The sequence below is a fragment of the Curtobacterium sp. ME26 genome (assembly GCF_903970945.1).
In the GTDB taxonomy this organism is placed as follows: Bacteria; Actinomycetota; Actinomycetes; order Actinomycetales; family Microbacteriaceae; genus Curtobacterium; species Curtobacterium citri.
Genome location: NZ_CAJCKG010000026.1, coordinates 1 through 41,239, shown reverse-complemented (window position 1 = coordinate 41,239; position 41,239 = coordinate 1). Strand labels below are relative to the sequence as shown.

The 41,239-nt window shown below is 73.2% G+C and carries 41 protein-coding genes; 24 read left to right on the top strand and 17 right to left on the bottom strand.

Going from position 1 to position 41,239, the window contains the following annotated elements:
* Window positions 1-137: 137 nt before the first annotated feature.
* The gene (locus tag H7A69_RS11455) at window positions 138-797 is read right to left on the bottom strand and encodes a TetR/AcrR family transcriptional regulator (protein WP_182047127.1); all 660 of its coding nucleotides are present in this window, start codon (window positions 795-797) and stop codon (window positions 138-140) included.
* A gap of 162 nt (window positions 798-959) precedes the next feature.
* Between H7A69_RS11455 and H7A69_RS11450 the strand changes: the two genes are divergently transcribed.
* From H7A69_RS11450 to hrpA, 6 genes are all read left to right on the top strand, one after another.
* Entirely contained in the window at window positions 960-2,516 is a 1,557-nt protein-coding gene (locus H7A69_RS11450) for an MFS transporter (protein ID WP_182047126.1), read from the top strand.
* Between the two features lie 244 nt (window positions 2,517-2,760).
* Window positions 2,761-3,621: a sulfurtransferase gene (locus tag H7A69_RS11445; RefSeq protein ID WP_182047125.1), complete on the top strand. Its 861-nt coding sequence runs from the start codon at window positions 2,761-2,763 to the stop codon at window positions 3,619-3,621.
* A gap of 41 nt (window positions 3,622-3,662) precedes the next feature.
* Window positions 3,663-4,730, top strand: coding sequence for an NAD-dependent epimerase/dehydratase family protein (locus H7A69_RS11440; protein WP_182047124.1), 1,068 nt, complete (start codon window positions 3,663-3,665; stop codon window positions 4,728-4,730).
* 16 nt (window positions 4,731-4,746) lie between these two features.
* The gene (locus tag H7A69_RS11435) at window positions 4,747-5,277 is read left to right on the top strand and encodes an ATPase (protein ID WP_182047123.1); all 531 of its coding nucleotides are present in this window, start codon (window positions 4,747-4,749) and stop codon (window positions 5,275-5,277) included.
* Between the two features lie 115 nt (window positions 5,278-5,392).
* Window positions 5,393-7,246, top strand: coding sequence for a thioredoxin domain-containing protein (locus H7A69_RS11430; RefSeq protein WP_182047122.1), 1,854 nt, complete (start codon window positions 5,393-5,395; stop codon window positions 7,244-7,246).
* 117 nt (window positions 7,247-7,363) lie between these two features.
* On the top strand, window positions 7,364-11,215 hold the full coding sequence (gene hrpA / locus H7A69_RS11425; protein WP_182047121.1) for an ATP-dependent RNA helicase HrpA: 3,852 nt from the start codon (window positions 7,364-7,366) through the stop codon (window positions 11,213-11,215).
* A gap of 6 nt (window positions 11,216-11,221) precedes the next feature.
* Here hrpA and H7A69_RS11420 read toward each other — a convergent pair whose 3' ends face one another.
* The gene (locus H7A69_RS11420; RefSeq protein ID WP_182047120.1) at window positions 11,222-11,782 is read right to left on the bottom strand and encodes a YbaK/EbsC family protein; all 561 of its coding nucleotides are present in this window, start codon (window positions 11,780-11,782) and stop codon (window positions 11,222-11,224) included.
* Between the two features lie 42 nt (window positions 11,783-11,824).
* Here H7A69_RS11420 and H7A69_RS11415 point away from each other — a divergent pair, with 42 nt between their 5' ends.
* On the top strand, window positions 11,825-12,430 hold the full coding sequence (locus tag H7A69_RS11415) for an HD domain-containing protein (RefSeq protein ID WP_182047119.1): 606 nt from the start codon (window positions 11,825-11,827) through the stop codon (window positions 12,428-12,430).
* A gap of 33 nt (window positions 12,431-12,463) precedes the next feature.
* Here the strand turns inward: H7A69_RS11415 and H7A69_RS11410 are convergent, their stop codons facing one another.
* Window positions 12,464-13,135 (bottom strand): DUF2461 domain-containing protein, encoded by a 672-nt coding sequence (locus tag H7A69_RS11410; protein ID WP_182047118.1) that lies wholly within the window; start codon window positions 13,133-13,135, stop codon window positions 12,464-12,466.
* 62 nt (window positions 13,136-13,197) lie between these two features.
* Between H7A69_RS11410 and H7A69_RS11405 the strand changes: the two genes are divergently transcribed.
* Both H7A69_RS11405 and H7A69_RS11400 read left to right on the top strand, forming a co-directional pair.
* Entirely contained in the window at window positions 13,198-13,848 is a 651-nt protein-coding gene (locus H7A69_RS11405) for a CatA-like O-acetyltransferase (RefSeq protein ID WP_182047117.1), read from the top strand.
* Between the two features lie 47 nt (window positions 13,849-13,895).
* Window positions 13,896-14,369 (top strand): nucleoside deaminase, encoded by a 474-nt coding sequence (locus tag H7A69_RS11400; protein ID WP_182047116.1) that lies wholly within the window; start codon window positions 13,896-13,898, stop codon window positions 14,367-14,369.
* A 94-nt stretch (window positions 14,370-14,463) separates the two neighbouring features.
* Here H7A69_RS11400 and H7A69_RS11395 read toward each other — a convergent pair whose 3' ends face one another.
* On the bottom strand, window positions 14,464-15,201 hold the full coding sequence (locus H7A69_RS11395) for a response regulator (protein WP_182047115.1): 738 nt from the start codon (window positions 15,199-15,201) through the stop codon (window positions 14,464-14,466).
* The gene (locus H7A69_RS11390; RefSeq protein WP_259346191.1) at window positions 15,198-16,475 is read right to left on the bottom strand and encodes an ATP-binding protein; all 1,278 of its coding nucleotides are present in this window, start codon (window positions 16,473-16,475) and stop codon (window positions 15,198-15,200) included. The genes H7A69_RS11395 and H7A69_RS11390 overlap by 4 nt, the downstream gene beginning before the upstream one ends.
* Before the next feature lie 135 nt (window positions 16,476-16,610).
* Here H7A69_RS11390 and H7A69_RS11385 point away from each other — a divergent pair, with 135 nt between their 5' ends.
* From H7A69_RS11385 to H7A69_RS11365, 5 genes are all read left to right on the top strand, one after another.
* On the top strand, window positions 16,611-17,693 hold the full coding sequence (locus H7A69_RS11385) for a tripartite tricarboxylate transporter substrate binding protein (protein WP_182047114.1): 1,083 nt from the start codon (window positions 16,611-16,613) through the stop codon (window positions 17,691-17,693).
* A complete protein-coding gene (locus tag H7A69_RS11380) occupies window positions 17,690-18,340 on the top strand; it encodes a tripartite tricarboxylate transporter TctB family protein (RefSeq protein ID WP_182047113.1) in 651 nt (216 codons plus the stop codon). Before H7A69_RS11385 ends, H7A69_RS11380 begins: the two co-directional genes overlap by 4 nt.
* 1 nt (window position 18,341) lies before the next feature.
* Window positions 18,342-19,862, top strand: coding sequence for a tripartite tricarboxylate transporter permease (locus H7A69_RS11375; RefSeq protein ID WP_182047112.1), 1,521 nt, complete (start codon window positions 18,342-18,344; stop codon window positions 19,860-19,862).
* A gap of 84 nt (window positions 19,863-19,946) precedes the next feature.
* Window positions 19,947-20,954 (top strand): LacI family DNA-binding transcriptional regulator, encoded by a 1,008-nt coding sequence (locus tag H7A69_RS11370; protein WP_182047111.1) that lies wholly within the window; start codon window positions 19,947-19,949, stop codon window positions 20,952-20,954.
* A gap of 93 nt (window positions 20,955-21,047) precedes the next feature.
* Window positions 21,048-21,437, top strand: a complete 390-nt coding sequence (locus H7A69_RS11365) for a VOC family protein (RefSeq protein WP_259346190.1) — start codon at window positions 21,048-21,050, stop codon at window positions 21,435-21,437.
* Between the two features lie 117 nt (window positions 21,438-21,554).
* Here the strand turns inward: H7A69_RS11365 and H7A69_RS11360 are convergent, their stop codons facing one another.
* Complete coding sequence (locus tag H7A69_RS11360) at window positions 21,555-22,283, bottom strand: esterase/lipase family protein (protein ID WP_259346188.1); 729 nt, start codon at window positions 22,281-22,283, stop codon at window positions 21,555-21,557.
* Window positions 22,280-23,098, bottom strand: coding sequence for an alpha/beta fold hydrolase (locus H7A69_RS11355; protein ID WP_182047110.1), 819 nt, complete (start codon window positions 23,096-23,098; stop codon window positions 22,280-22,282). Before H7A69_RS11355 ends, H7A69_RS11360 begins: the two co-directional genes overlap by 4 nt.
* A 77-nt stretch (window positions 23,099-23,175) precedes the next feature.
* On the opposite strand from H7A69_RS11355, the gene H7A69_RS11350 reads away from it, so the two are divergent.
* Window positions 23,176-23,724: a dihydrofolate reductase family protein gene (locus H7A69_RS11350; protein WP_182047109.1), complete on the top strand. Its 549-nt coding sequence runs from the start codon at window positions 23,176-23,178 to the stop codon at window positions 23,722-23,724.
* Between the two features lie 134 nt (window positions 23,725-23,858).
* On the top strand, window positions 23,859-25,157 hold the full coding sequence (locus tag H7A69_RS11345; RefSeq protein ID WP_069713466.1) for an NAD(P)/FAD-dependent oxidoreductase: 1,299 nt from the start codon (window positions 23,859-23,861) through the stop codon (window positions 25,155-25,157).
* A 176-nt stretch (window positions 25,158-25,333) separates the two neighbouring features.
* On the opposite strand, the gene H7A69_RS11340 is transcribed toward H7A69_RS11345, so the two are convergent.
* A complete protein-coding gene (locus H7A69_RS11340) occupies window positions 25,334-26,239 on the bottom strand; it encodes an SDR family oxidoreductase (RefSeq protein WP_182047108.1) in 906 nt (301 codons plus the stop codon).
* A gap of 95 nt (window positions 26,240-26,334) precedes the next feature.
* On the opposite strand from H7A69_RS11340, the gene H7A69_RS11335 reads away from it, so the two are divergent.
* The 3 genes from H7A69_RS11335 to H7A69_RS11325 all read left to right on the top strand — a co-directional run bounded on the left by H7A69_RS11335 (window position 26,335) and on the right by H7A69_RS11325 (window position 29,516).
* Window positions 26,335-26,907, top strand: a complete 573-nt coding sequence (locus H7A69_RS11335) for a TetR/AcrR family transcriptional regulator (protein WP_182047107.1) — start codon at window positions 26,335-26,337, stop codon at window positions 26,905-26,907.
* A gap of 67 nt (window positions 26,908-26,974) precedes the next feature.
* Complete coding sequence (locus H7A69_RS11330; protein WP_182047106.1) at window positions 26,975-28,186, top strand: acyltransferase family protein; 1,212 nt, start codon at window positions 26,975-26,977, stop codon at window positions 28,184-28,186.
* A 157-nt stretch (window positions 28,187-28,343) separates the two neighbouring features.
* The gene (locus H7A69_RS11325) at window positions 28,344-29,516 is read left to right on the top strand and encodes an FAD-dependent oxidoreductase (protein WP_182047105.1); all 1,173 of its coding nucleotides are present in this window, start codon (window positions 28,344-28,346) and stop codon (window positions 29,514-29,516) included.
* 27 nt (window positions 29,517-29,543) lie between these two features.
* Here H7A69_RS11325 and H7A69_RS11320 read toward each other — a convergent pair whose 3' ends face one another.
* The 7 genes from H7A69_RS11320 to H7A69_RS11290 all read right to left on the bottom strand — a co-directional run bounded on the left by H7A69_RS11320 (window position 29,544) and on the right by H7A69_RS11290 (window position 35,656).
* Window positions 29,544-30,410 (bottom strand): UbiA family prenyltransferase, encoded by an 867-nt coding sequence (locus tag H7A69_RS11320; RefSeq protein ID WP_182047104.1) that lies wholly within the window; start codon window positions 30,408-30,410, stop codon window positions 29,544-29,546.
* 96 nt (window positions 30,411-30,506) lie between these two features.
* Window positions 30,507-31,727, bottom strand: coding sequence for a formaldehyde dehydrogenase, glutathione-independent (gene fdhA, locus H7A69_RS11315; protein WP_182047103.1), 1,221 nt, complete (start codon window positions 31,725-31,727; stop codon window positions 30,507-30,509).
* Window positions 31,728-31,836: 109 nt separating this feature from the next.
* On the bottom strand, window positions 31,837-32,256 hold the full coding sequence (locus H7A69_RS11310; RefSeq protein ID WP_259346187.1) for a GlcG/HbpS family heme-binding protein: 420 nt from the start codon (window positions 32,254-32,256) through the stop codon (window positions 31,837-31,839).
* Between the two features lie 16 nt (window positions 32,257-32,272).
* Window positions 32,273-33,268 carry a dihydroxyacetone kinase subunit DhaK gene (gene dhaK / locus H7A69_RS11305; protein WP_182047102.1) on the bottom strand — a complete coding sequence of 332 codons (996 nt, stop codon included), beginning with the start codon at window positions 33,266-33,268 and terminating at the stop codon, window positions 32,273-32,275.
* A 98-nt stretch (window positions 33,269-33,366) separates the two neighbouring features.
* Window positions 33,367-33,996 carry a dihydroxyacetone kinase subunit DhaL gene (dhaL, locus tag H7A69_RS11300; protein WP_182047101.1) on the bottom strand — a complete coding sequence of 210 codons (630 nt, stop codon included), beginning with the start codon at window positions 33,994-33,996 and terminating at the stop codon, window positions 33,367-33,369.
* Window positions 33,993-34,781, bottom strand: a complete 789-nt coding sequence (locus tag H7A69_RS11295) for an HAD-IA family hydrolase (protein WP_182047100.1) — start codon at window positions 34,779-34,781, stop codon at window positions 33,993-33,995. Before H7A69_RS11295 ends, dhaL begins: the two co-directional genes overlap by 4 nt.
* Window positions 34,778-35,656 (bottom strand): class II fructose-bisphosphate aldolase, encoded by an 879-nt coding sequence (locus H7A69_RS11290; RefSeq protein WP_182047099.1) that lies wholly within the window; start codon window positions 35,654-35,656, stop codon window positions 34,778-34,780. Before H7A69_RS11290 ends, H7A69_RS11295 begins: the two co-directional genes overlap by 4 nt.
* 141 nt (window positions 35,657-35,797) lie before the next feature.
* Between H7A69_RS11290 and H7A69_RS11285 the strand changes: the two genes are divergently transcribed.
* Window positions 35,798-36,535, top strand: coding sequence for a GntR family transcriptional regulator (locus H7A69_RS11285; RefSeq protein WP_182047098.1), 738 nt, complete (start codon window positions 35,798-35,800; stop codon window positions 36,533-36,535).
* 28 nt (window positions 36,536-36,563) lie between these two features.
* Here the strand turns inward: H7A69_RS11285 and H7A69_RS11280 are convergent, their stop codons facing one another.
* Window positions 36,564-36,842: a GNAT family N-acetyltransferase gene (locus H7A69_RS11280; RefSeq protein WP_182047097.1), complete on the bottom strand. Its 279-nt coding sequence runs from the start codon at window positions 36,840-36,842 to the stop codon at window positions 36,564-36,566.
* 174 nt (window positions 36,843-37,016) lie between these two features.
* Between H7A69_RS11280 and H7A69_RS11275 the strand changes: the two genes are divergently transcribed.
* Both H7A69_RS11275 and H7A69_RS11270 read left to right on the top strand, forming a co-directional pair.
* On the top strand, window positions 37,017-37,466 hold the full coding sequence (locus tag H7A69_RS11275) for a bleomycin resistance protein (protein ID WP_182047096.1): 450 nt from the start codon (window positions 37,017-37,019) through the stop codon (window positions 37,464-37,466).
* 29 nt (window positions 37,467-37,495) lie between these two features.
* On the top strand, window positions 37,496-38,344 hold the full coding sequence (locus H7A69_RS11270) for an aminoglycoside phosphotransferase family protein (RefSeq protein WP_220456233.1): 849 nt from the start codon (window positions 37,496-37,498) through the stop codon (window positions 38,342-38,344).
* Here H7A69_RS11270 and H7A69_RS11265 read toward each other — a convergent pair.
* A complete protein-coding gene (locus H7A69_RS11265) occupies window positions 38,331-39,263 on the bottom strand; it encodes a DMT family transporter (protein WP_220456232.1) in 933 nt (310 codons plus the stop codon). The genes H7A69_RS11270 and H7A69_RS11265 overlap by 14 nt on opposite strands.
* A 71-nt stretch (window positions 39,264-39,334) precedes the next feature.
* On the opposite strand from H7A69_RS11265, the gene H7A69_RS11260 reads away from it, so the two are divergent.
* Together H7A69_RS11260 and H7A69_RS11255 are read left to right on the top strand one after the other, a co-directional pair.
* Window positions 39,335-40,183, top strand: coding sequence for a LysR family transcriptional regulator (locus tag H7A69_RS11260; protein WP_182047094.1), 849 nt, complete (start codon window positions 39,335-39,337; stop codon window positions 40,181-40,183).
* Between the two features lie 68 nt (window positions 40,184-40,251).
* A partial coding sequence (locus H7A69_RS11255; RefSeq protein ID WP_182047093.1) for a sensor histidine kinase occupies window positions 40,252-41,239 on the top strand: 988 nt, incomplete at its 3' end.

Genomic DNA, 41,239 nt, shown 5'->3' with positions numbered 1-41,239 from the left:
GTGGGACTTCGTCCGTTCCCACTACTGGCTGCCGAGCTGGCTCTAGGCGGGTCCGGCTGACGGACGGGAGGCGCGGGGCGGCGCCGCACCGCGCCTCCCGTCCGGCTCCGCTCAGGTCCCGACGCGCCGCGGCAGCGTCAGGACGGGCCGTGCAGCGCGTGCTCGATCGTCGCGCGGTCCAGCGGCGCACCGAGCATCGGCTGCCGCCCCGTCGGGGGCAGGACGCCCTCGATCACGACCTCGGCGTAGCGCCGCCAGGCGTCCGGGTCGTGGTCGCGCGTCCGGTCCGCCACGGCGCCGACCATCACGGTGAGCATCGGCAGGTCGGACCACGCGAAGCCGGCGCGCACGACGCCCGCCGCGTGCGCCCGCTCGATGATCGCGTTGACCTGGGACTCGAGCCGGTCACGCTCCTCGACCACGGACGGGCGGGCCTTGCCCGCGCGCACGATGGCGTCGGCGAGGGCGCGGTCACGCGCCCGGAACTCGAAGACGCCCATCAGGTAGACGCGCAGCCCCTCGCGGGGGTCGGACTCCTCCGCGGCACGGGCGGCGGCGGCGTTCATGGCCTCGAACTTGGTGGAGAGCAGCGCCTCGATCAGGGAGTCCTTGTCGGCGAACCGCCGGTAGACCGTCCCGACGCCCACACCGGCCTCGTGCGCGATGTCGTTGAGGGTCACCGACAGGCCGCGTTCCGCGAAGCACTTCCGTGCCGTCTGCAGGATCAGCTCGCGGTTGCGCGCGGCATCGGCGCGCAGGGGGCGCTCGAGGTCGGGCGCGGAGTCGGTGGTGCTCACGGACCCGACCGTAGTTGAAGTTTCTGGGAACAAACGGATGCGACGACTCCGTTTCGGTCTACACTGACGACAACCGGATGCGCGGCATCCGGTTCCACCTCCTCGCGAAGCGCTCGACGGCGCGTGCTCCGCCACCTCCACCCTTCACCGAAGGAGGCTGCCGTGACGGCAGAACAGACCGTGCCGACCCCCACCGGGGCCGCACCCGCGACGACGAGCCCGACCGGCTCGGGCGCCGCTCCCGAGAAGGCGAACCGCCGGTGGATCGCCCTCGCGGTCATCGCGCTCGCCCAGCTCATGGTGGTGCTCGACGCCACCATCGTGAACATCGCCCTGCCCTCGGCCCAGGCCGACCTGGGCTTCGGCAACGACCAGCGGCAGTGGATCGTCACCGCCTACTCGCTGGCGTTCGGCTCCCTCCTGCTCCTCGGCGGACGCCTCGGCGACCTCTTCGGCCGCAAGAACACGTTCATCGTCGGGCTCGTCGGCTTCGCGGCCGCCTCGGTCCTCGGCGGCCTCGCCGACTCGTTCGGGCTGCTCGTCGCGGCCCGCGCGCTGCAGGGCGTCTTCGGCGCGCTGCTCGCCCCGTCCGCCCTCGGCATGCTGACGACGACCTTCCGCGACCCGAAGGAGCGCGGGCGCGCCTTCGGCATCTTCGGGTCGATCGCCGGCTCGGGTGCGGCCATCGGCCTGCTCCTCGGTGGCGTCCTGACCGAGTACACCTCGTGGCGCTGGTGCCTGTACGTCAACGTCGTGTTCGCGGTGCTCGGCGTGATCGGTGCGCTCGTCTTCATGGCGCGGCCCCCGAAGGTCGAGCGACCCCGCATCGACGTCGCCGGCGTCCTGACGATCACGGCCGGTCTGGTCGGCATCGTCTACGGCTTCTCGAACGCCGAGTCGAACGGCTGGGACGCTCCGCTGACGATCGTCATGCTCGCCGCCGGCGTCGTGCTCGTCGCCGCCTTCGTGGTCATCGAGACGCGGGTCGCACACCCGCTGCTCCCCCTGCGCGTCGTCCTCGACCGCGACCGCGGCGGGGCCTTCCTCGCGATCGGCCTGGTGGCGATCGGGATGTTCGGCATCTTCCTGTTCCTGACCTACTACCTCGAGCAGACGCTCGGCTTCAGCTCGCTGCAGACCGGGCTGGCGTTCCTCCCGATGCCGCTGTCGATCATGATCTCGGCGACGCAGATCGGCGGGCGCCTGCTCCCTCGCGTCGGGCCGAAGGTCCTCATCTTCGCCGGCGGCCTGGTCGCCGCGACGGGACTCCTGCTCCTCCTCCGCACCGACGTCGACAGCTCGTACGCGGGGACCGTCCTGCCCGCGCTGATCGTCATCGGTCTCGGCATGGGCACGATCTTCTCGTCCGCGATGAACACGGCGACCACCGGGGTGGCCCGGGCGGACGCCGGCGTGGCCTCGGCGACGGTGAACACGATGCAGCAGATCGGTGGATCGATCGGTACCGCACTGCTGTCGACGATCTTCGCCGACGTCGTGGCGGACAGCCTCTCCGGGCTGTCGGCGGCGCCGACGAAGCTGCAGCAGGCGCAGGCCGTGATCGACGGGTACCACGTGGCGTTCGGCATCTCGGCGGGCGTGCTCGTGCTCGTCGCCCTCGCCGGTGGCCTCCTGATCAACCGGCAGTCGGTGCGGCTCGCCAAGCTCGAGCACGCGTCGAGCGCGACCACGGGCAGCATCCCCGCGGCAGCGCACTAGCCCGGTCTCGCGGCGGGGCACCCGTCCTGTCCGCGGCGGGGTACCAGTCCTGTCCCGCGGCGGGGCACCCGTCCAGTCCCGCGGCGGGGCACCCGTCCTGCGACATCCCACGCGTCGATCGACGCGTGGGATGTCGTCGTTCCGGCCCCTTGCATGCCAGTCGACCTCGCCGTCGGGACAGTGGCGTTGCGCCCCGTGTCGGACACCCTCGCTCGCGTCAGGGGTGGCGGATATCGTGACGGCCATGGCCCCCGTCCTGACCTCGCCGCTCGTGTCGACGCAGTGGCTCGCCGACCACCTCGGCGCCGACGACCTCGTGGTCGTCGACGCCTCGGTGCGGACCGAGGGCACGGGGACCGCGATGCGCTGGCAGGGCGCCCACGACGCGTACGAGCAGCACGGGCACGTGCCCGGCGCGCGGTACGCCGACCTGCTGCACGACTTCTCGGCGCCCGACGCCGACCTGCCGTTCACCCGTCCGGGCGCCGAGCACTTCGAGGCCGCCGCACGGGCCCTCGGGGTCACCGCGTCGAGCACGGTCGTGGTCTACGACGACGGCGTCGGCGAGTGGGCCGCACGCCTGTGGTGGATCTTCCGCGCGTTCGGCTTCGACACCGCCGCGGTGCTGGACGGCGGCTTCACCAAGTGGCGGGACGAAGGGCGCCCCGTTCGGGTCGGACCCGTGCGCGCAACGCCCGCCACCACCGGCGCGGACCCCTTCCTGGCCGGGGAGGAACGGCCGGTCTGGGCGGACCACGACCGCGTCCTCCGCGCCGTGCACGGCGAGGAACCGGCGGCGGTGGTGCTCGCCGCGCCCGCGTCCTCGCTCGGCACCGACCACCCGGGCATCGTGCCGGGCAGCACGGTCATCACCACGGACGACGTCGTCGACCCGGTGTCGAACACGCTCCGACGACGTCCGGCCCTCGCCGAGGTGTTCGCTTCCGTGCTCGGCGCCGACGAGGTCGTGACGTACTGCGGGGTGGGCAGCGCCGCGTGCGTGGACGCACTCGCCCTGACGGTGCTCGGGCACGACCGGGTGCAGGTGTACGACGGGTCCCTGGCGGAGTGGTGGCGGCTCGAGCCGGAGCTGCTCGCGTCCTGACGTCCCCACCGGGAACACCGCCGCGCACTAGCGTGGGCACCATGAGCAGCAGACGCGCGGTCGTCCTCGGCGGTACCGGCGGCATCGGTTCGGCGGTGGTCCGCGACCTGCTCGACGTCTCGGGTCGCGGCGGTGACGACTGGCAGGTGGACGTGCTCGCGCGCCGCGGCGGTCCCGCTGCCGAGGCCCTGACCGCGGCGGGCGCGACCTTCGTCCCCGGCGACCGACGGGACACCACGGTGCTCCGTGACCTGCTGCGGCCCGGCGCCGACCTGCTCGTCGACACCGTGGGACTGACACGTGACGACGCCCTGCAGCTCCGCCCGTTCCTCGACGACGTCGGCTCGACGGTGTTCGTGTCCTCGAAGGCCGTGTACGTGGACGACCGGGGGCGGCACGCGAACTCCGTCGACCGTCCCGTGTTCGGCGGCCCCGTCTCCGAGCTCCAGCCCACCGTGACGGCCGGCGACGGCGACCCGACCACGCGCGACGGGTACGGCGCGGCGAAGGTCGCCGCCGAGCAGGTCCTCCTCGACCACGGCGCACCGGTCACCGTGCTGCGACCCTCGAAGGTCCACGGCGTCGGCATCGGGCGTCCGCGCGAGTGGTTCGTGGTGCGGCGTGCGCTCGACGGTCGGGAGCGCATCCTGCTCGCCGACCACGGCCGCGGCGTCGACCACACGACCGCGGCCAGCGGCATGGCGTCCCTCGTCCGGCTCGTCGCCGACGCACCGGACCGCCGCATCCTCAACGTCGCGGACGAGAGCGCGCCGGACGTCCTCGAGATCGTGCGCACCCTCGCCGGGCTCGCCGACCACCGCTTCGACGAGGTGCTGCTCGACCAGGACGCCCCCGCGTTCGTCGGGACGACGCCGTGGAGCTCCCCGTCCCCGTTCGTCCTCGACACCACGGCGGCGCGGGCGCTCGGATGGCAGCCGCCCCGGTACGCCGATGCCGTGCGCCCCACGGTCGAGTGGCTGCTCGAGACCGCCCACGCCGTCCCCGCCGGCGGCGACGTCCCCTGGGCGGACGACCCGTTCTGGGACCGCATGTTCGACTACGGCCCCGAGGACGCCGCGCTGGCGCTCCTCTCCCTCGGCCGGGACTGAGGCGGGGATCGAGCCGGTGCCCCGGTCGGAGGTGCTGTTCGTCGGCGGCCGGTCGGGCGTCGGGAAGTCGACCGCGGCCGAGGCGCTCCACGACCTGCTCGTCGCCGCGGACGTGCCGCACGCCGTCGTCGAGGGCGACCTCCTCGACCTCGCGCACCCCGCACCGCACGTCGAGCACCCCGCTGCGCACCTGGCGGAGCGGAACCTCGCCGCGATGTGGGCCGCCTACCGCGAGCTCGGGCACCACCGGCTCGTCGTCACGAACACCGTGTCCGTGCTGCGGACCGCCGAGCTCGCCGCGGCGATGGGCGACGACCCGCTGGTCACCGCCGTCCTGCTCCGCGCCTCCGACACCACCACCGCCGGACGGCTCGCCCGTCGCGCGGGTGGTGCCGTCCCGCAGGCGCAACTGGCCCACAGCACGGCGACGGCCGGGAGGCTCGAATCGGCCGTCGCGGACACGGTCACCCGGGTGGACACCGACGGGCGCACGCCGGCTGAGGTCGCGCGCGTGCTCGGTGCACTGACCGGCTGGTTGCCCGCCTGAGACTCCGTAGCCCGTGGCCCGTGGTCTGTGACCGGCGGACTGTGGACGGCGTGGCTCCGTCCACGGATCCACCCGCCGGGACCACCGTCCAGCGCGACCGGGGCAGGCTGGAGGCATGAACGACAACCGGCTCGGGACCGCGGTCAGTCCGTACCTCCGCCTGCACGCCGACAACCCGGTGGACTGGCGGGAGTGGGGACCGGAGGCCTTCGCCGAGGCGCGGGAGCGTGACGTCCCCGTCCTCGTGTCGGTCGGATACGCGACCTGCCACTGGTGCCACGTGATGGCGCGCGAGAGCTTCTCCGACCCGGAGATCGCCGAGCTCCTGCGGCGTGACTTCGTCGCCGTCAAGGTCGACCGCGAGGAACGTCCCGACGTGGACGCCAGCCTGATGGCCTCGGCGAGCGCGTTCACGCAGCAGCTCGGTTGGCCGCTCACGGCCTTCGCCACGCCGGAGGGCCGCGTCTTCTTCGCCGGCACCTACTACCCGCCGACGCCGGTCGGACAGGTCGGCTCGTTCCGCCAGGTGCTCGCGGCGGTGCTCGACGCGTGGACGGAGCGTCGGCACGAGGTCGACGCGAACGCCGGTGCCATCGCGTCGGCGATCCGGCAGGGTGCCGAGGCGGACGCAGCCGCCCAGGGCGGCGAGGTGACCGCGCGGGTCGAACCGCGCCTCCCGGCCGTCGACGCGGTCCAGGGCGTCACCGCGCAGCTCGCCACGGCGGAGGACACGACGTACGGCGGGTTCGGTGGCGCGCCGAAGTTCCCGGGCGCACCGCTGCTCGAGTTCCTCGCCGACGTGGCGGCCGACGACACCGCCGATGCCGACGCCGACGCCGAGCGCGTCGCTGCCGGCCTGCTCGACCGGAGCCTGCACGCGATCCGGTCGACCGAGTTGACCGACGCCGACGGCGGCGTGTTCCGGTACGCGACCAAGCGGGACTGGAGCGTGCCGCACTACGAGCGGATGCTGTACGACAACGCGGGCCTGCTCGCGGTCGCCGACCGCGACCAGGCGAGGGGCATCGCGGACTTCCTCCGGGAAACCCTGCGGCGCCCCGACGGTGCGTTCGTCGCCGCACAGGACAGCGAGTCCACCATCGAAGGCCGCCGGGTCGAGGGCGAGTGGTACCGGCTGCCGCTCGACCAGCGGGGCCGGTACGCGCCGCCTCCCCTCGACGACCAGGTGCTCACCGGCTGGAACGGCCTGGCGATCCGGGGACTCGCCGTCGCCGGGGCGCGGCACGACGACGCCGAGATGATCGCGCTGGCCCGCGCCGCCGCCGACGCCGTCCTCACCGCGCACGTGCGGGACGACCACGTCGTCGTCCGCTCGAGCACGGCCCACGGAACGTCGTCCGCACCGCCCACCATCGAGGACGTCGGACTGCTGGCGGAGGGGCTCCTCGAACTCGCACTCGTCACGGGTGCGGTCGGGTACGCCGTCACCGCCCGGAGCCTCGTCGACGACGGGCTCGCCGGGCGGTTCGAGGCCGATGCCGTCCTGGCGGCCGCCGGGACCGCGACGGGCGAACAGCCGCAGACCGCGATGCGCTCGGGGACCGTGGCGCTGGCGTCGACGGCCGCGGTGCTCGCGGCGCTCACCGGGGACCAGGACCTGCGGACGGCGGCGGCCTCCCTCGTGGCCGACCGCGCACGGACGGGGACGGAACGGCCGCTCGGGCACGCGGACGCCCTCGGACTGGCGCTCGCGCTGCAGCGCCCGTCGCGCGAGGTCGTCGTCGTGGCCGCCGTCGACGATCCCCTCCGCCGGACCGCGCGGCACGCCCGCCGACCCGGCACGGTGGTGGCGACCGTGACCCCGGAGCAGGCCCGCGCGTGGGCCGACGCCGGGTTCTCCTTGTTCGCCGGTCGCGACGGCACCGCTCCCGCCGCGTACGTCTGCCACGACCACGTCTGCGCCCTGCCGGCACACACGGACGCCGAGCTCGCCGACCAGCTCCGCTGATCGTCCCCGCTGGCCGACTCCGCTGGCCGACTCCGCTGGCCGTCCCCGCTGGCCGACTCCGCTGCCGGCGGACGACGATCCCACCGACGCCACTCGCTCCGCTATCCTGGAATGCTCATGTCTGCCACGCCCGTCATCACGTACCCGCCCGAACTGCCGGTGTCGCAGCGGCGGGACGACATCGCCGCCGCGATCCGCGACCACCAGGTCGTGATCGTCGCGGGTGCCACCGGCTCGGGCAAGACGACGCAGCTGCCGAAGATCTGCCTCGAGCTGGGGCGCGAGTCCATCGGGCACACGCAGCCCCGGCGGATCGCCGCCCGGACCATCGCCGAGCGCGTGTCCGAGGAGCTCGGCGGCGAACTCGGCGACCTCGTGGGCTACCAGGTGCGGTTCACCGACAAGGTGAGCGTGAACACCCGGATCAAGCTCATGACCGACGGGATCCTGCTCAACGAGATCCACTTCGACCGCGACCTGAAGCGCTACGACACGATCATCATCGACGAGGCGCACGAGCGGTCCCTCACGATCGACTTCCTGCTCGGGTACATCAAGCGGCTCCTCCCCCGCCGGCCCGACCTCAAGGTGATCATCACCTCCGCGACGATCGACCCTGAGTCGTTCTCGCAGCACTTCGGCGGTGCTCCGATCATCGAGGTGTCCGGCCGCACCTACCCGGTCGAGGTCCGCTACCGACCGCTCGTGGCCGAGGACGCCGGCGACGACACCACCGACGAGACCGATCCGCGCACGGACGACAGCGGCGACGGCGGGAACGCCGACGACCGCGACGTGCTGCAGGGCATCACCGACGCGCTCGACGAGCTGGCGCGCGAGGACCCGGGCGACGTCCTCGTGTTCCTCTCCGGCGAGAACGAGATCCGTGACGCGCAGGACGCCATCGAGGGCAGGCGCTACCCGGGCACCGAGGTCCTGCCGCTCTACGGTCGGCTCTCCGCGGCGGACCAGCACCGCGTCTTCGACAAGCGCACCACGCCGGGCGTCCGACGTCGCGTCGTCCTCGCGACCAACGTCGCGGAGACGAGCCTCACCGTCCCGGGCATCAAGTACGTCGTCGACACCGGCACCGCCCGCATTTCCCGGTACTCCCCGCGGGCCAAGGTGCAGCGCCTGCCGATCGAGGCCATCAGCCAGGCGAGCGCGAACCAGCGGTCCGGTCGCGCGGGCCGCACGAGCGCGGGCATCGCGATCCGGCTCTACTCCGAGCAGGACTTCGACCGGCGCCCCGAGTACACCGACCCCGAGATCCTCCGCACGAACCTGGCCGCGGTCATCCTGCAGATGATCTCGCTCGGGTTCGGCGACATCGAGTCGTTCCCGTTCCTCCAGCCGCCGGACTCCCGAGGCGTGAAGGACGGCCTCGACCTGCTCCGCGAGCTCCGTGCGGTCGACGCCGACGGCCGGATCACGAAGTCCGGCCGCCAGCTGACCCGCCTGCCGATCGACCCCCGCCTCGGTCGGATGGTGCTCGAGGCCGGTCGGCAGGGCGTCGGGCGCGAGGTCATCGCGATCGTCAGCGCCCTGAGCATCCAGGACCCGCGCGAACGGCCCCTCGAGAAGCGTGCGCACGCCGACCAGCTGCACGCGCGCTTCGCCGACCCCACGAGCGACTTCCTGACGCTGCTCAACCTCTGGAACCACATCGAGGACAAGCAGGACGAGATGTCGTCGAGCGCGTTCCGGCGGCTGTGCAAGGCCGAGTTCCTGAACCACCTGCGCATCCGCGAGTGGCAGGACCTGTACCGCCAGCTCTCCCGCGCCGCGAAGCAGGTCGACGTCCGCGTGGGGCAGTCCCGCTCCGAGGACGGCGACGCCGTGCACCGGTCGCTCCTCTCCGGGCTCCTCAGCCAGATCGGGCTCCGCGACAAGGAGAAGCGCGACTACCTCGGCTCGCGGAACACCCGGTTCGTGGTGTTCCCCGGCAGCGTCCTGGCGAAGAAGCAGCCGGATGCCGTGATGGCCGCCGAGCTCGTCGAGACGAGCCGCCTGTTCGCGCGCACGGTCGCCAGGATCGACCCCGCCTGGGTGGAGCCGCTCGCCGGTGACCTGCTCAAGCGCACGTACGGCGAACCGCACTGGGAGAAGAAGCAGGGCGCGGTGGTCGCGTACGAGCGGGTGACCCTGTTCGGCGTCCCGATCGTGCAGCGCCGGCGCGTGCAGTACAAGCGCGTGGACCCGGAGCACTCGCGCGAGCTGTTCATCCGGCACGCCCTCGTCGAGGGCGAGTGGGACGCGCAGCAGGCCTTCGACCGGGCGAACCGGAAGCTCCGCCGCGAACTCGAACAGCTCGAGGAACGCACCCGTCGCCGCGACATCCTGTTCGACGACGAACGCGTGTACGAGTTCTACGACGCCCGTGTCCCCGCCGACGTCGCCACCACCCGCGACTTCGAGGGGTGGTGGCGCCAGGCGCGACGCGAGCAGCCCGACCTGCTCACGATGCACCGGACGGACCTGCTCGACGAGGACGCCGCGGAAGCAGCGCAGGACCAGCAGGAGTACCCGACGCAGTGGCGCTCCGGCGACCAGCGCCTGGCGATCAAGTACCGCTTCGAGCCGGGCGCGCAGGACGACGGTGTGAGCGTCCAGGTGCCGCTCGCGCTGCTCCCCCGGATGCGCGAGGAGGGCTTCGACTGGCAGGTCCGCGGGCTCCGGAAGGAGCTCGTCACCGCGCTCATCAAGTCGCTGCCGAAGCAGATCCGCAAGAACGTCGTCCCCGCAGCGGACTGGGCCGAGAAGATCGTCGCCGAACTGCCCGACGACGCCCCCACCGAGCCGACGGAGTCGTTCCGCGCGACGCTCGCCCGGGCCATCCAGCGGATGACCTACGTGTCCGTCAGCGAGTCCGACTTCGACCTCGGTCGCGTCCCGGCGCACCTGCTGCCGACGTGGGCCGTCGTCGACGAGCGCGGCCGCCGGGTGGAGACCGGCAAGGACCTCTCGGCGCTGCAGACGAAGCTCAAGGACCGGACCCAGCAGAGCGTCGCCTCCGCGACGGTGCAGGCGGCGGCACGGCCGGGAGGCGCGGCACGCGTCGCCGGGGCGGCCTCCGGCGCGCAGGTGGAACGGTCCGGCCTCACCGCCTGGCCGTCCCAGGACCTGCCGCAGGTCCTCGACACGAAGCAGGCGGGCGGCGTGATCCGCGCCTACCCGTCGCTGGTCGAGGAGGGCGAGGGCCCGAAGGCGACCGTCGGCGTGCAGCTCCTCGCGACCCCCGGCGACCGGACCGTGCGGATGCCCGCCGGTGTCCGACGGCTCGTCATGCACGCGGTGCCGTCCCCGGTGTCGTACGTGCAGTCGCACCTGACCGCGCAGGAGAAGCTGGCCCTGGCGGCGAGCCCCTACCCGTCGACGGCGGCGCTGTTCGACGACGTCCTCGCGGCGGTCGTCGACGCCGGCATCCGACGGCTGCACCCGGACGGACTGGTGTTCACGAAGGCGGAGTTCGAGGCCGTCCGCGACGCCGTGTCCGCGACGGTGGTCGACACGATGTTCACCGCCGTGTCCGAGGTCGCGGCTGTCCTCACCGCGCAGCGCGCCGCCGACAAGTCGATGAAGCAGGCGAACTCGATGGCGCTGCTCCCGGCACTCACCGACATGCGCCAGCAGACCGAGCGCCTGGTCTTCCCGGGCTTCGTCGCGGTCGCCGGACTCGACCGGCTCCGACGGATCCGGGTGTACCTGCAGGGCATCGACGCGCGCGTGCAGAAGCTCCTGCAGAACCCGGGGCGCGACGCGACGTGGATGCGCGAGGTCACCGTGACGACCGACCGCTACACGGACGCGGGCGGCACCTTCCCGCCCGCCGTCGGGGCGCATCCGGAACTCGTGCACGCCCGGTGGATGCTCGAGGAGTTCCGGCTCAGCCTGTTCGCGCAGGAGCTCGGCACCGCCGAGACCGTTTCGCTGCCGCGCATCACGAAGGCCCTGGCCGCCGCCCGCTGATCGGGCTCAGCCGGCGTCGGTGGCCAACCCCTCGGTCGCCAGGCCCTCGACGACGGTGACGTTCGGCAGGGCCGCCGCCAGGACCGTGCCCGGCAGGAAGACCTTGGCCCCGCGCAGGCCCGCGCCGATGACGACCTCCGGGGCCTCGAGCACGCGGGCGTCGACGTACACCGGCCAGTCCGCGGGGAGCCCGATCGGCGTGATGCCGCCGTACTCCATGCCGGTCAGCTCGACGGCCTGGTCCATCGGCGCGAAGCTCGCCTTCCGGACGTCGAGCAGCCGCTTGACGACCCGGTTCACGTCGAGCTTCGTCGACGCGAGCACCACGCACGCCGCGTAGCGGACCTCGTCGCCGCGCTTGCCGGCGACGACGATGCAGTTCGCCCCGCCTTCGAGCGGGTACCCGTAGGCGTCGGAGAACGCGGCCGTGTCCGCCAGGTCAGGGTCGATCGGCGCTGCCTCGATCCGGGCGAGCAGGTCGCTCGGCAGCCCGACCAGGGCCTGGGCGACGGGGATCGCCAGGAACCCGGTGGCGACGAGTACGGGGGAACGGTCGAGCGTGGGCATGCGTCCGACCGTAGCCAGGCCCGTCCGGTGCCATGATCAGGTGTGCAGCTCCACGACTTCCCCGTCCCGGACACGGCCGCGGCGCGCGCGGCTGCGACGCTCGCCGACGCGTACCAGTCCCCCGCCCTCACCGCGCACGCCGTCCGGTCCTGGTACTGGGCCGAGGGCTTCGCCGCCGTCGACGGCATCACGGCGGTCGACCACGAACTCCTCTACGTCGCCGCGCTGCTGCACGACATCGGCACCGTCCCGGAGTTCGACAACGTCCGCAGCTCGTACGAGCACGCCGGCGGCCACGTGGCGATCGCCCTCACCACGGGCGCGGGCTGGAGCGGAGCCCGACGCCAGCGCGTCCTCGACGTGATCGTCCGGCACAACTGGCCGAGCGTCGACGTGTCCCTGGACGTCGAGGGACACCTGCTCGAGCGGGCGACCGGGCTCGACATCAGCGGGGTAGACGCCGACGGGCTCCCCGTCGACTACCTGCGCGAGGTCGTCCGCGCGTTCCCCCGCGGGTCGATCGCGGCCGAGTTCGGCGCCTGCGTCGTCGACCAGGCCGACCGGAAGCCCGACACCGCTGCGCGGCGGATCGTGGACGCGGGGGTCGTCGAGAAGCTCCGGCACAACCCGCTCGAGCGGCTCGGCTGAGGCCGACCGGCACGTTCGGGAGGGTGCCGGCGATCAGGCGCGCTCGTCGATCGACCGCGCTCCGGGCACCGGCGGGGCCGGATCGTCCGACGCCTCGGGGTCGTCCGCCCGCGCCCACTTCACCGTCCACCGCACCAACGGCTGCACGCGGTCCCACGCCGCGGTGACGTCGTCGAGCGGGCTCTCGAGCGGCAGGTGCACGAGGGCGGCGTAGTGCTGCATCCGGAGCAGGTCGATCCGCGGGTGGTCGGCGTCGTACCCGCGCGGGGCGGTCTTCAGCGGCGGACCGGCCAGTTCGTACCCGGCGTCCGTCAGGGCGTCGAGCTCCCGACGGAGGGCGGCCGCGGCCCGGGGGTGCTCGTCGATCGCGGTGCGCGCGGCGTGCAGCTGATCGCGCGACGGTTCGTAGAGTCCACCGCCGACCTGCAGCCCGTCGGCCCCGGCGCTCAGGTACATGCCGCCCGCGGTGAGCCCGGTGTCCTCACGGTACGGGCGCTTGTCCGGCGTGAACCGCAGGTCGCGGTGCTGGCGGAGCACCCGTCCGGGACCGTAGCGCCGCTCGGCCACCTGCAGCAGCGCCTCCATGGGGTCGCGGACGTGCCGCTCCCAGTCCTCCCGGTGGTCCTCGAACCACGACTTCTCGTTGTGGGCGGCGAGCCCGCGGAAGAACGTCGCCAGCGCGGGCGAGAACGGCGTCTCGGTCATGTCCCGAGTGAACCGCCCCGGGGTGCACGGTCATCGGCAGCCCGGGGTACGAGACTGGCCCGGTGAACGAACTCCGACCGATCGACCTCGACACCTGGCCGCGGCGCGAGCACTTCGCGCACTACCGCCGGGAGCCGTGCGCGTGGGAACTGACCGTCGACGTGGACGTCACCGCGTTCGTCGCCGCGGTGCGAGCGGCCGGTGTGAAGACCTACCCGTCCCAGATCTGGGCGATCTCCACGGTGGTGAACCGGCACGCCGAGTTCCGGATGCAGCTCACCCCCGATGGGCAGCCCGCCGTGTGGGACGTCGTCCACCCGACCTTCACGGTGTTCCACCCCGACACGGAGACGTTCTCGGTGCTCGTGGTCGAGCACGACGACGACCCGCGGACGTTCCACGACGCGGTGGTCACGACGACGGCGACGTACCGGGACGACCACCGGATGTTCCCGCAGGGCACGGGCCGCACGGACACGTTCGACGTGTCGACCCTCCCCCGCACGTCGTTCACCGGCTTCGCCCTGCACCTGACCGGTGCCGAGGACCACCTGCTGCCGATCGTCACGCTCGGCCGCCACCGGCAGCAGGGCGACCGCACCCTGATGCCGCTCGCGCTGCGGGTGAACCACGCGGCGGTGGACGGCTTCCACGCCTCCCGGTTCGTCACCGAGCTCGAGGAGCTGTTCGCCGACCCGTCCTGGCTCGGCTGACCGTCCCGTCCCCCGGTCGCACACCGCCCGGGAGCACCGTGGTCGGCATGCACGACGACGAACTCACCGCCCTCGCGGTCTCCCGCGCCCTCGACAACGTCGCCGACGGTGGCAAGCCCTTCGCCTGCCTGATCGTCCGCGACGGCGAGGTCGTGGTCGAGGCCGTCAACCACGTCGCCCAGACCGGCGACCCGACGGCGCACGCCGAGATCCGCGCGATCCGTGCCGCCGCCGAGCAGGGCATCACCGACCTGACCGGCCACGACGTGTTCGTCACCGCGTACCCGTGCCCGATGTGCCTCGGCGCGCTGTACTACGCCCAGCCCGACCGCGTGGTCTTCGCGGCGACCCGCGAGCAGGAGGGCGAGCACTACGAGGACGGCAACCGCCTGATGACGCTCGCCACCTTCTACGACGAGTACGCGAAGCCGGTCGAGGACCGCGCCCTGCCGACCGAGCAGGGTCGGGTCGACGACCCGACGGCGCCGTTCCGCGAGTGGACCGCCCGCCACCCGTCCTGACCGGACGCCACCGCTCGCCGGGCGTGACCACGGGACGGACGGGAGGCTCGTCACCTCTCCGCCGCGCGCCTCCCGTCCGTGGCAGGGCCGGGTCTCAGGGAGCCGGCGTCAGCCGGTAGAGCACCTGCGGACGGCCGCGACGGCCGTACCGGTGCGCCAGGTCGATGGCGCCCGTCGCGACGAGGTGGTCGAGGTAGCGGCGCGCGGTGGCGCGTGAGGTGCCGGTGGCCCCGGCGACCTCGTCGGCCGAGCGGGCGACCACCGGGTCGAGGGCCGCGACGACGCGACCGAGCGTGGTCGCGCTGACGCCCTTCGGCAGGGCGCCCTCGGAGGTGTCGCCCGAGGCGCGGGCGGGGGTGACCACGCGCACCGAGCCCGTGGCGAGCAGGCGGTCGACGTCGCCCTGCCCCATCGGCACGTCGCGGTGCGCGTCGTCGCGTGACCGGCGCTCGACGGCGTAGGCGCGTAGTCGGTCCTGCAGGGCCTCGCGGTCGAACGGCTTGAGCAGGTACCCGACCGGGTGCGCGGCGAGCGCCTGCCGCACGGTGACCTGGTCGCGCGAGGAGCTGACGACGAGCACGTCGGTCCGGTCGACACCGGCGACGTGCATGCGGTGCAGCACCTCGATGCCGCTGATGTCGGGCAGACGCATGTCGAGGAGCACGAGGTCGACTCCGCGCTCGACCGAGGCCAGTGCGGCGCCGCCGGACGCGACCGCCCCGACGACCGCGAACCCCTCGGTCGCGGCGACCCACCGGGAGTGGAGTGCGCGGGCGCCCGCGTCGTCGTCGACCACGAGCACCCGCAGCGGTGCGGGCCCGGACGCCGTCACGACCCCGCCGCCATCTCGACGTCGAGCCGGGCTCCGCCGAGCGCTGCCGAGCGCCCGACGACCACGGATCCGCCGCGGTCGGTGGCGGTGCGCCGGACGACCGCCAGGCCGATGCCCCGCCCGAGCCCGGTCTCGTCGGCCTTCGACGACCAGCCGCGGGTCAGCACACGGTGGGCGTCGGCCGGGTCGATGCCCGGGCCGTCGTCCTCCACCGTGACCGTGGTGCGCCCGTCCCGGGTCGCGACGGTGCAGGCGACGTTGGTCGCCCCGGCCTCGGCGGCGTTGCGGCACAGGTTCGCGACGACGAGCAGCACCGCGTCGTCGAGCACGACGTCGTCGGCGACCCGCAGGTCGAGCGTGGCACCGGCCGCGGCGAGCTCGGACCGCACCGCCGCGACCGACGCCGTCGCCACCGCACCCCGCCGCGGCGACCCGGCACCACCGCCGCTGGTGAGCCCGGGCGCGACGGCGTCGATGTAGGCCATCGCGTCCTCGTCGTCCCCCTGCTCGACGAGCCCGCGCACCACGTGCAGCCGGGTGCCGAACTCGTGGGCCTGCTCGCGCAGCGCCTCCGTCGTCCAGCGCACCTGCCGGCTCTCCGCGTCGACCGCGTCGGCCCGGCGCAACCGGCGCGCGATCACGAGCGACAAGAGCACGCTCGCGAGCGTCGCGGTGACGAGTGCACCGGTGCTCCACGGCAGCAGGGTGCCGAGGGCCCGCTCCCGGTCGGCCGCGATGGTCGACTCGAGCACGCCGACCGCGACGACGCCGACGACCTCGCCTCCGTCGTCGCGGATCGGCACCTTGGCGCGGAGCGTCGCGCCGGACGGGCCGGTCTCGGTGCCGACGAACCGCGCACCGCCGAGCACGGGTGCGATCGTCGTCTCCACGGGCTCGCCGCGTTCCGCGGGGTCCGGGTGGGTGATGCGGACGCCCTCGTCGTCGGTGACCACGACGTAGGAGACGCCGGAGGCGCCCTCGACGAGCGTCGCGATGGGTTGCAGCGCCGCGGTGGCCGACGCGAGGTCGTGGGCGTCGGCGAGCGCCCCTGGGGTGCCCCGGTCGGCGGCCGACGACACCGCGTCACGCACCTCGGGCAGGTCCGCCAGGCTCGCGGCGACACCCGACACCCGGTCGACGACGGAGCTCCGGATGCTGCGCTCCTGCACCACGGCGGCGACCCCGGTCGTGACGCCGGTCGCCGCGAGCACGATGACGCTCGGGAGCGCGAGGACCGCGATCCGCCGCAGCCGTCCGGGACGTGCCCTGGTCACCGTGGCGTCCTCCTCCGGCCGCGACGCCGTGAGCGTCAATGAGCACATCTCCGCCGCCGGCTGCTCGTCCGGTCGGCGGCTGCCATCGTACTTCTCGACCTGCGGCACGACGACGTGCGCAGGAGGGAGACATCGATGCCAGAGCAGTCAGTGCCGGAGCAGTCAGTGCCGGCGCAGTCCGGACCAGGGCAGGCCGTGCCGGGGCAGTCCGTGCCGACGGGGTCGCCGACCGGGCCGCGTGTCCGTCGTCCCGTCGCCCGCGTGGTGGGTGCGGCCGTCGCCGCGGTGTCCATCGCGGTCGCCGCCTTCGGGTCCGTCACGTCGGCAGCGGCCGGCGGGGACCCCACCCGGTCCGTGACCCTCGTCGCACCCGCGGCTGCCGGCGGTGGCTGGGACGGTGTCGCCCGGTCGATGCAGCAGGCCCAGCGCGCGAACGGGATCGTGAACGCCGTCCAGGTCGTGAACATGCCGGGCGCCGGCGGCACCATCGCGCTCGGCAACGTCGCGCGGCTCGCGGGGCAGACCGACACGCTGCTCGTCGGCGGGACCGGACTGCTCGCCGCGGAGATCCAGTTCGGCTCCGCCGTCACCCACGACGACATCACGCCGCTCGCGGTCACCGTCGAGGAGTACGACGTGATCGTCGTCCCCGCCGACTCGCCCTACGAGACGCTCGACGACCTCGTCGCAGCGTGGCGCGAGCGCCCCGGCTCGGTGCCGTGGACGGGCGGCGGTTCGTTCGACCAGCTCGTCGTCACCGACCTCGCCGTCTCGGCCGGGATCGACCCGACGGACACGAACTACATCCCCTCGGACGGCGGCGGCGAGGCGATCCAGGCGCTCCTCAACGGCACGGCCGCCGCGGCGTCGGGCGGGTACCCGGACAACATCGACCAGATCGAGTCCGGTCGGCTGCGGGCACTCGCGCTCGTCGCTGCGGAGCCGGTCGACGGCATCGACATCCCCACCGCGGTCGAGCAGGGGCACGACGTCACGCTGACCAACTGGCGCATGATCGCCGCGCCGGGCGGGCTCGACGACGACCAGCGGACGCAGCTCACCGACATCGTCCTCGACACGGTCCGCACCCCCGAGTGGGCGGACGCGATGCAGCGGTACCACTGGACCGAGCGGATCATCACCGGCGGGGACCTCGACGCGTTCATCGACGAGGAACGCGAGCGGATCCAGGGACTGTACGAGGAGCTGGGCCGGTGAGCCGTCCGAGCAACCCCACGTCGTCGTCCGCGGTCGTCGGGCAGCGGCTCACGCTCCGGGCCGACCCGGGCCGGGTCGCCGCGGTCGCGAAGGAGCTGACCACCCCGGCGCTCTTCACCGCGTTCGCGGTCTACCTCGTCGTCGGCATCGTCACGATGGAGGTCCCCGCCGGCACCGCGTTCCCCGGGCCGGCGGTCTTCCCCGGACTCGTCGCCGCGGCGCTCCTGCTGCTCGCCGCCCTGCTGGTCGTGCGGTCCGTCCGGGCCGCGCGCGGCCGACGGGTCGGGTCCGACGGCACACCGCCGGAGGCCCGCACCGACGCCGCCCGACGCGCCGACACGCACACCGCCACCGCCACCGACACCGACACGACCGGCACCTCGGTCGAGCAGCGCTCGGTCCGCGTCGACTGGCGCTCCCTGGCCTGGGTCGTCCTGTCCTTCGCGGGCTTCGCGCTGCTGCTCGGCGTGCTCGGGTGGATCGTCGGCGCCGGGCTGCTGTTCCTCGGCGTCGCGAAGGGGCTCGGCGCGCCCGGCTGGCTGCGTCCGCTCGTCGTCGGGCTGACGGTGAGCGCGATCAGCTACATCGCCTTCGACATGCTGCTCGACCTGTCGCTGCCCTCGGGCATCGTCGGATGGGAGTTCTGACGTGGACGTCCTCGGTCTCCTCGGCGACGGCTTCGCCGGTGCCCTGACCCCCGCCAACCTGCTCTGGGTCGTCGTCGGGTGCCTGCTCGGCACCGCCGTCGGCGTCCTCCCCGGCCTCGGTTCGTCGATGGCGGTGGCGCTGCTGCTGCCCGTGACGTTCTCGCTCGACCCGACGGCGGCGTTCATCATGTTCGCGGGCGTCTACTTCGGCGGGCTCTTCGGCGACTCGACGATGGGCATCCTGATGAACACGCCGGGGCAGGCCTCGGCGATCGCCTCGACGTTCGAGGGTCACAAGATGGCGCTGAACGGACGAGCGGCCCAGGCACTCGCGACGGCCGCGATCGGCGCGTTCGTCGGCGGCATGATCGCCTCGGTCCTGGTCGTGTTCCTCGCACCGGCGCTCGCATCGTTCTCGTCGAGCTTCGGACCGGCCGAGTTCTTCGCCCTCGCACTCTTCGCGTTCGTCACGACCTCGTCGGTCGTCACCGACGACGCGCTGAAGGGCCTCGGGTCGCTGTGCCTCGGGCTCGGCATCGCGGTCATCGGCGTCGACGGCATCTCGGGTGCACCGCGCTTCACGATGGGCGTGCCGGAGCTCTTCGACGGCATCTCGCTCGTCACGGTGACGGTCGCGGTCCTCGCGCTCGGCGAGGTCATCTACGTCGCGTGCCTGGCCCGACACCTGAAGGACGGCCGGATGGTGCGGGCAACCGGTCGCCCGTGGCTCTCGAAGCGGGAACTCCGCGAGGCGGCACCCGCGTGGCTGCGCGGCACAGCGATCGGGCTGCCCTTCGGCGTGGTCCCCGCCGGCGGGTCCGAGATCCCGACCTTCCTGGCCTTCGGGCTCGAGAAGCGACTCGACGCACGCCGGAAGCACCCGCAGTTCGGCACGGGAGCGATCCGCGGTCTGGCGGCGCCCGAGGCCGCGGGCAACTCGACGACCGGCATGGCGATGGGCGCCCTGCTGTCCCTCGGTCTGCCGGTGTCGGCGACCGCCGCGATCATGCTCGCCGCGTTCCGCCAGTACGGCCTGCAGCCGGGCCCGCTGCTGTTCGACCGCTCCCCCGACCTGGTCTGGGCGCTGCTGGCGTCGTTCTTCATCGCGATGGTCGTGCTGCTCGTCATCAACCTGCCGTTCGCGATGCTCTGGGCGAAGCTGCTCCGCATCCCGCGGGCCTACCTGTACGCGGGCATCGCGGTCTTCTGCGGACTCGGCATCTACGCCACGAGCGGTTCGGTGTTCGACCTGCTCATGCTGCTCGGCATCGGTCTCGTCGGGTTCCTCATGCGGGCACTCGACGTGCCGCTCGCGCCGCTCATCATCGGCATGGTGCTCGGGCCCCTCGCCGAGACGAGCCTGCGCGACGCGGCGCTGAGCGCCGACGGTGACTTCTCGGTCCTGGTGGCCGGGCCGATCCCGATCGTGCTGTACGCCGTGCTGGCGGTCGTGGTCGCGGTCACCGTGACCAGCCGCGTCCGGGCGCGGCGGGCTGCGCGCCGCGAGCTGGTCGACGCCTAGCGGCGCCGGAGCGGCGCCGACGGGAGGCACGTGGCGGCCCCGCACCGCGCCTCCCGTCCGCAGGTGGCGCGCTACGCTCGGCGGATGCGCGCGACCGTGCGGGACGTGGCGGCCCTCGCCGGGGTCTCCCCGAAGACCGTCTCCAACGTGGTGAACGGCGGTGTACCCGTGCGGGCCGCGACACGGGAGCGCGTCGAGCGTGCGGTGGCCGAGCTCGGCTACGTGCCGAACCTCTCCGCCCGCGGACTCCGGAACGGTCGCTCGGGCGCGATCGCCCTGACGCTGCCGGAGCTCGGCAACGCCTACTCGGCCGAGCTCGCGCAGTGGTTCGTCGAGCTCGCCCGCGAGCGCGGGTGGACGGTGCAGCTCGACCAGACCGGTCACGACCCGGGCCGTGAGCGCGAACTCGTCTCCCGGGCCCGCGCGCACCTCGTGGACGGACTCGTGCTCAACCCGGTGTCGCTCAGCGCGAGTGTCCTGGCCGAGACCGAGGGGCTCCCGCCGACCGTGGTCATCGGCGAGGTCGAGCCCGAGCACGTCGACCAGGTGCACGTGGACAGCCGGCTGGCCGCACGCGAGGTCACGACCCACCTGCTCGACCGCGGGCACCGTCGGATCGCCGTGGTCGGAGCGGCGCGCCCCACGGACGCCACCGCCACGAGCGAGCTGCGCGACCGGGGTCACGCGGACGCGCTCGGCGCGGTCGGCCTCGAGGTCGACCCGTCCCTCCGCGTGCCGCTGCCGGCGTGGACGACGAGTGCCGCCGCCACCGGGTTCGCCGCGTGGCTCGACGCGAACCCGCTGCCGGACGCGGTGTTCGCCTACACGGACTCGATCGCGTTCGGCGTGCTCCACGTCCTGGCAGCGCGGGGCGTCCGCGTCCCGGAGCAGGTCAGCGTCGTCGGGTTCGACGACGTGGACGCGGCCGCCTTCGCGATCCCGGCGCTCACGACGGTGTCGTTCGACCGGCGGGCGTTCGCGACCGCCGCGCTCGACCTGCTCACGCAGCGGATCGCGTACCCGGAGGCGCCCCCGTCGACCGTCGTCGTGCCGCACCGGATCGTCGAGCGCGCGAGCGTCGCGACGCGCTGACCAGCGACGCTGCACCACCACGGTCGCATCGCCGTGCAGCCGCCGTGCGCGGATCGCGGTCGGCTCGCCCCCGGGCGCGGTACCGTGCGCGGCATGAGCGCCGACGACCCCGCGATGCCCGTCCTGACCGCGACCGTGCTGCAGTCCCCCGACCCGGTGCGCCTCGCACGGTTCTGGGGTGCGCTCACCGGCTGGGTCGTGCACGAGGACGGGCCGACGTGGCTCCGTGTGCGCCCGGCCGACGGCGGGGTCGGGCTCTCCGTGCAGTACGACGATGCCTACACGGCGCCGACCTGGCCACCGGCCCCCGGCACGCAGGGCATGCAGCTGCACCTCGACCTGCAGGTCGAGGACCTCGGCGCCGCGACCGCCCGTGCGGTCGAGCTCGGTGCGACCGAGGCGGCCTTCCAGCCGCAGGACGACGTCCGCGTGCTGCTCGACCCCGACGGGCACCCGTTCTGCCTGTTCCTGCCCGGCGCCTGAGCGCGGCGGGGGCGCGGCACCGGCGCGAGACTCGGCCAGGCGGACGAGACTCGTGGGCCCTGGGGGCGAAAGTGTCCGTCAGCGCGAGTCTCGGGCTGGGGTGCTCGCGGCCCCGCGTCAGTCCGCGGTGGCCTCGAGCACCACGTCACGCGTCTGCTGCGCCCCGAGGATGCGGAAGTGCCCGCCGACGGGCACCCGTACGTTGGTGGCCCCGGCGAGTTCGCTGCCGCCCGGGATGAGCGTGTCGAACACGCCCCAGACCGAGGTGATCCGTGCGTTCACCGCCAGATCACGCCCGAGCGCGGCGATCACCGGGTCCGCCGCCCGGAAGGCCCGGAGGTGCGGGACGGGTGCGAGCCGCGCGTACACCGACCCGCCGAAGGGCGTCGACACCGCGACCATCCGGTCGATCCGCTCCCCCTCGGGCAGCGTCATCGCGTACTTGCCGATGAGCCCGCCCTTGCTGTGGGCCAGCACGAGGACGTCGCGCAGGTCGTGCTCGTCGAGGTACGCCAGGACCTCGCGCGCCGACTCCGGGACGGGGCGCAGGTTGTGCCGCAGCACGGGCAGCACGTGGACGGGGTGTCCGGCGTCGTGCACGGCGTCCATGAGGGGGCGCATGAAGTGCCAGGTCTCGTAGACCCCGGGCACGACCACGACCGGCTGCCCGGCACCCGACCGGTAGTCGTCGGCGGTCGTCGGGCCGGCGCTGCGGAGCTGCCACCGTGCCGCGTACCACCAGTCGAGGGTCGCCCACCAGGCGCGTCGCAGCAGCGACACCCGGACGGGAGGCCCGTCCCCCGTCGCCGGGACCGCTCCGGTCCCCGGGGTGGTCGCCCCGGTCACCGCGCGTCACCCGTCGTCGCTCCACCGGCGGGCGCACCACCGGTCAGGGCGTCCTCGGTCGTCTGCACCCTGCGGAACTCGTCGACCAGCCGCGCGAACGCGACCGGCTGGCGGTCCTGCACGTGGTGCCCGCCGGGCAGTTCGACGAGGGCGCCCCGGCGCGCCGACGCGGCGAGTGCGGCCGCCCAGTCCCGCCGACCGATGGGGTCGCGGTCGCCACGGACGACGAGCACCGGCTGCACGAGGGCCGGGACGACGTCCTCGGTCCGGTAGCGCAGCATCGGTCCGAGCTGCCGGACGTACTGGCGGAGGCTCCGCATGTAGTCGGTGAGGACGACGGCGTTCATCCGGGCGTCCTCGACGAACCCGTCGCGGGCGAGGTCGAGCGCCTGCTGCACGAGCGTCCGTCGAGCAGGGTCGACGACCGGGCCGACCAGGACGACCGCGGACACGACGTCGGGGTGCCGGCGTGCGGCCTCGACGACGACCTGGGTCCCCATCGACTGCCCGACGAGCACCAGGTCGACGGCTCCGAGCGAGCGGACGGCCCGGACCACGAGGTCGCCGAGCTCCTCGAACGGCACCGTCCGGCCGACCGGCGGGAGCCCGCCGAAGCCGGGCAGGTCGACGGCGACCGTGCGGTGGGTGCGCGCGAGGTGCCGTTGCGTCCGGGCGAAGGACCGGTGCGACATGCCGATGCCGTGCACGAGCACGACCGTCGGTGCCAGCGTGTCGCGCAGACGACCGGCCGGGGCGAGGGTCCGGAGCCGCACGGGCAGCCCCTCGATCTCGATGGTCCTCACCTGTGCGCGCACGCTGCGAACCTACCCGTGGGCCCGCAGCGCGGGATCAGTCTCGACGCCGCGTGCCGCGCGGTCCTATGCTCCGCAGCATGCGCAAGGTGACCTCGGGGCTGTTCGCATCGGTCGACGGTGTGGTGCAGGACCCGTACAAGTACCAGTACGACTCCTTCGACGCCGAGCTCGGGACCGCCATGACGGCGTGGATGGAGCGCACCGAGACGGTCCTGCTCGGCAAGCAGAGCTACCTGGAGTGGTCCGAGTGGTGGCCCCGGCACGAGGACGACCCCTTCGGCCGGTGGATCAACCCGATCGAGAAGCACGTCGCGTCGACGACCCTCGGCGACGACCTGTCGTGGCAGAACGCGCACCGCATCCAGGGCGACGTCGACGACTTCGTGCGCGAGCTCCGCAACGGCGACGGCGGCGACGTCGCGGTCACCGGGAGCGTCACCCTGGTGCGCCACCTGCTCTTCGCCGGGCTGCTCGACGAACTCCAGCTCATGACCCACCCGGCGATCGCCGGTGCCGGACGGCGGCTCTTCGAGCCGACCGACCCGCCCACGCGGCTCCGGCTCGTGCAGAGCGTGGTGACCAGCAAGGGGAACGTCCTGAGCACCTACGCGCCGTTCGCCGGCTGACGGAGGCGAGCCGGGCCTCCAGGCCGACCCGGGAGGACCGCTCCATCGGCAGCGGGACGGGCGGGTGGACCGACGGGGTCCCGGACCGGCGTACCCTTCTGGGTGGCCGTCGACCGCACCACCAGGAGGACACCATGTCCGAGGACACCCGCCCGCACGTCGTCATCGTCGGTGGTGGCTTCGCGGGCATCGCCGCCATGCGTGAGCTCGCCGACGCGCCGGTACGGGTGACGCTCGTCGACCGGCACGTCTACAACATGTTCCAGCCGCTCATGTACCAGGTCGCGACCGGCGGCCTGAACGCCGGCGACGTGACGTACTTCCTGCGGAGCCTGCGCGCCAAGCAGGCCAACGCGGACTTCCGGCACGGGCTCCTCACGGGCATCGACACCGAGCACCGCGTCGCGGAGATGTCCGACGGCGAGCACCTGCACTACGACTGGCTGATCCTCGCCAACGGCGTCAACACGAGCTACTTCGGCACCCCCGGCGCCTACGAGTACGCGTACTCGATGTACTCCCGCTCGCAGGCCCTCCGCATCCGCGACGAGCTGTTCACGCGGCTCGAGCAGGCCGCGGCGAAGCAGGGACCGGACGAGATCCGCGTGGTGATCGTCGGCGGCGGCGCGACCGGCGTCGAGATGGCCGGAGCCCTGGCGGAACTGCGCGACCAGGCGCTCGTGGGCGCCTACCCGGAGATCGAGCGGGGCAACATCTCGATCACGCTCGTGCACCGCAGCGGCGAGCTGCTCAAGCCGTTCGCGCCCCGGCTCCGTCGGTACGCCGCGAAGATCCTCCGGAAGCGCGGGGTCGTCCTCCGGTTGAACACCGGTGTCGCCGAGGTCAAGCCGGACGGTGTCGTGACGGCGTCGGGCGAGTTCATCCCGGCCTCGCAGGTCATCTGGGCGACCGGTGTCGCCGCGCACAAGGAGGTCTCGGGCTGGGGCCTGCCGCAGACGCACGGCGGACGCATCCAGGTGAACGACGACCTCAGCGTCAAGGGCGTCGAGCGCATCTTCTCCGCCGGCGACATCGCCGCGCAGGACGACGCCCTCGCCCAGCTCGCGCAGCCGGCGCTCCAGGGCGGCAAGCACGCCGCACGGCAGGTCGTCCGCCTGCTCGAGGGCAAGCCGACCGAGCACCTGCGGTACTTCGACAAGGGCACGATGGCGACGATCGGCACGAACGCCGCGGTCGCCCAGCTGCGCGGCGGCATCACGATGGTGGGGCCGGTCGCATGGATCGCCTGGGTCGGGGTGCACATCGCGTCGCTCCTCGGCAACGGCAACCGGCTGTCGACCCTGTCCCACTTCTTCGTCCGCTACATGTGGTTCATGCGGAAGCGGTCGATCCCGATCGTCGGCGACGTCCGTCCCGTGCGCCCGAACGGCGACCGCGAACCCGAGCCCTGGCAGATGCAGAAGGCCGAGTAGCGCCCGCGGCGCGGCGCGGCGCGGCGCGGCTCGCCGCGGCGCGCCGCGCCGCGCCGCGCCGAGGCTCGCGCAGACGGACACTTTCGCGACCATCGGGCCGCGAAAGTGTCCGCCGGGCCGAGCCTCGGCGCCGCCGGCACGCCGGCACGCCGCCACGCCGCCACGCCGCCACGCCGTCAGCGACGGGCCACGTGCGCGTACGCCCCGGCGGCGATGTCCTCGAGCAGCGTCGGTCCGGTGGGCTCCCACCCGAGCAGCTCGCAGGTGGCCCCGGAGGTCCCGGCCATCTCCATCGCGAAGAACCCGCCGATGAACCCGAAGTGCTCGGCAGCGTCCGCCGGGTCGATGCTCGCGACCGGCACGCCGAACGCCTCGCCGATCGCGGCCGCGATGTCGCGCGTCGCGATGCCCTGCTCCGCCACCGCGTGCAGCCGGGTGCCGGCCGGCGCCTGCTCGAGCCCGAGCCGGACGAGGCGCGCTGCGTCGGTGACGTGCACGGCCGCCCAGTGGTTCGTGCCCTCGCCGACGTAGCCGGAGACGCCGCGGTCGAGCGCGACGCCGGCCAGGTACGCGATGAACCCGTGATCCCCCACGCCGTGCGTGGTGGGACTGAAGCGCGCCGCGATGCTGCGGACGCCCTGGTCGACGAAGTCGAAGGCACGGTTCTCGCTGCCCCCGCGCGGACTGTCGACGCCGGTGAACGGCGACGCGTCGCCCTCGTCCGCCGGGCGGTCGGGTGCGAGTGCGGCGATGCCCGAGGCGACGACGAGGGGGCGGTCGGTCCCGGCCAGGGCGGTGCCGAGCGTCTCGACCGCCGCGCGCTCGGCGGCGTTCGTCGCGGCCTGGTCCGACCAGTCGTGCTTGTTGGCGAGGTGCAGGACCCCGTCCGACCCGTCGGCCCCGCGGCGGAGGGCGTCGAGGTCGTCGAGGTCGCCCCGGAGGACCGTGACCCCCTTCGCCTCGAGGGCGGCGGCCGAGGCGTCGGACCGGGCGAGACCGGTGACGTCGTGTCCGGCGGCGAGCAGCTCGTCGACGGTGTGGGAGCCGATCCAGCCGGAGGCTCCGGTGACGAACACGTGCATGTGAGTTCCCTTCACAGGTGTCCGCGGCCTGATGTCACGGACTGACATCACCGTAGCACTCCATGTCAGTCACTGTCATCAGTAGACTCCTCTCCATGGTGCGATGGCAACCGGGGACCCGTGAACGACTCCAGGGCACGGCCCTGCAGCTCTTCTCGGAGCACGGCTACGACGAGACGACCGTGGCGGAGATCGCCGCGGCCGCCGACGTCACGGAGCGCACCTTCTTCCGGCACTTCGCCGACAAGCGGGAGGTCCTGTTCGCCGGGCAGGACGACTTCCTCGGCATGTTCAGCGCGCCGGTCGAGGACGCCCCCGCCGGCACGCCGCCCTTCGAGCTGGTCCGGCGCGCCCTCGACGCCGCCGCCGCCTTCTTCCCCGACGACCGCCGGGCGTGGTCGCGGACGCGGCAGCGGGTCATCGACGCCGTCCCCGCGCTCGGCGAGCGGGAGCTCGGCAAGCTCGCGAACCTGAAGGTGCACCTGGGTGCCACCCTGCGGACGCACGGGGTTGCCGAACCGGCCGCCACGATCGCCGCGGAGACGGCGGTGACCGTGTTCCACCTGTCCTTCGCCCGGTGGATCGCGGAGGACGAGGACCGCGACTTCGGGACCATCGTGCACGAGCGCCTGGACGCCCTCGCCGAGGTCGTGCACCCCGGTCGTTGAGCGTCCTCTTACCCGGAGGGAGCACGCTGGTCGTCATCCGTACGAACGATCCTCGCAGGGAGGAACCGTGGCGACGAACACCCTCGCGCCCGAGCACGTCCGCACGACCGGCAGCAGCACGCCGGTCGGACGCGGGTCCGGCGCTGCCCGGACGACACCGCCGCCGCCGCTGACCCGCCGTGCGCCGGCCCTCGACGGCCTGCGCACGATCGCCATCGCGATGGTGATCCTCTACCACCTGCACGTCCCGCAGTTCGAAGGCGGCTTCATCGGCGTCACCGTCTTCTTCGCCCTGTCCGGCTTCCTCATCACGACGCTGCTGCTCGGCGAGCACCGGAGGACCGGCCGTATCCGCCTCGGGTCCTTCTGGCTGAAGCGTCTGCTCCGCCTGTACCCGGCGCTGCTCGCGCTCGTCGCCGTCGGCCTGCTCCTCTGGAACTGGGTCGGCGACTACAAGGGCGCGTCGTTCGGGCCCGGCGAGGCGGCGTTCATCGCCCTCACCTACACGGGCAACCTCTTCCGGTCGTTCTGGGACACCACACAGGGCGTCTTCGCGCACACCTGGTCCCTCTCGATGGAGGAGCAGTTCTACCTGGTCTGGCCGCCCGTCCTCGTGCTGCTGTTCCTGGTCCGGTCGCGTCGGCGCTGGCTGCTCGCCGGCCTCGGCGCGGTGATCGTCGGGTGCTCGGTAGCCGCCGGGCTGGTCTACCGGACGCCGAACAGCGGTGCGACGCCCGACGTCTACTTCTCCCCAGTGCTCGGCGTCGTCCCCCTCGCGACGGGGTGCCTGCTCGCCCTGCTGCTCGACGACGAGCGGATCCGGACGTGGGCCGCGGGTCTCGCCGGCCACGTCGCGACCTGGGCCGGGCTCGCCCTGCTCGTCGGGACGATGCTGTGGATCGGCGACGACTGGGCGCAGCACGCGTGGACCTTCAGCGTCGTCCTGCCCCTCACCGGGGTCGTCTCCGCCGTGCTCATCGCCGGACTCGTCTCGGTGCGCAGCCCGCTCTCGGTCGCGTTCGCGTGGACACCGGTGTCGTGGTTCGGCCGTCGGGTCTCGTACGCCGCGTACCTCTGGCACCCCCTCGTCATCGCGCTGCTCGACCCGTTCGCGGTCGGACCCTGGGGGAAGGTCGGGCTCGTCGGCGCCTCGGTCCTCGTGGCGATCGGTGCCGCCTACGCCGTCGAGGTGCCGGTCGAGAAGGCCCAGCGTCGCTTCCGCGAGGCGCGGCGCCTGGTCGCCGCCGACCGCGCGGCACGCGACTCCGCCACGACCTGACGCGACGGGTCCCGTGGGCGGGTCGCAGATCCGGACCACGACCGGACACCGGACGGGAGGCGCGTGGCGGCCCCGCCCCGCGCCTCCCGTCCGGTGGGCGGCCGGTCTGGTGCGTCTCCTGGGCCGGACGCCGTGACCGTTCCGTAGGCTCGCCTGCGTGACCACGGAACGCGTCGACGTCCTCGTCGTCGGCGGTGGCCCCGTCGGCCTGTTCGCTGCCGCCCTGCTCGCCGCGCGAGGAGTCCGCGTCGCCGTCTGGGAACGGCGCGACGCGCCGCCCGTCGGCTCGCGCGCGATCGGGATCCACCCACCGTCGCTCGACGCCTTCGCAGCGGTCGGACTCGACACCGCGGTGCTCGCCGAGGCCGTGCTCGTCCGGACCGGCGTGGCCCGGAGCCGCGGGCGAACCCTCGGGACGCTGTCGTTCGACCGCGCGTCGGCGACGCACCCGTACGTCGCCACGCTCGACCAGCACCGCACCGAGACGCTCCTGCGCGAGCGGCTCGCGCCGGGCGTCCTGCGGACCGGGACGAGCGTGACCGGCCTGGACCGGCAGCGGACGCACGTCCGCGCCCGGGGCACCGGACCGGGCGGCGAGCCCGTCGCCATCGAGGCCGCGTTCGTCGTCGGCGCCGACGGCGCCCGGAGCGCCGTGCGCGACCTGCTCGGCGTCGGCACGACCGGGCGGGACTACCGCGACCGCTACGTGATGGGCGACTTCGCCGACCCGGAGCCGGCCGACGCCCGCTCGGCGGCGCTCGTCGACGTCGGGCCGGGCGGCGTGGTCGAGTCGTTCCCGCTCCCCCACGGTCGACGGCGGTACGTCGCCCTCGTGCCGGAGGACGTCGCGCCGGCGGCGGCCGGAGGCGCACCGGACCCGCAGACGGCCGCGCGGCTCGCCGCCATCGTCGCGGAGCGGACGGGCGCGACCCCCGACCCCGCGACCTGCACGATGACGAGCGGGTTCCGCGTCCGGCGCCGGGCGGCCACACGGGTCGGCGTCGGCCGCGTGGTGCTCGTCGGCGACGCCGCGCACGAGATCAGCCCCATCGGCGGGCAGGGCATGAACCTCGGGTGGCTCGACGTCGCCGACCTCGCGCCGGTGCTCGCCGACGCGGTCGCCTCGGGGTCCGCCGGGCCCTGGCCGAGCTACGCACGACGGCGCCAACGCGCCGCGCGTCGGGCGGGGCGACAGGCCGAGGCGAACATGGCGCTCGGTCGGCCGACGGGTGCCCTCGGTACCTCCGGGCGGGAGGCACTGCTCCGCGCGGTGCTGGCGCTCCCGACGGCGGAGGGCCTGGCGGGCGTCTACGCCATGCGCTGGGCCTGAGGGCGGTCGGGTCGTTCGGCGCCCGGGTCAGGCGACGAGTCGGGCGCCCGCAACGCCGAGCTCGACGACGAGCACGAGCGAGGACGCGATGACGAGCCGGAACAGCGCCCGGGTGGGCCGCCCGGCGAACACGAGCCGGATGCCGACCACGGCGAGCACGACCACCACCGCGGCCCCGACGACCGCGAGCACCACCCCGGCTCCGCGTGCCGGGTCGTCGCCGACCAGCTGACCGCCGAGCACCAGGGCCGCGGCCACCACGAGCGCCGCGAACGCGAGCGTGCCGGCTCCGCGGAGGCCCAGACGATGTGGGAAGCCCCGCACCCCGGTGGCCGCGTCGTCGAGCAGGTCGGGCAGCACGTTGGTGCAGTGGATCGCGACGCCGAACACCGCGCCCGTGGCGATCGCCCACCACGTCGGCCACGCACCGCCACCGGCCGCCACCGCCACGACCGGCAGCAGACCGAACGCCACGACGAAGGGCGCGACCGACCAGACCGTCCGCTTCAGCCCGGCGTCGTACGCCCACCCCGCGGCCACGAGCACGACGTGCGCGAGCGCGGCGACCGGGCCGAGGAACAGGCTGACGAGGACCGCCACCGCCGCGGTGACGAACGCCGCGGTCCGGACGGTCGACACCGCGACCAGACCGCGAGCGACCGGCTTGTCGCTCCGGCCGACGGCGCGGTCGCGGTCGGCGTCGATCCAGTCGTTCGCCAGGCCGATCGAGAGCTGCCCGGCCACGACGGCGAGCGCGACGACGGCGACGAGCCACCACGGGTGCCCGACGGCGGCGGCGATCACGGCGGCGAGGACGGTCACCGTGACGGTCGGGCCGGGGTGCGACGACGCGAACAGCAGGCGGAGGGTCGAGGGCCGTCGGGTGTCGCTCACACCCGTGAGCGTACGGACGGGCGACTGCGCGGGTGCGACGGCGACGACCCGCGCCGCGTCGGAGACGACGGGGCGCGGGCCGGTGTGCTGCGGTGGTCAGGCCGCGGGGATGAGACCGTTCGGGTTCAGGACGTACTTCGTTGCCGCACCCTTGTCGAACTCCTCGTAGCCGCGCGGGGCCTCGTCGAGCCCGATGGGCTTCGCGTTGACGTTCTTCGCGATGCTCGTGCGGTCGTGCAGGATCGCCATCATGAGCTGCCGGTTGTACTTCATCACCGGGCACTGTCCGGTCGTGAAGGACAGCGACTTCGCCCAACCGGTGCCGAGGCTGAGGGACAGCGCACCCTTCTGGGCGGCCTCGTCGACGCCGCCCGGGTCACCCGTGACGTAGAGCCCGGGGATGCCGAGGGCACCACCGGCCGCCGTCACGTCCATCAGCGAGTTGAGCACCGTCGCCGGGGCCTCGTGGCCCGAGCCGGAGCCGTGGCCCTTCGCCTCGAAGCCGACGGCGTCGATGCCGCAGTCGACCAGCGGCTCGCCGAGGATCTGGTCGATCTGGTCGGCCGGGTCGCCCTTCGTCAGGTCGACGGTCTCGCAGCCGAAGGTCCGGGCCTGCGCGAGCCGGTCGGCGTTCATGTCACCGACGATGACGACGCTCGCGCCGAGCAGCATCGCACCGGTGGCGGCGGCGAGACCGACCGGTCCGGCACCCGCGACGTAGACCGTCGAGCCGACCTCGACGCCGGCGGTCACCGCGCCGTGGAAGCCGGTCGGGAAGATGTCCGACAGCATCGCGAGGTCGAGGATCTTCTCGAGCGCTTGGTCGCGGTCCGGGAACTTCAGCAGGTTCCAGTCGGCGTAGGGCACGAGCACGTACTCGGCCTGGCCGCCGACCCAGCCGCCCATGTCGACGTAGCCGTAGGCGCTGCCCGGGCGGTCCGGGTTGACGTTGAGGCAGATGCCGGTCTTGCGCTCCTTGCAGTTGCGACAGCGACCACAGGCGATGTTGAACGGCACGGAGACGATGTCGCCGACCTTGATGAACTCGACGTCCGACCCGACCTCGACGACCTCGCCGGTGATCTCGTGCCCGAGCACGAGGTCGGTCGGTGCCGTCGTGCGCCCGCGGACCATGTGCTGGTCGCTGCCGCAGATGTTCGTCGCCACGGTGCGCAGGATCGCCCCGTGGTTGACCTTGCGTCCGACGTTCGCCGGGTTGACGCCGGGTCCGTCCTTGAGTTCGAAGGTCGGGTAGTCGGTCTCGATGACCTCGACCTTCCCCGGTCCCTGGTACGCGACTGCGTGGTTGCTCGCCATGTGATCCTCCTCGATCGTCGGCGGCGGTGACACCCGCGGGTGCGGGCGCCGGGTGTGTGCGAGGGGTCGGCCCGTCGGCGGACAGGGGCGCCCACCGACGGGCCGCCCCTCAGAAGGCAGCGGCTCCGGCCTCGGCGACTTCCTGATCCTGCTCGACGGTTCCGGTCGAGACGCCGATCGCGCCGACGACGCGGCCGTCGCGGACGAGGGGGATGCCCCCGGCGAAGACGACGAGCCGACCGCCGTGGGCGTCGCTCAACCCGAACAGGTCACCGGTGGGACGGGTGATGTCGTTCAGGTCCTTCGTCTGCGTCTGGAACGCGATCGACGTGTACGCCTTGTTGATCGCGATGTGGATGCTGCCGATGTTCGCGGTGTCCATGCGCACGTGCGCCTTGAGGTTGCCGCCGGCGTCCACGACGGCGACGTCCTGCGGCTGACCGATCTCCTCGGCCTTCGCGACGGCGGCGTCGATGACGCGCCGGGCGTCGTCGAGGGTGATGCTGTCCTGGATCTTCTCGTTCGCCACGGTGTCGTCTCCGGCGTCAGAAGGTGCGGATCGGGATCTCGGCGGGTGCCGCGAGCAGTTCCTCGACCTCGTCGTCGAGCTTGACGAGGGTGATGGAGGCCCCGGCCATGTCCAGCGAGGTGCAGTACTCGCCGACGTAGCTGCGGACGGGGGTGATCCCCTGGGCCACGAGCTTCTCGTGGGCGATGCCGTAGAGCAGGTAGAGCTCGCAGATCGGGGTCCCGCCGAGGCCGTTCACCATGAGCGCGACCCGGTCGCCGTCCGAGAACGGCAGGTCCGAGACGATCGGGTCGAGGAGGATGTCGACGATCTCGTCGGCGGAGACGATCTTCTGCCGTGCCCGCCCGGGCTCCCCGTGGATGCCGACCCCGACCTCGATCTCGTCGTCGCCGAGCTCGAACAGGGGGGAACCCTTCGCCGGCGGGGTGCAGGCGGTGAGCGCGACACCCATCGTCCGGGTGACGGAGTTCACCTTCTGGCCGATGCGGACGACCTCGTCCAGCTCGGCACCCGCCTCGGACGCGGCTCCGACGGCCTTGATGACGAAGAAGTTGCCCGCGACACCGCGACGACCGATCGTGTACGTGGAGTCCTTCACGGCGACGTCGTCGTCGATGAACAGGGTCTTCACCTTGATGCCCTCGGCGTCGGCGAACTCCTCGGCCATCTCGAACGCCATCTTGTCGCCCGTGTAGTTGTTCACCAGGAGCAGCACGCCCTTCGGGCTGTTCACCCGGCGAGCGGCGGCGACGACGTAGTCGGTGGGCGGTGCGGCGAAGACGTCGCCGGGACAGGCGGCGTCGAGCATGCCCTTCCCGACCACCATGACGTGCGCAGGCTCGTGCCCCGAGCCGGAGCCCTGCACGATCGAGACCTTGTCGTCGCGCGGAGCGTCGGCGCGGGCGATCAGGTTGGCTTCCGGGTCGTAGGTCAGGGTGTCCGGGTTGGCGAGGGCGAGGCCCTTGAGCATCTCCGGGACGAACTGCTTCGGGTCGTTGACGAACTTCTTCACTGCGGTTGCCTCACTTCATCGTGGTGGTCGGGTACTGCGAAGGGTCGTGCGGTGGTGGTGCTCGGGTCCTGCGGGAGGCCGTGCGGTGGCGTCGCTCGTCACCAGTCGTCAGCGACGCGCTCGGCGAGCACGGCCACGGCGACGGCGCCGGGATCGGGCGAGCCGATGCTGCGCTCGCCGGTGTACGAGGCCCGACCACGGCGCGCCTCGAGCGCCGAGGTCGCGTCGGCGGCCTGTCGTGCGACCTCGGCCGCGCGGCGCGCGATCGCCGTGCCGTCCGCACCGGCGGCGGCGTCGGCCTCGATGGCGTCGGTCATCGGCACGATCGCGTCGAGGAGGGTCTTGTCGCCGAGGTCGGCACCGCCGCGCTTCTTGATCCCCTCGACCGCGGCTCGGAGCATCGCGACGACGTCGTCGGCCCCCAGGTCCTCACGGCCCTTCACGACCCCGGCCGCCCGGAGGAACGCGGTCCCCCAGATCGGCCCCGACGTGCCGCCGATCCTGCTGCTCATCGTCATCGCGACCTGCTGGAGGAAGGTGCCGGGATCGGAACGGTCGTAGCCGTCGAACCCCTCGAGCACGTTCTCGAACCCGCGGGCGAGCGAGTACCCGAAGTCGCCGTCGCCGGCCACCGCGTCGAGGTCGCTGAAGTACGTCTCGTTCTCGACGCAGGTGGTGGCGATGAGCCGGACGGTCTGTTCGAGGTGCGTGGTGGCGGCGGTGGTCATCGTGGTCCTCCGGTCGGGTTCGGGAGCTGGGTGAGGGTGTCGAGCGTGACCTGGCCGTCCGGTTCGACGTGGGCCGGATCGGCGATGACGTGGGCGGGGGTGTCGGGCAGGTCGCCGAGTCGATCGACGACGAGCGCGGCCCCGGTGAAGTCCTCGCCGGCGGTGTAGCTGCTGACGGTGACGACGGTGGTCAGGCCGGCGCCCAGCGCTGCACGGAGCCCGTTGGCGCTGTCCTCGACGACGACCACGTCGGCCGGGTCGACGCCGAGCTCGCGGACGGTCAGCTCGTAGACGTCCGGTGCCGGCTTCTTGCGCGGTACGACGTCGCCGGCGAACACGCGGAACCAGGTCGCGGCGTCGTCGCCGACCGCGTGCTCGAGGACGGCGCGGACGGATGCCTCGGCCGAGGTGGACGCCACCGCGAGCAGCCACCCGGCGTCGTGGGCCTCGTGCACGATCCGGGCGATGCCCGGTCGAGCGGGCATCACGCCGTCGCGCACCATCGCCGTGTACCGCCGGGTCTTCTCGGCGTGCCACTCCGCGACGAGCGCGCGCTGTCCGTCGGGATCGGCGGGGAGCCCGGCACGGTCGACGAACTCCGGCGTCAGCAGGGACGCCAGCCGCTCCTTCCCGCCGCCGATGCGCAGCACCTCGGCGTAGTCCTCCTCACTCCACCGGACGGGCAGGTCGAAGTGCGCGAAGGTCGCGTTGAACGCCGGCAGGTGCCCGTCGCGCTCCGTGTCGGCCAGGACCCCGTCGCAGTCGAAGACCAGCGCGCGGGTCACGGCCGACCCGCCGTGCTGTCGTCGGCCTTGCCGTCCGCGCCGAACCACGCGACGTGCTCCGCGATGACGTCGGTGACGGCGGACTCGATCGCGGCGACGAGCTTCGGGGGGTCCCACGAGTCGGTGTCACGGGCGTGCTCCAGGTGGGCGAGCGATGCCCGCATGTACGCGTGCTTCACCGCCGTCGAGATGTTCACCTTCGAGACGCCGGCGTCGATGAACGCCCGGAAGTCCTGCTCGCCGAGACCCGTGCCGCCGTGCAGGACGATCGGGCGGTCGGTCAGTCGCGCGAGCTCGGCCGCGCGCTCGGGGAGCAGGACCGGGTCCGCCTTGTACAGTCCGTGGCTCGTCCCCAACTGGGGCGCCAGGAGGTCGGCACCGGTCTGCTCGGCGACCTCGGCGAGCTGCTCGACCGGGTACGCGTGCCGCGACTCGTCGCTGCCGACCCCGTCCTCGACACCGAGGATGTTCTCGATCTCCGACTCCACGTCGACACCGGCGGCATGGGCGGCCGCCGTGACCTCGCCGGTCTCGCGCACCGCGTCGTCGAGGCCCCGGTCGGAGGCGTCGAACAGGACGCTCGACCACCCGGCGGCGATCACGTCGTCGAGCACCGCCCGGTCGGGACAGTGGTCGAGGTGCAGGGCGACCGGCACGGCGACGTCGCGGGTGAGCGCTCGGAAGAGGTCGGTCGTGAAGGCGGTCCCCGAGCTGCGGACGGTCTTCACGGAGATCTGCACGATCAGCGGAGCGCTCGTGCGGACCGCCGCGGCGACCACCGCCCGCATGCTCAGTTCGTCGAACACGTTCACGGCCGGTACCGCGTACCCGCCGTCCCGTGCGGTCCTGGTCAACGTCCTGGTGGACACGTCCATGCCTGGGTCCTCACTTGCGTCGTTGCGTCGTGGGATGTCGTCTCCGTCGACGACTGCTCGGACTGTACCTGTCTATACCGGACTCGACAAGTATCATGAGCGGCTACCGGATGTGCATCCGCGCAGGGAACGAGGTGGACCGTGCTCGACGAGGTGGACCGCGATTCCGCCGTGCCCATCTACCAGCAGCTCGAGGACATCTTCACCGCGAAGATCACCGGCGGCGAGTGGGCACCGAGCCAGCGGATCCCGTCCGAGAACGAGTTGAACCGGTACTACGGCACCAGCCGGATGACGGTGCGGGGGGTGCTCACCAAGCTCACCACCGACGGCCTGCTCACACGGGTCCCGGGCAAGGGGACGTTCGTCGCGCCGGAGAAGATCAACGCGGTGTCCCCCGCGTACCGCGGCATCCGCGAGCAGCTCGAGGTCCTCGGGTACGACATCAGCACCGACCTCGTGTCGATCGACCGGGGCCCGGCGCCGACCCGCGTGCGCGACCGTCTGGGGCTCGGCCGCGACGACGACGTGTTCGCGATCGTCCGCCTGCGCTCGGTCGACGGCAAGCCGCTGAGCGTGCACCGGTCGTTCGTGCCAGCCACCCTCGCGCCGACGCTCGACACGCTCGACGTGGTCGGCGAGCAGCTCTGCGTGGTCCTCGAGGACGCCTTCGACCTCGCGATGCACGACGTCGCCGAGGGGCTCGAGGCCGTCGCGGTCGCCGACGCGGATGCGACGCTCCTGGGACTGCGCCGCGGCGACCCCGCACTGCAGCTCACCGACGTGATCTCGGACCGCGTCGGCACGACCTTCGAGTACTCGACGATCGTCTTCCGCGGCGACCGGATGCGCCTGCAGTTCGACTACACGCGCCCCTGACCCGACCACTCCGCAGCGCCCGCGAGCGCTACCGGTCCACCTGCTTCGCGTACCAGCGGTCGGAGTACGGCTCGGCGTTGAAGGGTCCGACCCGCCGGTAGCCGAGCCGCTCGTAGAGGGCACACGCCTCGGCGAGCTCCCCGCGGGTGTCGAGACGGACCACCTCGATGCCCAGTTCCGCGCACGCCCGCTCCACGGCCGAGACCAGCTGCCTGCCGACGCCCCGTCCGTGCTTGTCAGGTCGTCGGACGACTCGTCGAGGAGCGCCTGGTCGACCTCGTCCTCCGCCGGTCTCGATCGTCAGCACGGGGCGAGCGTCGTGCTGAGTACCCGGTCCGTGCGGGCGTACCTGGCCGTTCCGGGCGTACCTGGCCGTTCCGGGCGTACCTGGACCCCCGGAGCCGCCAGGTACGCCCGCTTCCGCTTCCCACCGCAGCCGCCATTGGAAGGAAGGAGCACAGGACGGTGCGACGATGGCGGGGTGGACGACCTCACCGAACCGGCACTCGTGCCCGAGCTGCTCGTGCGCGACCTCGACCGCAGCATCGCCTTCTGGTGCGGACTCTGCGACTTCGCCGTGCGGTACGACCGCCCGCAGGAGCGCTTCGCCTACCTCGTGCGGGGAACGGCGCACGTGATGCTCGAGCAGGCCGGGGTCGGTCGCAACTGGCTGACGGGCCCGCTCGACGCCCCGCTGGGCCGCGGCGTGAACTTCCAGGTCGCCGTGCCGGACAGCGCCGCCCTCGCCCGACGGCTCACCGCGGCCGGGGTCCCGCTCTTCATGCAGCCGGAGACGACCTGGTACGGCGTCGGCGACGAGCAGGCGGGCGTCCACCAGTTCCTCGTGCAGGACCCGGACGGCTACCTGCTGCGCTTCCAGTCCTCGATCGGCCGGCGACCCGCCGGATCGGCCTCGACGCCGACACCGTGATCCGCGGCAGCACCTGCGAAGATGCTGCCGTGCGGTGGGGTGACAGCGGACTGGACGCGGCGCAGGTCGCGTTCGTCGAGCGCGTGCTGCCCGGATCCGTGGTCGTGACGGACGACTCGTGGGGTCTGCTCGACACCCGGGTGCTGCACGTCCGGAGCTCCCACGGCGACCACACTGTCAAGGCATGCGGCCCGGACAACACGCACTTCCCCCGCGAACTGCTCGCCCACCGCTCGTGGACCGGCGAGCTGGTCCGGCACGGCGACACCGCTCGGCTGACGCACGCCGACGTCGAGACCCGCGTCCTCGTCATCGACCGCATCCCCGGTCGCCTCGCCCTCGGCAACGACGACGAGACGTCGACGGAGCTCCATCGTCAGGCGGGCAGGATCCTCCGTCGGTTCCACGACCAGGCGGCGATCACCGACCCGGACCACCTGGCCGTCGAGACCGCGAAGGCGCTCCGCCTCCTCGATGCCCCGCACCGGATCGACTCCGCCACGGTCCGACGCGTCCGGTCCCTGCTCCGGTCGGCCGAGCCGCACCCGGTCACGGTGGTACCGACGCACGGCGACTGGCACCCCCGGAACTGGATCGTGCACGAGGACCGCCTGCACGTGATCGACTTCGGGCGCTTCGCCCTCCGCCCGGCCGCGACGGACCTCACTCGGCTCGCCGTCCTGTACTGGGAGCGGGAGCCACGGCTCGAACAGGCGTTCCTCGAGAGCTACGGTGACGATCCGCGCGAGGCGGACGACTGGCGGTGGCTGCAACTGCGGGAGGCGGTGGGGACGACCGTGTGGGCGTTCGCGGTCGGTGACCCGGCGTTCGAGGCGCAGGGCCAGCGGATGCTGCGGGCTGCCCTCAGCGCGTTCTGACGGCCGGGTCCGTCGCGGCGACGGACGGCACGACCCGCCGCCGCCCGCGCAGCACCCCGGACGCCAACGCGATCCCGAGCAGCACCACCAGCCCACCCGCGGGCTCGTTCCACCGCAGCGGCTCCCCGAGCACGAGGACCCCGAGCGCCACCCCGACCACCGGCGTCAGGTAGGTCACGGTCGAGGCGCGCCCCGCGCCCCATGCACCGACCAGGCGCGTGTTCCACGCGTAGGCCAGCCCCGTGCCCACCGCACCGAGCGCCACCATCGCGGCCACGATCCTCCAGTCCAGGTCCACCGGCCCGGTCGCGATGACCGGCGCGACCAGCAGCATGAGCAGCGCCGCCAGGGTGAGCTGCACCGTCGCGACCGTCGTCGGGTCCTGCCCGCTGCCGACGCCGAAGCGCCGGAGCCACGCCAGTCCGATGCCGTAGGACGCGGTCATGCCGAGCAGTGCGACCTGGCCGGGGACGGTGGCGAGCACGGCGGGGTCGCCGACCAGGTCCCACGGACCGACGAGCACGAGGACACCCACGATCCCCAGCGCGACGCCGCCGAGCTGGCGGCGGCTGAGCCGTTCCGACGGCACCAGCACCGCGAGCGCGACGAGCGTCATGATCGGCGTCGTGGCGTTGTAGATGCTCGCCAGGCCCGACGGCACGGTCTGCTCGGCCCACGCCATCAGCGAGGACGGCACGGCGTTGAGGAACACCGCGACGACGAACAGGTGTCCCCAGACCCGCCGCTCGCGCGGCCACCGTCGACGGGTCGCGAGCAGCACCACGACGAGCGTGAAGGCTCCGAGGACCGTGCGGACGGTGGCCACCTGCTGCGGGGCGAGCCCCTCGAGCCCGATCTTCGCGAAGAAGAAGCTCGAACCCCAGGTGAGGGCGACCAGGACGTAGAGGAGGGCGTTCACGAGCGCTAGCATCGACCACCGCCGGCCCATGTGTCGAACGAATGACCCGCATGACCCCATGAAGGAGACGCATGACCCTCTCCGTCCCACAGCTCCGTGCGTTCGTCGCCACGGTGGACGCCGGCTCGTTCACCGGGGCCGCCGCAGCGCTCGGCGTCGGTCAGTCCGCGGTGTCGCACGCCGTCGCGGGGCTGGAGCGCGAGGTCGGCGGGGCCGTCGTCCGGCGCGGCGGCGCGGCGGTCGTCACACCGCTCGGCGAACGCATGCTGGCGCACGCCCGCAGCGTGGTCGCCTCCGTCGACGCCCTGGAGGCCGTGGTGCGGCCCGCCACGGCGCGCGGCACCGTGCGCCTCGCCGCCGTCCCCACGGTCTGCCAGGGCCTGCTGCCGCGGCTCCGCGAGCTGTGGGCGGTGACGCTGCCCGACGTCGACGTGCAGGTCTACGAGGGCGACGACGACGAGATGGCCGAGTGGCTCGAGGCCGGGACCGTGGACGCGGCGGTGCTCGTCGACCCGTCCCCGGTCCCCGACGGCGGCGTCGTGGTGGCCCGCGACGAGATGGGCGCGGTCGTCCGGCGGGACCACCCGCTCGCGGGGACGGCGTCGATGAGCCTGGACGACCTGCACGAGGACGGCCTGGTCGCAGGCGGCGGTGGCTGCGAGCACCAGATCGAGCGGATGCACGAGCTCGCCGGGCAGCCGTTCCGGTGGGCGCACCGGGTCCGGGAGATGAGCACGATGTTCGGCATGATCCAGCGCGGCGAGGGGGTGTCCATCGTGCCGTCGCTCGGGCGCGTGATGCTGCCGGACGACCTCGTCATGCTGCCCGTCGAGCCGCGGTACGTGCGGACGCTGGTGCTCAGCGGACCGGCGTCGCGTCCGTGGCACCCGTTGGCGCAGGCACTGGTCGACGCGGTCTGACGGCCCACCCCCGCTTCTCCGACCTTCGGACGATCCGCGCCGGCCCCGGTGTTCCTAGGCTCGAGGGCATGACGACGACCGTGATCCGTCCGCCCGTGCCCGTCGCGCGCCGCGTCTGGGCCGAGACGTGGCGGCTCGTGGTCGTCGTGCTCGTCGGGCTGTTCCTGTTCGCCACGGTCTGGTCGACGACGGAGGTCGACACGATCAGCGACAGCCGCCTCGGCGCCCATCTGCTCGTCGACTTCGCCGTCGGGGTCGTCGCCGTCGTCCTCGTGCCGTTCCGCCACCGCGCACCGCTCCTCGTCGGCGTGCTCGTCGTCGCCGCCAGCACCGTCTCGACGCTCGCGGTCGGTGCGGCCGCGCTGGCCCTCGTGTCGCTCGTCACCCGTCGTCGGCCGCTGGAGATCGCGGTCGGCAGCGCCGCGCTCGTCGCCGCGTCGACGGCCGGCGAGGACCTGTTCCCCGACCAGGAGCCGACCCCGCTCTGGCAGGTCGCGATCGCGGCCGTCGTGTGCACCGCGCTGCTCGTCGCGATCGGCATCGCCATCGGGCAGCGGCGGGCCCTGCTCGACGGGCTGCGCGAACGTGCCGCCCTGCTCGAGCGGGACCAGCAGCTCCGCGAGGACCGGGCCCGCGAGCAGGAGCGCGCACACCTCGCGCGGGAGATGCACGACGTGCTCGGGCACCGGCTCTCCCTCGTCGCCCTGCACGCCGGGGCGCTCGAGTACCGCGGTCGCTCGCTCTCCCCCGAGGAGACCGTCGAGGCCGCCGGCGTGGTCCGTGCCGAGGCGCACTCCGCGCTGACCGAGCTCCGCGACGTGCTCGGTGTCCTGCGTGACCCGGCCGACGCGACGACGGGCACCGCACCCCCGCAGCCGACGCTGCGGGACCTGCCGGCCCTGCTCGACGAAGCGCGCCGCTCGGGCGCCGACGTCACGGGGACGACGGACCCGGCGAGCGCCGACGCACCGGACGCCGTCGGCCGGCACGCGTACCGGGTCGTGCAGGAGGGCCGGACCACGCAGACGGTCCGGTCGGAGGGACGAGCCCGCGGAC

Bases quoted from the DNA above. Each gene is read 5' to 3' on its own strand.
- H7A69_RS11445 (WP_182047125.1), top strand. From the start codon at position 2,761: ATGGCCCCCGTCCTGACCTCGCCGCTCGTGTCGACGCAGTGGCTCGCC.
- H7A69_RS11440 (WP_182047124.1), top strand. From the start codon at position 3,663: ATGAGCAGCAGACGCGCGGTCGTCCTCGGCGGTACCGGCGGCATCGGT.
- H7A69_RS11430 (WP_182047122.1), top strand. From the start codon at position 5,393: ATGAACGACAACCGGCTCGGGACCGCGGTCAGTCCGTACCTCCGCCTG.
- hrpA (WP_182047121.1), top strand. From the start codon at position 7,364: ATGTCTGCCACGCCCGTCATCACGTACCCGCCCGAACTGCCGGTGTCG.
- H7A69_RS11420 (WP_182047120.1), bottom strand. From the start codon at position 11,782: ATGCCCACGCTCGACCGTTCCCCCGTACTCGTCGCCACCGGGTTCCTG.
- H7A69_RS11410 (WP_182047118.1), bottom strand. From the start codon at position 13,135: ATGACCGAGACGCCGTTCTCGCCCGCGCTGGCGACGTTCTTCCGCGGG.
- H7A69_RS11400 (WP_182047116.1), top strand. From the start codon at position 13,896: ATGCACGACGACGAACTCACCGCCCTCGCGGTCTCCCGCGCCCTCGAC.
- H7A69_RS11385 (WP_182047114.1), top strand. From the start codon at position 16,611: ATGCCAGAGCAGTCAGTGCCGGAGCAGTCAGTGCCGGCGCAGTCCGGA.
- H7A69_RS11370 (WP_182047111.1), top strand. From the start codon at position 19,947: ATGCGCGCGACCGTGCGGGACGTGGCGGCCCTCGCCGGGGTCTCCCCG.
- H7A69_RS11365 (WP_259346190.1), top strand. From the start codon at position 21,048: ATGAGCGCCGACGACCCCGCGATGCCCGTCCTGACCGCGACCGTGCTG.
- H7A69_RS11350 (WP_182047109.1), top strand. From the start codon at position 23,176: ATGCGCAAGGTGACCTCGGGGCTGTTCGCATCGGTCGACGGTGTGGTG.
- H7A69_RS11345 (WP_069713466.1), top strand. From the start codon at position 23,859: ATGTCCGAGGACACCCGCCCGCACGTCGTCATCGTCGGTGGTGGCTTC.
- H7A69_RS11340 (WP_182047108.1), bottom strand. From the start codon at position 26,239: ATGCACGTGTTCGTCACCGGAGCCTCCGGCTGGATCGGCTCCCACACC.
- H7A69_RS11335 (WP_182047107.1), top strand. From the start codon at position 26,335: ATGGTGCGATGGCAACCGGGGACCCGTGAACGACTCCAGGGCACGGCC.
- fdhA (WP_182047103.1), bottom strand. From the start codon at position 31,727: ATGGCGAGCAACCACGCAGTCGCGTACCAGGGACCGGGGAAGGTCGAG.
- dhaL (WP_182047101.1), bottom strand. From the start codon at position 33,996: ATGACCACCGCCGCCACCACGCACCTCGAACAGACCGTCCGGCTCATC.
- H7A69_RS11290 (WP_182047099.1), bottom strand. From the start codon at position 35,656: ATGGACGTGTCCACCAGGACGTTGACCAGGACCGCACGGGACGGCGGG.
- H7A69_RS11260 (WP_182047094.1), top strand. From the start codon at position 39,335: ATGACCCTCTCCGTCCCACAGCTCCGTGCGTTCGTCGCCACGGTGGAC.